The following is a 54,747-nucleotide window of genomic DNA, read 5'->3' on the forward strand; positions in this document are numbered from 1 at the left end:
GGGCCCGGCCTGCGAGCAGATTGCCGACAACGCCCGCCGCAACGGCTTCGGCGACACCGTCGAAGCGGTCTGCGCCGATGCCTTCGAGTACCTGAAGCAGGCGCGGGCGGAGCGCCGCAAGTGGGACGTGGTGATCCTCGACCCGCCGGCCTTCGTCAAGCGCCGCAAGGATTTCAAGGAAGGCGCGTTGGCCTATCGCCGGATCAACGAGATGGCCATGCAGGTGCTGGAGCGCGACGGTCTGCTGGTGAGCGCGTCCTGCAGCTACCACATGGGCCGCGATGCCCTGCTGGAGGCTATCCAGGCTGGCGCGCGCCATCTCGATCGGCAGGTGCAGGTGCTCTGTAAGCTGCAGCAGTCCGCTGACCATCCCGTGCACGCCGCCATCGTCGAGACAGATTACCTGAAGGGCTACGTCTGCCGCGTGCTGCCGGCCTGATCGCATGAGCGCGTCGAACTTCCACCTCCACCAGATCGACCCGATCGCCGTAAACGTGATCGGCTGGCCCGTGCACTGGTACGGGATCATGTACCTGCTCGCCTTCGGAGCCGCCTGGTGGCTGGGCCGGTTTCGACTGCGGCAGGGCCGCTTTGGCGTCAGCGAGCAGGCCTTCGGCGACCTGATGTTCTACGGCATGCTCGGCGTGGTGCTGGGCGGGCGTCTCGGCTACATCGTGTTCTATGGCTGGCAGCAGGTGCTGGCCGATCCGCTGTCGATCCTGCGCGTGTGGGAGGGCGGCATGAGCTTCCACGGCGGCCTGCTGGGTGTGATGGCAGCCGTCTGGTGGTGGTCGCGCGGGCAGGGGCGCTCGATCTGGGAGACGCTCGACTTCGTCGCACCGCTGGTTCCGCTGGGCCTGCTGTTCGGGCGCATCGGCAACTACATTGGCGGCGAGCTCTGGGGGCGCACCACCGACGTGGCCTGGGCAGTGATCTTTCCGAGCGGACTGCCGCGCGAATATCTGCACCGGCCGGCGGCCGAGCTGCAGCGGCTGCATGCGCAGGGCGCGCTCGATGCGTTTGCCCGACACCCTTCGCAGCTCTATGAAGCCTTCCTCGAAGGCTTGGTGCTGTTTGGTCTGTTGTGGTGGTTCTCGGCCCGGCCGCGCAAGCGCTATGCGGTCTCCGGTGCCTTCGCGCTGGGCTACGGGCTGTTCCGCTTCGCCGTGGAGTTCGTGCGTGAGCCGGACGCCCACATCGGCTACCTCGCCTTCGGCTGGTTCACCATGGGCATGCTGCTGAGTCTTCCCCTGGTGCTGGTCGGGCTGCTGCTGATCGGGCTGTCGCTGCGCGCGGCCACGCCTCGCTCAGCCTGAACAGACATCACGGAGACTCGGATGCAGGCCTATCTCGATCTGCTGCGCCACGTGCTCGAACAGGGCACGGAGAAATCCGACCGCACCGGCACCGGCACTCGCTCGGTGTTCGGCTGGCAGATGCGCTTCGATCTGCGCGAAGGCTTCCCCCTGGTCACCACCAAGAAGCTGCACCTGCGCTCGATCATCCACGAGCTGCTGTGGTTCCTGCGCGGCGAGACCAACATCGCCTACCTCAAGGAGCACAAGGTCAGCATCTGGGACGAGTGGGCGGATGCCGAAGGCGAGCTGGGGCCGGTCTACGGCAAGCAATGGCGAGCCTGGCAGGCCGCTGATGGACGGGTGATCGACCAGATGCGCTGGGTGCTGGACGAGATCCGCCGCAACCCCGATTCGCGCCGGCTGATCGTGTCGGCCTGGAACGTCGGCGAGCTGGAGCAGATGGCGCTGATGCCCTGCCACAGCCTGTTCCAGTTCTACGTCGCGCAAGGGCGGCTGTCCTGCCAGCTCTACCAGCGTTCGGGCGACATCTTCCTGGGCGTGCCCTTCAACATCGCCAGCTATGCGCTGCTGACCCACATGGTGGCCCAGGTCTGCGGGCTCGAGGTCGGCGATTTCGTGCATACCCTCGGCGATGCGCACCTGTACTCGAACCACTTCGAGCAGGCGCGCGAGCAGCTTGCGCGCAGCCCGCGCGCCTTGCCGCGGCTCCGGCTGAACCCCGAAGTGCGCGATCTGTTCGCCTTCCGCTACGAGGACATCGCCATCGAGGGCTATGACCCGCATCCTGCGATCAGGGCTCCGGTGGCGGTGTGAGCCCGCGCATCGAACTGGTCGTCGCGATGGACCGCGCGCGGGCGATCGGCCTCGGCAATGCGTTGCCCTGGTCGCTGCCGGATGACCTCAAGCACTTCAAGGCGCTGACGCTCGGCAAGCCGCTGCTGATGGGCCGCAAGACCGCGGAGTCGCTGGGTCGCGCCCTGCCGGGGCGATTGAACCTGGTGCTCACGCGCAGCGGCCATGCGCCCTTCGAGGGCATGCAGGTGGTCGCCAGCGTTGATGCCGCGCTTGAATCGGCACGCGCGGCCCACGCGGAGGTGCTGATGGTGATTGGCGGCGGCGAGCTGTACGCACAACTGCTGCCGCAGGCGCAGCGCCTGCATCTGACCGAGGTGGACACCCTGGTCGATGGCGCGGACACCTGGTTCCCGGACTTCGATCGGAGCGCCTGGATCGAGCGCGCGCGCAACCGCCATCCGGCGGATGCGCGGCATGCGCACGCGTTCGAGATCGTAGAGCTCGAACGTGAGCCCTGAGCCGGGTTGCTGCTGAACGCGCCCGATTCGCCCGCCCTTGAAATCCTGCGCCGCGCTCGCACTTTTGTCAGCGTTGGCGGCCGCGGTGCCGCCCGTTACCCGCAGGAGTTGAGACATGAGCACGTCCCGCTATCCCTGGGCCGTTCAGAGCGGCCTGCAGAACGAACTGAAGCAGGTGTTCGACCGATTCTTCGGTGAGACCACCGAGGGTGATCAGAGCAATGTGGTGACCAGCCAGTGGGCGCCGCGCGTCGACATCCGCGAGGAGCCGAGCCGCTTCGTGATCGAGGCCGACATTCCGGGCGTCGATCCCAAGGACATCGAGATCCACATGGACAAGGGGATCCTCTCGATCCGCGGAGAGCGCGGCAGCGAGTCCAAGGAAGAAGGCGCGAACTACACCCGCATCGAGCGTTCGCGCGGCAGCTTCTATCGACGCTTCGCCCTGCCGGATACGGCCAACCCCGATGGGATCGAGGCCAAGGGCGCGCACGGCGTGCTGGAGATCGTCATTCCCAAGCGGCCCGAGACCACGCCACGACGGATCTCGGTCAACGCCGGTTGAGGCCGGTCCAGCGGTTAAGCTTGCAGAGCCCGCGGCTGGTCCGCGGGCTTTGCATGATCGGGCGCGGACCGCGGGTCCACAGCGGGCACCGCCGCGACCGACCACTCGAGTGAGCAGCACACAGCTTTCGGAAGCCCCATGGAGTTCAAGGACTACTACAAGACGCTGGGCGTGGAGCCGGGCGCCAGCGACGCGGATATCAAGGCCGCCTACCGCCGGCTGGCCCGGAAGTATCACCCCGACGTCAGCAAGGAGGCCGGAGCCGAGGAGCGCTTCAAGGCGATCAACGAGGCGTATGAGGTCTTGAAGGACCCGGGCAAGCGCAATGCCTACGAGCAGCTGCGCGCCGGCGGTTTCCGCCAGGGCCAGGATTTCCGACCCCCGCCGGGCTGGGACTACGACGGTCAGGAGTTCGGTGGCGGCGGCTTCAGCGATTTCTTCGAGTCCCTGTTCGGTGCGGGCCGCTCGCGCGGCGCCCGCACCAGTGCGGGGGCGGCACCGCGCGTCGAGCGACGCATGCGGCTCGACGTCGATCTCGAAACCGTCTACGCCGGCGGCCGCCAGCGCGTAGAGGTCGACGGCCGCACCCTGGAGGTGAAGATTCCGGCCGGTATCCAGCCAGGCCAGAGCATCCGTCTGGCGGGGCAGGGCGGACAGGGGCGCGATCTGCTGCTGGAAATCGCCTATCGCCCGCATCCGCGCTTCGAGGTGGACGGCCGCACCATCACCCATCGGCTGGCGGTCATGCCCTGGCAGGCGGCGCTGGGCGCTACCCTCAGCGTGCCCACCCTGGGCGGGCCGGTCGAGCTCAAGATCCCGGCTGAAAGCACCACCGGCCGCAAGCTGCGACTGCGTGGCCGCGGCCTGCCCGGCACGCCGCCGGGCGATCAGATCGTGCTGCTGGAAGTGCATGCACCGCCGGCGCGCGGCGAGCGTCAACGTGAGCTCTACCGCGAAATGGCGGCGGCCTTCTCCGAGCCCCTCGCCAAGTAGGGCTGGGATCGGGGCCTGGCTGGGGCGCTCGCTGGGACGCTTTGCGACCTCTGCCCGTGCCTGCCGCCACCGGCGCGTAGAAGCCGGCAACGCTTCAGCGCCGCCAGCCTTGAGCGGATTCCCGCTTGCTCCGCTCCGAGTCCCCGCGGGCGGCCTCACTGATACCCGAAGAAGCCCTTGAGCATTTCCTGGTGGCCGCGGTAGTCGGCGGCACTGGCGGGCTCGAATCGGGTGGAGCCGATTTCCAGCAAGGCTTGGTAGGCATCCGGATTCTGGTGCAGCTTGAGCAGTGCTTCGCGCACCGCGACGACAACGTCCTCGGGTACGCTCGGTGCCGCCGAGAAGGCCATGCCGGGGAAGTCGCGGGTGGTGCTCATGATCTGCAGGTTCGGATACATGTCGGCAATGAAGCGCGGCACCATGGCTGCGTCGGCCTCGCCGCCGAAGATCATCTCGACGCCATCGCGCCAGGAGGCCGCCTCGGAACGGATGTCGGGCTGCGCGATCGGGTTGGTGAAGATCTCGAAAAGCAGCGCGTAGCCAAGGCTGGGCGAAGTCATCGACACCAGTCGACGCCCGACCAGCGCGTCCATGCCGCCCTCGGCCAATTCCGGCAGGGCCACCAGGGCATAGGCCGTCTTCTCGGCGAGTCTTGCCAGCGGACGGAAGCCCTGGCGCTGCGCGCGGTAATCGGTGAAATGCGCCTCTTCGAAGGCGAAGTCGATGCCGCTGGACTGGCGGATGTCACGCCAGTGGAAGTTGTAGTTGCGCGCGGTGACCGCGACGAAGCGGTGTCCCGTTTCGCTTGCGAGATAGTCGAGTAGCGGCTGGTAGATCTGTTGATTGCGGTCGGGTGGAAACGATGGCTCCAGGGCCACCTTGAATTCGTCGGCCAGGACTGGGGCCGAAACCATCGTGATCAGCAGGGCGAACAGCGCCTGCAGCCATGCTCTGCGGCCGCCTTGGACGGCCATCCTCCCTCCTGTGTGCCTCGTCATCGCTGTCTCCTTGTGGTCGCTGCAACCGACCCTGTTGCCCGGGTCTTGTTGGGTGTCGATGGGCCCGCGGCGGGCCGGACTCAGCCGTATAGCAGAGCCAGTACGACCCGGCCACGGCGCGTGGATGGCCGTTGGACGCCGATTCAGGCGAGTGGGATCGGCGGTTCTGCCAGTGCCACCGCTTCGGCGCGAGTCGTTCCGCAGTCGTAAACGGAGCCAGGCTGCAAGGCGGATGCCACGGCCTGGACCAGACAGCCGCCTGCATCGACCGGCGCGGCGTCCAGCACTTCGCCCACCGCCTGACCGTCCCGCAGCACGGCGCTGCCGCGTGCCGGCGGCGCCCCGTCGGCCGCGTACAGACAGGCGATTCCGCGCTTGCTCTGTCCGAGATAGTGGGTGCGCGCGACGATCTCCTGCCCGGGATAGCAGCCCTTCGAGAGGCTGATCGCCTGCAGCCGATCAAGCCCCAGCATGTGGGCGGTGTGGCTCCCGCCTTCGGCATCAAGGCGCGGCACGCCGGCCAGGAGGTCCAGTCGCTTCCAGATCGGATCCAGTGCGGCATGGGTCCGGGGCTCCTCATTGTGGCGAACCTCGATCCAGCGTCGGTCCATCCCGGCGAAGCGCACCGCCCTGTCGGGTGGAAGCGTGTGGATGCCGCCAATGATGTGCGCGTCTGACAGCGTCGACAGCCGCGCCTTGCGCCGCAGGACGAAGCGCGACAGCTCGGCAGCCAGGCTGTCGGCAGGATGGTCAGGCAGCAACAGATCGAATGACTGGGACTCGTGCCGAAACAGCAGAATCAGCGCGACCACGCGACCTTTGGCATTGAGCCATGCGCTCCACTGCGCCGAGCCTGGCTGCAGGGTGGCGACGTCCGAACTCAGCAGCGACTGCAGGAAGGACTCTGCGTCCGGGCCTTCGCAGCGCAGCACGGACCAGCCCCTGAGTGGGCCGGTGATGGGCTCGGAAAGGCTTGAATACAGGGCGTTCACGGCAGTCTGCGACCTTTGTTGTCTTGCGGCATCCGGGCCTGCGGAGTACCCTTCCGCAGCTTGATTGCCCCGAGATGATAGGCCAAGTGCAGCCAGCCCCCGAGCCCGCGAAGCCGCCTTCCACGCCCGCCGCCGACGTGCCTGCCACCGGCCCTGCGCGCGTTGACGATGCGCCGCGCGAGATCGGTGGCCGCGAAGGTCCGGACCCCACCCGCTACGGCGACTGGGAAAAGAACGGCCGCTGCATCGACTTCTGAGCTCCGGCGCGGTGGTCTCCGCGTCCTGCGGAGCCCTCCTCCGGGAACTCTCCTGTCGCTCCTGCATCCCGCGGTGCCTTGCATGCCGCGTTCACGCGTTGGATCACGCACCGATTCGACGCGCCGTTCGCGCGCTTTCGCCGAACATTGCGCGTCACGAATCGGGATCCAGGAATGAGCACACGCAAGCGTCCCCTCTCGCCGCATCTGCAGGTCTACCGGCCGCAGATCACGTCGGTGCTGTCGATCAGCCACCGTATTTCCGGCATCGTCAACGCGCTGGTTGCGCTCGGCATCGCCGGCCTGCTGATCAGTGTCGCGGCCGGGCCTGAAGCCTATGCGCGCTTCGCCGCGATCGCCGGCTCGATCCCGGGCCAGATCGCCCTGTTCCTGTTCACGCTGGCGATCTGCTACCACCTGTTCAACGGTATCCGCCATCTGTTCTGGGATGCCGGCCGCGGCTTCGAGCTGTCCGCGGTCTACGCCTCCGGCTACACCGTGATCGCGCTAGCAATCGTTTCGGCGCTGGGCATCTGGGCCGTCGTGCTGGGAGGTGCGGCATGAGCCTGCGCAATCCGCTCGCCAAAGCCCGCGGTCTCGGTTCGGCCAAGGACGGCACCGCCCACTGGTGGGCGCAGCGCGTCTCCGCGATCGCGCTGGTGCCACTGGTGCTGTACGTGCTCTACCTGCTGGTGTCGCTGGCCGGGGCGGACTACAACACCGTGCGCCTCAGCATCGCGCAGCCGGTCAATGCGCTGCTGCTGATCCTCTTCATCGGCACTGCCTTCTGGCACGCCCGCCTGGGCCTGCAGGTGGTGATCGAGGACTACATCCACGTCGGCTGGCTCGAGATCACCCTGATGATCGCCGTCAAGTTCGTCTACGTCGTGCTGGGCCTGGCCGCGATCATCGCGATCGGCCGCATCGCCTTCAGCGCCTGAGCCAGCCCGAGCGAGTACCCATGAGCGCTTACAAGATCATAGAACACAAGTACGACATGGTCGTGGTGGGAGCCGGCGGCGCCGGCCTGCGCGCGACCTTCGGCCTCGCCCAGAAGGGTTTGAACACCGCCTGCATCAGCAAGGTCTTCCCGACCCGCTCGCACACGGTCGCAGCGCAGGGCGGCATCTCCGCCGCGCTCGCCAACATGGGCGAGGACGACTGGCGCTTCCATTTCTACGACACCATCAAGGGCTCGGACTGGCTGGGCGACCAGGACGCCATCGAGTACATGTGCCGCGAGGCCATCCCGGCCATCATCGAGCTCGAGCACTACGGTGTGCCCTTCTCGCGCACCGAGGACGGCAAGATCTACCAGCGTCCGTTCGGCGGCATGACCACGCATTACGGCAAGGGCACCGCGCAGCGCACCTGCGCCGCCGCCGACCGTACCGGTCACGCCATCCTGCACACGCTCTACCAGCAGTCGCTGGCGCATGACGCGCGTTTCTTCATCGAGTTCTTCGCGCTCGACCTGATCATGGACGAGGAAGGCGCCTGCCGCGGCGTGCTGGCGCTGGAAATGGCCACCGGCGACCTGCATCTGTTCCGCGCCCAGGGCGTGGTGCTGGCGACGGGCGGCTACGGCCGCGCCTACTTCTCGGCGACCTCGGCCCACACCTGCACCGGCGACGGCGGCGGCATGGCCCTGCGCGCCGGCCTGCCGTTGCAGGACATGGAGTTCGTGCAGTTCCACCCGACCGGCATCTACGGCGCCGGCTGCCTGATCACCGAGGGCGTGCGCGGCGAAGGCGGTTATCTGACCAACTCCAAGGGCGAGCGTTTCATGGAGCGCTACGCGCCCAACGCGAAAGACCTCGCCTCCCGCGACGTGGTCAGCCGCTCGATGACCATCGAGATCCGCGAGGGTCGCGGCGTTGGCGAGCACGCCGACCACATCTTCCTCAACCTGCAGCACCTCGGCCCCGAGGTGATCCACGAGAAGCTGCCGGGCATCGCCGAATCCGCGCGCATCTTCGCCGGCGTCGACGTCACCAAGCAGCCGATCCCGGTGCTGCCGACCGTGCACTACAACATGGGCGGCCTGCAGACCAACTACCACGGCGAAGTGGTCACGTTGAAGGACGGCAACCCCGACACCGTGGTGCCGGGCCTGTATTCGATCGGCGAAGCCGCCTGCGTGTCGGTGCATGGCGCGAACCGCCTGGGCTCGAACTCGCTGCTGGATCTGGTGGTGTTCGGTCGTGCAGTGGCCAATCGCTGCGCCGAGACCATCAAGCCGGGTCAGAACCACAAGGCTCTGCCGGCCTCGGCTTGCGACAAGTCCCTGGCCAACCTCGACAAGCTGCGCAACGCCAAGGGCGGCACGCCCACCGCCGAGCTGCGCCTCAAGATGCAGCGCACGATGCAGAACCACGCGGCGGTGTTCCGCACCTCCAGCAGTCTGGTCGAGGGTGTCGAGAAGATGCGCGAGATCCACGCCGGCTTCGAGGACATCCGTGTCTCCGACCGCTCGCTGGTCTGGAATTCCGACCTGATCGAAACCCTCGAGCTGCAGAACCTGCTGGGGCAGGCGGTGGCAACCGTCGTGTCGGCGGAGAACCGCAAGGAGTCCCGCGGCGCGCACGCGCACGAGGACTTCCCCGAGCGCGACGACGACAACTGGCACAAGCACACGCTGTGCTGGGTGGACGACAAGGGTCAAACCCGCATCGACTACCGCCCGGTGCACATGAATACGCTGACCAACGAAGTCGAGCCGGTGCCACCGAAGGCGCGGACGTATTGATCTGGTCGGGATTGGTGATTCGGGATTCGGGATTCGCAGAGGAAACACCCTCAAAGCGCACCGCAGACCGTTCACGAATCCCCAATCCCGAATCCCGAATCCCGGATAAAGAGCCATGGCCGAATTCACCCTGCCGAAGAACTCCAAGATCACCCAGGGCAAGCACTTCCCGGCGCCGGCAGGTGCCAAGAAGGTGCGCACCTTCAAGGTGTACCGTTGGAACCCGGATGACGATGCCAACCCGCGGGTCGACACCTATGACGTCGATCTCGACAGCTGCGGCCCGATGGTTCTGGACGCGCTGATCAAGATCAAGAACGAGATCGACCCGACGCTGACCTTCCGACGCTCCTGCCGCGAGGGCATCTGCGGTTCGTGCGCGATGAACATCGACGGCACCAATACGCTGGCCTGCACCAAGGCGATCAGCGACTGCGGCGGCAAGCAGGTGCCGGTGTATCCGCTGCCGCACATGGAAGTGATCAAGGACCTGGTCCCGGACCTGACCCACTTCTACGCGCAGTACGCCTCGATCCGCCCCTGGCTGCGCACGCAGTCGGCGCCGCCTGCTTCGGGTGAGCGACTGCAGTCGAAGGAAGACCGCGCCAAGCTCGACGGCCTGTACGAGTGCATTCTTTGCGCCTGCTGCAGCACGAGCTGCCCGAGCTACTGGTGGAATGGCGACCGCTACCTCGGCCCGGCCATCCTGCTGCAGGCCTACCGCTGGATCATCGACTCGCGCGATGAGGACACCGGCGCGCGCCTGGATGATCTGGAAGATCCGTTCCGCCTGTACCGCTGCCACACGATCATGAACTGCGCCCGGACCTGCCCGAAGGGCTTGAATCCGGCCAAGGCGATTGCCGAAATCAAGAAGCTGATGATCCAGCGGCGAGGGGTTTGAATCTCCGCACAAAGGCGCCTTCGGGCGCCTTTCTGTTTTGGGTGTCGGCGGACACGCGGCAGACCTTGGCTCCAGCAGATTCAGCGCAGGCGGGAGCCTACGAGTCTGCATAGGGTGGGCTCGGGACCACCGTGGCCTGAATGCGCGCCTCCCCCGTTGCTGGCCGCCCGCCACGTGCCCGCAGGTTCGCGATGATTGTCGGATTGACCGGGGCGAGGGTGGCGCTCAGGGTGGGCCAGGGCCCACTCTATGCCTGCACCCTGCACCCTGCACCCTGCACCCTGCACCCTGCACCCTGCACCCTGCACCCTGCACCCTGCACCCCGAATCCCGAATCCCGAATCCCGAATCTTCGCCCTCCATGCACAGCATCCTTCTGCCCGGCTTCGCACTCGCCGCACTGACCTTCCTGGTCTGGTGCCGGCTCTACGTTGAACGCCTCGGCCAGATGAAGCGCGAGCGCGTCCATCCGCAGGCGGTCGCAACGTCGGCGCAGATGGCGGCGAAGCTCAAAGACACGCGTGCAGCCGACAATTTCCGCAACCTGTTCGAACTGCCGGTACTGTTCTATTTCGCCATCGCCGTGGCGGCGCAGACAGGGCAGGGCGGGGCGCTCGTGCTTGGCTTGGCTTGGACCTTCGTCGCTCTGCGTGTGCTGCACAGCGCGATCCACTGCAGCTACAACAAGGTCATGCACCGCTTCACGGTCTATGTCCTGGGTGCGCTGTGCCTCTGGGGTCTGCTGGCCGTCGTGGCGATGGGGCTGGCTGGCCTGCTCTAGAACCTTTGCTGCCGCCAGCGGCGTCGTCCGTGGGACACCCGAGGCCGCGGTGTTCAATGCGTCTGGGCGCCCAGGGGCCGATGCGCTCAGGCGCGGCTCACGGCGCGTGCAAAAGTTTCGAAAGCCGAGGGTTCCAGCGGCTTCGAGTAGCCATAGCCCTGGATCTCGTCGCAGCCCAGTTCGTTCAGTAGTTGCATCTCCGCGGCGGTCTCCACGCCCTCGGCGATGATCTCCATCTTGAGGCCGTGGCCCATCCGGATCACCGCCGTAACGATCTCGCGGTTGCTGGTGTTCTGGTCAAGGCCGCGCACGAAGAACTGGTCGATCTTGAGCTTGTCGATGGCGTAGCGCTGCAGATAGCTCAGCGACGAGAAGCCGGTTCCGAAATCGTCCAGCGCGACGCGGAAGCCAGCCTGGTGCAGGCGGTCGATTGTCGCCGCAGCAGCCTCGGGGTTCTTGAGTGCCACCGCCTCGGTCAGCTCGATCTCGATGCAATGCCGGGGCAGCTCCCAGTGTTGCAGCGCGTCCTGGAGTTCGTCCAGCCATTCGGGCCTCGCGAATTGCACCGCCGAGACATTGACGGCCAGTCGAAGCTCGGGCAACCCCCTCTTCCGCCAGGCCGAGATCTGCCTTGCCGACTCCCTGAAAACCCACAGGCCGATGGTATTGATCGCTCCGGTCTGCTCGGCGATCGGGATGAACTCGGACGGTGACACCAGGCCCCACTTGGGGTGGCGCCAGCGGAGCAGGGCTTCGGCCCCGGTCAGTCGCCCGCTGCGCAGGCAGCGTTGCGGCTGATAGAGCAGCAGCAGTTCGCCGCGGTCGAGTGCGTCCATGAGATCGGCAGCAAGTTCGAGAGAGCGCTTCGAACTTTCCTGCATCGAGGGCGAGAAGAACCGCAGCCCGTTGCGTCCCGCCTGCTTGACCTCGTACATCGCGATCTCGGCCGCCGAGGACAGCCCATCGAGCGTGCCGGCATCGTCCGGGTACAGGGCGATGCCCGCCGAGGCGTTGAGTGCCACGCGGTTGCCCTGCACGCTGCAAGGCTGCTGCAGGGCCGACAGCGCCTCGCGCGCGCTCAGCGCCACGCTCGCCTGCTCGGCCTCGGCAAGTGCAGCGATGAAGGCATCGCCGGAGAAGCGGGCCAGCGGAACCTCCGGTCCCAGGCTGGCGCGCAGGCGGTTGGCCATCTCGACCAGCAACTCGTCGCCGGCCGGATGTCCCAGGGTTTCGTTGATCGCCTTGAAGTTGTCGAGGTCGATCCACAGCAGCGCTGTGCGCGAGCGGGCGCCATCGGCGGTGGCCAGCAAAGTTTGCAGGCGCTCGTCGAAGGACTTCTTGTTGAGCAGGCCGGTCAGGGGATCGAAATCGGAGAGCGCTTGGATGCGCGCTCGGGTGGCGCGGGCTTCGGTCACGTCTTCCTTGTGGGCGACGTAGTGCGAGGCGCGTCCGTGCCCGTCGAGGATCGGGTAGAGCAGCGCCGACTCGATGTAGATCCGGCCATCCTTGCGGCGGTTGATGAACTCACCCTGCCAGGCCTGGCCGCTGTGCAGGCGTGACCACAGTTCTGCGTAGGTTTCCGCGGGGGTCTGGCCCGAGCCCAGCATCCTCGGATCGCGTCCCAGCACCTCGGATGCCTCGTATCCGCTGACTGCGGTGAACGCGGCATTGACATACTGGATGCGCACCTGAGGATCGGTAATCAGCACCGGGTGCGGGCTCTGGTCGAGCGCCATGGACAGGCGTTTGATTTCGTCCAGCTGCCGCATCTGGGTCGTGATCTGCCAGAGCGTTTCCGCCAGCCTGAGCAGCACATCGAGATCGTCCGCCGTGTAGGCGGCCGCCTTGTCGGCCACCACCAGCAGCAAACGGGATTCAGATGTCTTCGGGGTCGGGGCGCTGGCGATCCGCTCGCAGGCCCCGCCGCTGCCGCCGGCCGCGAGTTCCAACGCAAGCGGCCGCAGGCAGCGCTCACGGTGGTGCTGAGCGGCGTCGAGGATCCCCGCCGGAAGAGCCGAGCGGCCCGCGATCTGCTCAAGGCTCCCGTCGGTGTCGCCGAGCCGAAATACGGCGGCCAGCCGGCTGCAGGTGAGCGCTTGCGCGTGCTCAGCGGCGCCTTCCAGCACGGCCTGTATCTTGGCCTTGGCCGACAGCTCGCGCAGCGCCAAGACGGCGGCATTGAGGCGCGAGTCGCGCAGCATCAGCTGCGCGGCCTTGACCGTATCCGTCACGTCACGGGACAGCATCAGGTAGGTAGAGGGCCGGCCACCGGGCTGCTTCTTTTCAGCCACCGACAGCTCGAACACGCGCAGGCCCTCGTTGACCGCAAGTTCAAAGCGTTTGCCGCGCGAGATCCCGGTTCGCGCCGCTTCGGCGACTGCCTCGAAACAGATCGCGACCGCAGCCGCGGGCAGCACCTCGGCGATGCGCCGGCCGACCAGCGCGTCGGCCGGCGCCGCCAGTTTGGCGGGCTCATTGGCGTGCACGTCCAGATAGGTGCCTTCGGCATCGATCTCGAAGAGCAGGTCCGGCAGGGTGTCGAGGGTGGCTGCCTGCTGGGCGCGCGCGGCGAGCAGGTCCACATAGGGCTTCTGGATGACGGCGACGAACAGCCCCTGGTAGACGAAGCCATAGGCCAAAACCTTGTAGGCATGGCCCACGAGGTTGTAGACGTCGGTGACGCTTCCGTAGAGCGTGAAGAAGAACTCGCTCATCGCCATGGTCGCCGCGGCCAGGGCGAGCTTGCGCAACCCGAGCTCGCCATCGGACTGCGGGCGCCGGCTGAAACCATAGGCTGCCAGAGCATAGGCGGCGATCAGTGCGTACTCGGCGCCGATCTTGAAGGCGGTGAGGCCGCTGCCGCTGACGAAGGTCGAAGGCAGTCGGTGTTGCTGGAAGACCACAAGGTAGAAGACCAGAAGTGACAGTCCGAGAACCGCTGCCAGCAGCAGTCGACGCGACCCGATGGGAAATCTCAGGTCGGCGCCTGGCCAGAATGCAGCCAGCAGCAGGCCCAGGGCCGCCAGGGCGCGCGCCGCCAACCAAAAGGCGATCCCTTTCTCGGGATTGTTGGGCGTGATGAGGTCCGGCATGCCGTCGTAGGAAAGCACATGGCCGAGATCCAGCAGGGCGACACCCAGGAAGCACGCGCCCAGCAGGGTGGCGCGGGCGTTGGCACGGAAGCGCTGCGCCGCCCAGCTGACGCCGAACACCATGGCAGCGATCGCGATCGCTGAAATCTCCAAGGCGCTGTGCAGGGGCAGGTAGCCGGACAGGCCGCGGGCGGCCTGCGGCGGCGGCAGGACGAGCACAAGGCCCAGAGTGACGAGCAGTCCGAGCAGCCAGGGCAGCGCGTTGTGCTTCGAAGGGGTCAGCGCGGCAGACATTGGGCGTCAACAGTTTGGCATGGGGGCGTGCGACGGGTGCCGCGTCGGCTGAAGCAGAACGGTGAAGGGCTCATCGCTTCGCGCTCGCCTAGAATGCAACCCCGCTTGCAATCCTCATACCCATGACCGAGCCCATCACTCCTGAAGACCTGCGCCGCTGGCGCTGGCGTTCGCGCCGTGGCATGCGCGAGCTGGACCAGCTGTTCGAGCGCTACCTCGATTTGGCCGAGCGCCAGCCCGAAGCCTTTGATCGAGAGGCCTTCGAGGCGCTGCTGGTGTGCGAAGACGATGCCCTGTGGCGCTGGTTCATCGGACGCGAGCGGCCCTCCGATCCGGTCATCGCCCGCCTGGTCGACACCATCAGTGCGCTCCCTCCCGCTTGAGCTGAAGCCTTCGCCGGTCCTGCAGGCCGTGCTGGTCGTGCTGGCGCTGCTCGGCTTGCTTGCACTCTGGCTGTCGGCGCTGCCGCGCGCGGCCTTGGCGCTGCCACCCCTGCTGGCTGCCATCAGCCTGTGGCGCTTGCGCAGGCTGCCGCGCGGACGACTGCTGCTGCATGACAGTGGCCAGACCGAATGGTGGCCCGCGGCAGTGCCCGGCTTGGCGGCGCCGGAAGCGTCGCCGGCCGAAGGGCTCGGCCTGGAATTGCGCGGGCCGATCGCCGTGCTGACCCTGCGGATTCAGGGCCGGCTACTCCGTTGGCCGCTGGCATCGGATACGCTGCCGGGCCCGCAGCTGCGGGTGCTGCGGCTCTGGCTGGATCGCCACGGTGAGCGCGCGCAGGCACCGAGCTCGACTTCGACCCACTGACAGGCCGTCCGCCCCGTGTTCCGCCCCATCGAAATCGCCATCGGCCTGCGCTATACGCGCGCCAAGCGGCGCAACCACTTCATCTCCTTCATCTCGCTGGCCTCGATGCTGGGCATTGCGATTGGCGTCACCGCGCTGATCACGGTGATCTCGGTGATGAACGGCTTCGAGCAGGAGCTGCGCGCGCGCATCCTGGGCATGGTCGCCCACGCCACCATCAGCGGCGCCGGTGAGGACCTGCAGGGCTGGCCGCGCGCGGTCGAGCTGGCGAAATCCGATGCCCGCGTGCTGGGCGCCGCCCCCTACGTCGAGCGCGAGTCCCTGCTGCAGGCCGGCCGCAGCCAGGGCGCCCTGCTGCGCGGCGTGGATCCATCGCGCGAGCCCGAGGTCAGCGAGATTGCCGAGCTGATGAAGGAAGGCGCGCTCACCGACCTCGAACCCGGCGCCTTCCGCGTGCTGCTTGGCGCTGATCTCGCGCTTTACCTGGGCGTTGGCGTGGGCGACAGCATCACGGTGATGGTGCCGGAGTTCCGCAGCACGCCGGTCGGCGTGGCGCCGCAGATGCGCCGCTTCACCGTCGCCGGCATCTTCAGCGCCGGCATGCAGGAGTACGACCGCCAACTCGCCATCATCCACATGCAGGATGCCCAGCGCCTGCTGCGCATGGGCGAGGGCGTGACCGGCGTCCGGCTGAAGCTCACCGACATGATGCAGGGCTGGCAGGTGGCGCGTGACCTCACCGAACAGCTCGACCACTACTACCGTATCCGCGACTGGAGTGCCGACCACAGCAACTTCTTCCGCGCGATCCAGATGGAGAAGACGGTGATGTTCATCATCCTCTCGCTGATCGTCGGCGTGGCCGCCTTCAACCTGGTCAGCTCGCTGGTGATGCTGGTCACCGACAAGCAGGCCGACATCGCCATCCTGCGCACGCTGGGCATGAGTCCGCGCTCGATCATGGGGGTGTTCGTGGTGCAGGGCAGCCTGATCGGCGTGGTCGGCGTGCTGCTCGGCCTGATCGGCGGCGTCAGCCTGACTTTGAACCTCGACCATGTGGTCAAGGCCATTGAAACCACTTTCGGCTTCGAGGTGATGCCGGCCGACGTCTACTACATCACCGGCCTGCCCACCGACCTGCGCGGCGATGACGTCGGCCTGATTGTGCTTGTCGCGCTGGTGATGAGCATGATCGCCACCCTGTACCCGGCCTGGCGCGCCTCGCGCACCGAGCCCGCCGCCGCCCTGCGCTACGAGTGATGCGCCATGACTGAGTCGAATGCCGTCATCGCCTGCCGCGGACTGGCCAAGACCTATGCCGAGGGCGACCTGCGCACGCCGGTCTTCCAGTCGATCGACTTCGAGGTCGCGCGCGGCGAGACCGTCGCCATCGTCGGCGCCTCGGGCGCCGGCAAGAGCACCCTGCTGCATATTCTCGGCGGGCTGGACACGCCAAGTACAGGCGAAGTCTTCGTCGCCGGCGAAGCGATGAGCCGGCTTTCGGACGCCGAGCGCGGACGCCTGCGCAATCGTGCGCTGGGTTTCGTCTACCAGTTCCATCACCTGTTGCCCGAGTTCACCGCGCTGGAGAACGTCTGCATGCCGCTGCTGATCGCCGGCCGCAGCGTGGCCGAGGCCGAGCGTCAGGCCGCAGCCCTGCTCGATCGTGTGGGTCTGGGCGCACGTCTGCGGCATAAGCCGGGCGAGCTGTCGGGCGGCGAGCGCCAGCGCTGCGCGGTGGCGCGCGCGCTGGTGACGCGACCTGCCTGCGTGCTCGGCGACGAGCCCACCGGCAACCTCGACGAGAAGACCGCGGCCTCGGTCTACGGCCTGATGCTGGAGCTCAACCGCGAGGTCGGCACCAGCTTCGTGCTGGTGACCCACGACCGCGCGCTGGCCCGCAAGATGGACCGTGCGCTGGAGCTTTCGGGCGGCCAGCTGCGGCCGCTGGCGGCGGCCTGAGTCGAGCCCGGATGGCGACCGTGCCCGTGCTGGCAGGGTCCGCTTCCTATCGCGCGGCTTTGACTGCACCGGCGTTCGGCATCGGCAGCGCGCTCGGCCTGCTGGTCGGTGTCTCGGCGGCACTGACCCTGACGAGCCTTCCGCCTGAGTGGATGTCTTGGCTGGCCCTTGTGCTGGGCCTGCTGGCCTGGTTGTCGCCGCGGCTAGGTTCGAGCCTGTTGCGCTGGAGCGGCGCCGCGCTGTTCGGCGCGGCGCTGGCTCTGCTGGTGGCACAGTCGGCACTGCAGCAGCGTCTGCCCGCGGAGCTGGAAGGCCGCGACCTGCGCGTGCAGGGCCGCGTGGAGGGGCTGCCGCAGCGCGGTTTGGATGCAGTGCGCTTCGACTTCCGCGTCGAGAGCGGCGAGGGCGAGGCGGACGTGCTGGCCGGGCGGCTGCTGCGGATCGGCTGGTACCGCAGCGAGCAGGCGCCCGAGGCCGGCAGCCGCTGGTCGCTGCAGCTGCGTCTCAAGGCGCCGCGCGGCGTCGACAATCCGGGCGGCTTCGACTTCGAACGCCATGCGCTGCAGCGCAGGCTCGCGGCCACCGGCTACGTCCGCGAGCACCCAGGCAATCGCGAACTGACCACCGGCGCGGGGCTGGATGCCGTGCGGGCACGGCTGTCGCAGGACATGGTCGTGGCCTTGGGCGGCGAGGGGCCGCTGCACGCGGGCTCGCGCTTCCTCCGCGCGCTCACCGTCGCCGACACCCGCGCCTTCGATGAAGCCGACTGGGAGGTGCTGCGCGCGACCGGGGTCGGTCATCTGATGTCGATCTCGGGCCTGCACGTGGGCCTGGTGGCCGGTCTGTTCGCCCTGTTCGCGCGCGGCCTGTACCGGCTGTGGCCGCGCTTGGGCCTGCGCCTGCCGCTGCCGCAGGGCGCAGCGCTCGCAGCCCTCTTGGGCGCCGCCGGCTACGCGGCGCTGGCCGGCTTCGGCGTGCCGGTGCTGCGCAGCCTGCTGATGGTGGCCGCGGCGCTTCTGGCCGTGCTGCTGCGCCGACGCTCCAGCACCTGGCAGGCCTATGCCCTGGCCCTGCTCGTGCTGGTGCTGAGCGATCCGCTGTCGGTGCTCGGCGCCAGCTTCTGGCTGTCCTTCATGGGCGTGGCCTGGCTGCTGTGGTGCATGCCGAGCGAGCTGCAGCAGCTGCCGGGCTGGCGTCGCCTGCTTGGCGCACAGCTGGTCGCCAGCCTGGGCCTGCTGCCCTTGACGGTGTTCTTCTTCGGTCAGGCCTCGGTGGCGGGCGCGGCGGCCAATCTGCTGGCCGTGCCCTGGGTCAGCCTGGGCGTGGTGCCGCTGGCCCTGCTGGGCGCGGGCCTGCTGCTGCTCGGGCTGCCGATGCTCGCGACTCCGGTTCTGCTGCTGGCGGCCTGGCTGATGGACCTGCTGTGGTGGCTGCTGGCGTGGACCGCCGGGCTGCCGCATGCGCAGGTGTTCCTGCCGGAGCCTGGGGGCTTGAGCCTGCTGCTGGCCGCCGTCGGTGTGATCTGGCTGCTGATGCCGCGCGGCACGCCGGGTCGGGCCTTGGGCGCCGTGCTGATGGTCCCCTTGCTTTGGCCGCGGCTCGCGCCGCCCCCGCCCGGCGTGGCCGAGCTGCATCTCTTCGATGTCGGCCAGGGCCTGTCGGCGCTGATCCGTACGCAGAACCACGCCCTGCTGCTGGATACCGGGCCGGCCTTCGGCAGCGGCCTCGACATGGGCGAGGCGGCCGTCGTGCCGGCCCTGCGCGCGCTGGGCCTGCGCCGGCTGGATCGCGTGCTGGTCTCGCACGGCGACGCCGACCACTCCGGCGGCACCGCCAGCGTGATGAGGGCATTTCCCGCGGCGCTGCAGACTTCGGATCGCGCGCGCTTCCCGCAGGCCCAGCCCTGCGTGGCCGGCGAGCGCTGGCGCTGGGACGGCGTCGACTTCGAGCTGCTGCATCCGCCCGAACACTTCCCCTATCTGCGCAATGAGAGCAGCTGCGTGCTGCGGGTGCAGGCGGGCGGACAGGTCGCGCTGTTTGCCGGCGACATCGGCCGCCTGATCGAGCAGCGCCTCGTCCGCGAGCAGCCCGAGCGCCTGCGTGCCGACATCGTCGTGGTGCCGCATCACGGCAGTGCCGGCTCCAGCGACGCGGCCTTCGTGCGCGCCACCGGCGCCCGCCACGCGCTGGTCGCGGCCGGCTACGCCAACCGTTTCGGCCACCCCCGGCCCGAAGTCGTCGAGCGTTGGCGAGAGGCGGGCGCGCGGGTCTGGAATACCGCCGAGGCTGGCGCTCTGTGGCTGCGCCTGGGTGCGGGCCAGGAGATCGCGCCGCAGCCGCGGCGTCGCCTGCAGCCGCGCCTGTGGCAACCGCCTCCAGCGGCTGCGCCGTCGCCCTGACGCCACGCGGGCCGCGCACCCGCCGAGCCCTGCGCGCGGAGCTTGCGCATGAACGCGAGTCTCGCCGCGCATGGGCCGCGCGGCGCCAAGCTGCTAGAGTTCCGGGCCGGGCGCGCGGGTGATGCGCTGCACAGTGCCTCCATGCCGGCGCTGTGCGCTCCACGGGCTCCCGCGCCCGACGCGTGCCGTGCGCGTGCCGGCCTCCCTTCCATCGCCAAGACCCTCCATGGATCCGACCCAGCTTCGCCTCATCCTTCTCGTCCTCGGCCTGCTGTTCATCGGCGCCGTGTACTGGTTCGGACGTCCGCGGAAGCCGGGGCAGGGCAAGCGCGTGACCGAGCGCGGCGCGCCGGAGCCTCGCCCCGAGCCGGCTTTCAGCGACCACCAGCACGACAGTCTCGACAAGGTCATCCAGGCCGAGCTGGCCCGGCTGGAGAAGACCTTGGCCGGTGAGGTCGACGAGGGCCCGGGCGCCTCACGGCTGCCGGGGATCCAATTCGAGCCCGACCTCGACGCGCGCCCGCGCGCGGTCGAAGCCGCGGCGCCGTCGCCGAGCAGTCAGCCTGCGCCGGCCCAGTCCACCCTTGGAGCGCGGCCGAATCCCGAGTTCGACAAGGTGGTCAGCCTGATCGTGGCGGCGCGTGCCGGCACCCTGCTGCACGGTGGCGACATCCTGGTCGCGGCCGAGAAGGCTGGGCTGGTGTTCGGCGACATGCAGATCTTCCACCGCCTGCCGGACAATCGTCCCGAAGCCGGGCCGATCTTCAGCGTGGCCAACGTGGTCAAGCCGGGCAACTTTGACCTGCGCCAGCCCGACCAGACGCAGACGCCGGGCGTCACCTTCTTCATGACCCTGCCGGGCCCGCTGCCCGCTCTGGATGCGTGGGAGGCGATGCTGCCGGCTGCGCAGCGTTTCGCCGAGCTGCTCGATGCGGTGGTGCTGGACGATGAGCGCAACGCGCTCGGTCGGCAGCGCATCCAGTTCCTGCGCGACGAATTGCGCGCCTACGACCGCGAGCGCGAGCGCCAGGCCAAGCGGCCCTGGTAGCGATCTTCGCGGTATCCGCGGGCGCCATCGTCCGCGAGGGCTTGATCCGGTCCGCCTACTGCGTGAGGTCGCGCAGGCGCAGGCTGTCCTCGTCGCCGATGCGTCCTGCCTGGGCCAGCAGAAGCTCGGCGCAGGCCAGCGCGTCGATCGCCGCGTTGTGCGCGCGATAAGTTGGCAGCCCGTAGCGTTCGCGGCAGGCATGCAGGCGCATGTAGCCGCTGGGGTCGACCTCGTTGCGGCGGATGCGCCGCTCCAGCGCCAGGGTGTCGATGTAGCGCAGGGTCGGCGGTACGCCGAAGCAGCGCCGGCAGGCGGCGGCCAGGAAGTTCAGCTCGATCGGGGCGCCATGCGAGACCAGCACCCGACCCTCCAGCTCAGTCAGTAGCTGCTGCACGGCCTCCGACAGCGGCAGGCCGTCTGCGATGTCGGAGTCGGTGAGCCCATGCACGGTGGCGCTCTGGCCCACGCTCTCGGAGCTGCCCACCAACACGTGGCGGGCGCTGCCCATCTGGACGCGGCCACCGCTGATGCGCACCCAGCCCATGCTGAGGATCCGATCCTGCTCGGTATCGAGGCCGCTGGTCTCGAAATCCAGCGCCAGCAGTTCGGCCTGTCTCCACGGCGTGGACAGTGCCGGCAGGGGCAGGGCGTAGTGGCGTTCCATCGGCGTGCCGGCGGCGCGCCGCGCGTACAGCAGGTGGCGCAGCAGGCTCACTGGACGCCGAACGCGTTCGACAGGCCGGCCTGGGCCTGGCGGATCACCAGAAAGGCGTCGCGCAGGGCGTCGCGGTCGATGCGGGTGAGCTGGCTGGGGTTGATCCGGTTGTCGGTCTTCTCGCCCGCCGCCAGTTGGGCCGCCTGGTGCTCGAGCTTGAGTCGCGACAGCAGCCGGAAGGCTGCTGCCAGTTCGGCGGCGTCGGAGTCGACCATCTTGCCCAGGCGGCGCAAGCCTTCGATACGCGCCAGGCTGCCGGGCTCGCGGATGCCCGCCGCCAGTGCGCGCACGCGCAGCAGGTCGTTCAGCGGGAGGCTGCCGGCCTTCTTCATGTCGAGCGTGTCGCGGTGCTCGCCACGATTCTCGACGACGAAGCGCCGGAACAGGCCAAGCGGAACCTCGTGGGTCAGCGCGTGCTTGGCCAGGATGGCAAGGAAGATCCCGTGCCGTGGCGAGGCGTCGAACAGCGACTCCTGCAGCGCGTCGAACAGGGCGTGGTCGCCGTGCACGCAGCGCTGGTCGAAGAAGATCGACGCGTGCAGCAGTGCCTTGGGGTCGGGCTCGTGCATCCAGCTGCGGAAGTAGCCCTGCCAGACGTCGAGCGGCTGCCGCCAGCGTGGGTTCTGCGCCATGACGTCGCCATTGCAGAAGACGTAGCCGCAGGCATCAAGGCCCGCGCAGACGAACTTCGATAGGCTCTCGAAATAGTCGGCGCCGGCTTCATTCGGCGTCTGGGCCAGCAGCAGGCCGTTGTCCTGGTCGGTATGGGGCCCCTGTTCGTTGCGCGCCTGCGAGCCAAACGCCAGCCAGGCATAGGGCATCGGGGGCGGTCCGAATCTCTCCTCCGCCATCCGCAGCAGCTGGCGGGTCACCGCATCGGTGAGCGCTGTGAGCATGCGCATCACATCTTCGGGCCGCGCGCCGTTCGCCAACATCAGCGAGAACATCCGCGGCATGCGGCCGGTCACCTCCTTGAGACCCTCCACGGTGTCCTGCTTCGCGACCTGACGCACCAGGTAGAGCGGGTGCTGGGTTTGCAGGCTGACCAGGTCGCGGGTGGTGATCATGCCCGCAGGTTTGCCCTCGCGGGTCAGGGGCAGATGGTGGATGCCACGGTTGGCCATCACCAGGAAAGCCTCGAAGACAGGCCTGTCGACGTCGAGGTGGGTCGGGTCCGCGGTCATGATCCGAGTTACCGGCTCGCCCGGGTCGAGTCCGGCGGCAAGCACGCGATTTCGCAGGTCGCGGTCGGTGACGATGCCCTGCATGTGCTCCTTGTCGCCAACCAGGATTGAGGAAACTCCTTGTTGCGACATCAGTTTGGCGGCCTCGCGAATGCTGGCCCCGGGTCCCACCATGACCGGGGCGCGGCTGCCGAGCCGGCTGACCGGAGTGCTCATCAGCTCGTTGCCGCCGCCGGCCTCGGCGGCAGCGCGCATGCGTTCTTCCAGGGTCGACACGAAATGCTGCTCGAAGGCCGGGTTGGCCGCACGCAGGGTGTTGAACTCGGCCACCGGCAGCAGGTAGATCAGCCCGTCCTCGATCAGGGTCACCCGGTTGCGCACCGGCTTGCCGGTGAGCAACGAAGGCAGGCCGTAGCTCTCCCCCTCGGCCAGGCGATTGATGAGACGGCCGGCGCCATCATGCACTTCGACCGCGCCGCGACGGATCACCGCCAGCGCGGTATTCGCCTGGCCGATGGCCAGCAGCACCTCGCCGCGGCGTCGATAGATGATCTCGATCCCACGCGCCGCGGATTCCAGCTGCTCCGGGCTGAGTCGATCGAAGGGCGCATGGCCGCGCAGGAAGCCGATGACCTCGGCGAGTTCGGGGCTGGTGCTCATGGCAGCGGCTCGCGGACGGGGCCTTCACCTTAGCGCTGGCGGCCGATGCCGGCGATGCGGCTTTGGGCGTAGGCGAGCGGCCTGCCCGGGGCCAGGCACGGCACGATGGCGTGCCCGCTGGGCGGGCGCGGCGGTTAAACTGCGCGACTGCCCTCCGGATCCCCGAACATCCCCGCCATGCAAGAGAACTTCGACCCCAAATCCATCGAAGCGGCCGCCCAGAGCTTCTGGGACCGTACCCGTGCCTTCGAGGTCGTCGAGGACAGCTCGCGGCCGAAGTACTACTGCCTGTCGATGCTGCCGTATCCCTCGGGCGCGCTGCACATGGGCCATGTGCGCAACTACACGATCGGCGACGTGATCAGCCGCTACAAGCGCATGCAGGGCTTCAACGTGATGCAGCCGATGGGCTGGGACGCGTTTGGCCTGCCGGCCGAAAACGCCGCGATCAAGAACAAGACCGCGCCCGCCAAGTGGACCTACGCCAACATCGCCCACATGCGCGGCCAGCTGAAGCGGCTCGGCTTCGCCTACGACTGGTCGCGCGAGGTCACCACCTGCACGCCCGAGTACTACCGCTGGGAGCAGCAGTTCTTCACCCGGCTGTTCGAGAAGGGCCTCGTCTACCGCAAGAACAGCGTGGTCAACTGGGATCCGATCGACCAGACCGTGCTGGCCAACGAGCAGGTGGTCGACGGCCGCGGCTGGCGCTCGGGTGCGGTGGTCGAGAAGCGCGAGATCCCGCAGTGGTTCCTGAAGATCACCGACTACGCCGATGAGCTGCTGGAAGGCCTCGACAAACTCGAGGGCTGGCCGGAAGCGGTCAAGACCATGCAGCGCAACTGGATCGGCCGCTCGGAAGGGCTGGAGATCCAGTTCGGCGTCGAGGGCAGCGCTGATCCGCTGACCGTCTTCACCACCCGCCCCGACACCCTGATGGGCGTCACCTTCGTCACCGTCGCTGCCGAGCATCCGCTGGCGCTGGACGCCGCGAAGGAGGACCCCGCGTTGGCCGCCTTCATCGAGCGCTGCAAGCAGGGCGCGGTCAACGAAGCCGAGCTGGAAACCCAGGAGAAGCTGGGGGCGCCGACAGGCCGCTATGCGCTGCATCCGATCAGCGGCGAGCGCGTGCCGATCTGGATCGGCAACTTCGTGCTGATGGGCTACGGCACCGGCGCGGTGATGGGCGTGCCCGGCCACGACGAGCGCGACGGTGAATTCGCGCGCAAGTACGGCCTGCCGATCCGCATGGTGATCATCAACCAGGATGTCCGCGATGCGCTGGACGAGCTGCGCCGCGATGCGGCGAAGGGCGGCGACGCGCTGACCACCGCGCTCGGCGGCGGCGCCCTGCGCGATGTGTTCGAGCCCTCGGCCGCCGTGCAGGTCATCGAGCAGTTCGAAGCCGCCATCAAGGACGAAGTCGCGTTCACCGAGCGCGGCTGGCTGGTCAACTCCGGCGAGTTCGACGGCCTCGACTTCGCCCAGGCCTTCGAGGCGATCGCCGCCAAATTGGAGGCCATGGGCCGCGGCACCCGCCGGGTCAACTATCGCCTGCGCGACTGGGGTGTTTCCCGCCAGCGCTACTGGGGTTGCCCGATCCCGATGCTGTACGACGCCGAGGGCAATGCCCACCCGGTGCCCGAAGACCAGCTGCCGGTGCGCCTGCCCGAGGACGTGAGCTTCTCGGGCGTGGCCTCGCCGATCAAGGCCGACCCCGAGTGGCGCAAGTACAGCGACCCGGCGACGGGTGCGGTCTTCGAGCGCGAGACCGACACCTTCGACACCTTCATGGAGTCCTCCTGGTACTACGCGCGCTACTGCTGCCCGGGTGCGAACGACATGCTGGACGGCCGCGCCAAGTACTGGCTGCCGGTCGACCAGTACATCGGCGGCATCGAGCACGCGGTGATGCACCTGATGTACTTCCGCTTCTTCCACAAGCTGCTGCGTGACGCCGGCTATGTGGACAGCGACGAGCCGGCGACGAATCTCCTCTGCCAGGGCATGGTCATCGCCGATACCTTCTTCCGCACCGAGGCCGACGGCAGCAAGACCTGGATCAACCCGGCCGACGTCGATCTGCAGAAGGACGAGCGCGGCCGCGTCACCGGCGCCACCCTGCGCGCCGACGGCCAGCCGGTGCAGATCGGCGGCAGCGAGAAGATGTCGAAGTCGAAGAACAACGGCGTCGACCCGCAGTCGATGGTCGACAAGTACGGCGCGGACACCGTGCGCCTGTTCTCGATGTTCGCCGCGCCGCCGGACCAGAGCCTGGAGTGGAACGAGGCCGGCGTCGAAGGCATGGCGCGCTTCCTGCGTCGCCTGTGGACCGCCGTGCATCGCCACGTCAGCTCGGGCGCCGCGCCGGCGCTGGACGCAGCGGCACTGAACGCCGAGCAGAAGGCTCTGCGTCGCAAGCTGCACGAGACCATCGAGAAGGTCGCCGATGACATCGGTCGTCGCCACGCCTTCAACACCGCGATTGCCGCGGTGATGGAGCTCTTGAACGCGCTGACCAAGTCCGATGACGACAGTGCGCAGGGCAGGGCGGTGCGGCAGGAGGCCTACACGGCGATCGCGCTGATGCTGAATCCGATCACCCCGCACACCAGTCACGCACTCTGGCAGGCCTTGGGCCACGGCGAGACCCTGATCGAGGACCAGCCCTTCCCGAAGGCCGATCCGGCCGCCCTGGTGCGCGATGCGCTGACACTTGCGGTGCAGGTCAATGGCAAGCTGCGCGGCACGGTGGACGTGGCGGTGGATGCCGCGCGCGAGGCCGTCGAGCAGCTGGCGCTGGCCGAGCCCGCGGTGCAGCGCGCGCTGGAGGGGCTCACGGTGCGCAAGGTCATCGTGGTGCCCGGGAAAATCGTCAACATCGTCGCCGGCTGAGGCCGCGATACTGTGGCACGCCCATCGGGCCAGACCGGTGGGCGCGGAACAACGTCGGGGAGTAGCGCAGTCTGGTAGCGCATCTGGTTTGGGACCAGAGGGTCGCAGGTTCGAATCCTGTCTCCCCGACCATATTTCTCACAGGGTGTCCTGATGCCGATCGTGTCGCCGCAAGCCTCGCGCCATCGTCTTGCCACTGCCGGCCTGCTGCTGGTCTGCCTGCTGCTGGGCGCCTGCGGTTTCCGCCTGCGCGAAGACGTCCGCCTGCCGGACAACCTGAAGACCCTGCGCCTCGCCCAGGTCGATCCCTACTCGGCGCTGGCCCGCGATCTGCAGGCGGCGCTGGAGCGCGCCGGCGCGCAGGTGATCGAGGATCCGGCCCTGCCGTCTGCGGTCCTGCGCGTCGATCGGCTTGAGGAGCGCCGCAGCCCGCTGACGGTGGACGCCGCCGGTCGTGCGCAGGAGTTCGAAATGGTGCTCAGCGCCGAGGTCTCGCTGGCCGATGCCGCGGGCGCCTATGTGATGCCGCCGCAGACGCTGGAGCTGCGGCGCGACTACCTGTTCGACACCGCGCAGGCGCAGGGCACCTCGAACGAAGAGGAACTGATGCGCGAGGAGCTGCAGCGCGAACTGGTGCAGGCCATCCTGCGGCGGATCGACTCGGCCCTGCGCTGATGTTCGGTGCGGCGGACTCGGCCGGTGCGAATGGCGACCTGCCGGCGGTGGTGCTGATCGCCAGCAGCGAAGCCCTGCTGCGGGTCGAGGCCGCGGATCGTCTGCGTGCGCAGGCCCGGGCGGCGGGCTACGCCGAGCGCGAGATCTTCGAGGTCGACGCACGCTTCGACTGGTCGCAGGTGCAGGCCAGCTGCGCGGCGATGTCGCTGTTCGCCAGCCGGCGCATCGTCGAGCTGCGCATCGCCTCCGGCAAGCCGAACAAGGACGGCGTCGAGTGGCTGCAGGACTACTGCCGCAATCCGGCCCCCGACGTGCTGCTGCTGATCCTCTGCGAGGACTGGAGCAAGAAGCACGAGGGCGCCTGGTTCACCGCCGTGCAGAAAGCCGGTCGCGCCCAGGTGCTGTGGCCGATCAAGGTGCACGAGATGTCCGGCTGGCTCGGCCAGCGCCTGCGCGCGCAGGGGCTTGAAGCCAGCCGCGAGGCGCTGGAGCTGCTGGTCGAACGCGTCGAGGGCAATCTGCTGGCGGCGGCCCAGGAAGTCGACAAGCTGGCCCTGCTCAAGCCGGAAGGCCGGATCGAGGTCGATTTCATGGCCCACGCGGTCGCCGACAACGCCCGCTACGACGTGTTCGGCCTGAGCGACGCGGCGATCGGCGGGGATGCCCAACGCGCGTTGCAGATCCTGGCGGGCCTGCGGGCCGAGGGTCAGGCGGTGCCTGCGCTGATCAGCTGGCTGTCGGGCCAGGTCCAGCAGCTGTTGCGGGTGGCCGAGGTCAAGGCCCGCGGTGGCAATGTCGAGTCCGCGCTGCAGGCGGCCGGTGTGTGGTCCTCGCGGCAGGGCCCATTCAAGAAAGCCCTGGCGCGCGCGGGTGTCGCCCACTTCGAGACCCTGCTCGCGCAGTGCGCGAAGGTCGAGCGCATCGGCAAGGGGCGCGAGCAGGGCGACGGCTGGCGCGAACTGGAGCGGCTGCTGGTGTCGCTGGCCGAGCCCGGTGCGCGCCCGACCCTGCTGGCCGGCTGAACGCGATGGGTAACGCGCGTCCGCTGCACGTCGTCTACGGTGGCACCTTCGATCCGGTGCATCGCGGTCACACGGGCATTGCCCGGGCGGCGCGCGAGGCCCTGCTGGCCGCGGGACTTTCGATCGCGGCCTTTGACTTCCTGCCGAACGCGGACCCGCCGCATCGCGCGCCGCCGGGTGCGGCGGCAGGCCACCGCGTGGCCATGCTGTGGCTGGCGCTGGCCGGCGAGAGCGGCTTCGGCATCGACCTGCGCGAGCTGCGCCGCGGCGGTGCCTCCTACATGGTCGACACCCTGGCCGAGCTGCGCGGCGAGCTTGGACCCGAGGCGCCGCTGGTGCTGTTGCTGGGCGAGGACGCCTGGCGCGGCTTTGATCGCTGGCAGCGTTGGCAGGCGATTCCGGGCCTCGCCCATCTGCTGGTGGTCAACCGCCCGCATGCTGGCCACGCCGACGCGCCGCCCGCGCTCGCGGCGCTGGCGCGCGCGCATGCGCTACCCCTGGCGAAGCTGGGCGAGGCCCCGGCGGGCGGCATCTGCAGGATTGAGCTGCCGCCTGAGGCGGCCTCAGCCACCGAGGTGCGTGCGGCCGTGGCCCGCGCCGATGCCGCGGCGATCTCGGCGTATCTCGAGCCCGCGGTGGTCGCCTACATCGCGCGCCACCGGCTGTACGCGCCGCCGCTGCCCGGCGCAAGCTGAATCGCGCGGCCGGCGTCTGCCGGCGCGCTCACCTATACTTTGCCCTCGCGCCCTTGGGCGTCCCTTCCGCAACAGGTCAGCGTCTTGAATCCGAAAGCCCCCGCCACGCCCGCCCCGCGCGCCCGCGCCGCCAAGAAGACCGCCCCGGGCGGCCCCTCGCCGGAAGCCCTGAACGCGCGCATCCGCTTCGCCCTGGAAGAGATCAAGGCCCGCGACATCCGCGAGATCGACGTCCGTGGCAAGGCTGGCTTCACTGACACCCTGTTCATCGCCTCCGGCACCTCGACCCGCCACGTCAAGGCGATCGCCGATGAAGTCCAGAAGCGCATCAAGGAGATCGGCGCCATGCCGCTCGGCGTGGAAGGCGAGCGCGAGGCCGAGTGGGTGCTGGTGGATCTGGGCGACGCCGTGGTCCACGTTTTCCTGCCGCGCGTGCGCGAGTTCTATGCGCTGGAGCGGCTGTGGAGCGTGGATGGCGACACGCCGCGGGCCGCCGACGCCGAAACCGAAGAAGGCTGATCCGGCCCTCGTGGCTGCCGGGCACGCGGCATGAAAGCCCAGCTGATCGCGGTCGGCACCGGCATGCCGGACTGGGTGCAGACCGCCTGCGCCGACTACTTCAAGCGCCTCTCGCACTGGCTTCCGCTGCAGCTGGTGGAGCTGGCGCCGGGCGAGCGCGGCAAGGGCCGCGACACGGCCCGCGCGATGGAGGACGAGGCCAAGCGCTTGCTGGCCGCGGTGCCGCGCGGCACCCATATCGTCCTGCTCGACGGCCGCGGCCGAGCGCATTCCAGCGAACAGCTGGCCGAGCGCATGCAGGCCTGGCGCATGCAGGGTCAGGACCTCGCCTTCCTGATCGGCGGGCCTGACGGCTTCCACGATTCTGTACGTCGCGCGGCCGGCGAAAGCTGGTCGCTGGGGCCGCTGACCCTGCCGCATCCGCTGGTGCGCGTGGTCGTGGCCGAGCAGCTCTATCGGGCCTGCAGCCTGCTGGCCAACCATCCCTACCATCGCGGCGGTTAGTGGGACGGCATCACCACGGTCCGAGGAACCAGTCGAGGGTCGACAGAGTGAGTACGACCAGCAGAGAGAACAGCAGGGCGGCGCCCGCGATGGCCCTGGTGCGCGACTTGGGCGTCTCGACGACCCGGCCCGCGATGAAGCCGAGCAGTCCCCCGCCGAGGATCTGCACCAGCCCAAGGCTGAGCGCGCTGTAGAGCAGCCAGGCCTGCGCCCCGGCGATGAGCCGATCGCTGATGGCCACGTCCTGCAGGTCTCCGAAGGGGCCAACAAGCCCAGCGAAAGGTACCGGAAAGCGGAAAGCGGCCACCGCAAGCAGCACCAGCAGCAGGGTGAACACGACGGTGAATGCGCTTCCCTTCAAGGCATGGATCATCACGGCTTCCTTTGCTGATGGTGTAGGCGAGCCGGTGACCGTCTCACGCGCTTTCAAGCCCCGGGACAGCGCGTCCAGACCAGGCTGCGGTTGTTCGCCGGCATTGCGATATCAGCGGCCAGCGCGAAACCCTGCGCACGGGCCAGCGCGTCGACCGCCTCGAAGTCGCGAATGCCGCGCTTGGGATCGTCCGCGCGCAGTTGGGCGTCGAAAGCGGCATTGCTCTCGCTGGTGAATCGGCCGCCGTAGTTGAAGGGGCCGTAGACGACCAGCGTTGATCCGGGCTCAAGCACCGCGCCGACCAGACCAAAGAACTGCTCGACCTCGGGCCAGCCCATGATGTGCAGGGTGTTGGCGCTGTAGGCGGCATCGAAACGCTGCGCAGGCCAGCGCTCGCGGCGGGCGACGTCCAACTCGAAGGGCGCGGGCAGGTTGGGCAGCCCGGCCTGTGCAATGCGTGCGGCCAGCCCGGGAAGGTAGTCGGCGCGGTCGCTGCTCTGCCAGTGTAGATGCGGCAGATGCGCCGCGAAGAACTCCGCATGCTGGCCGGTGCCGCTGCCGATCTCCAGCACCCGCGCCGGTATGGCGAGATGCTCGCGCAGCACGGCGAGAATCGGCTCGCGGTTGCGTTCGCAGGCGGGGGAGAAGGGCAGCGCTGCCGCATCCCCCTCAGGCATTCGAAACCGCCTTGTAGAGCGTCCAGCCGGCGACATAGAAGCCTATGGCCGTACCCATGTTGGTGAGGAAGAAGTTGATGAACACGCGCGAGACGCGGTTGCGCCACCAGCCACGGATACTGGTGGCGTCATCGCGCAGGCGGTGGAAGTCAGCCACGGTGGGCTTGCGCAGCCAGGCCTCGACCAGAGAGCTGACCATTCCGGAGGACAGGGCCGGGTGGAGCGGCGTCACCGGGGAGACGGCGAACGCAGTCAGGATGGACAGCGGGTGACCGCCCGCGAACAGGCAGCCCACCGCGCCAAAACTGCCGGTGATCAGCGCCCACTGCAGCACCATGTCCGTGCCCACATCGCTGCCCTGCGAGAAACCATAGATGAACCCACCAACGACCAGCGCAGCAAGGATCACCGTGATCCAGGTGCCCCAGTTCTTCGGTGGCGGCAGCTGACGCAGGCTTTCGCGCAGCTCGCCGGGTTCGCGTGCATCTTCCGCCAGATGTTGGGCGAGGCCCGCCAAGTGGCCGGCCCCGATCACCACGAGCACATGCTTCACCTGTGGGCTGCGCGCCGCTTCCTGACGCAGGGCTGCGGCCATGTACTGGTCGCGTTCGGCGATCAGCGCCCGATACAGAGGTTCGCGGCTCTTCGCGAACTCGCCGAAGGTGGCTTCCAGCAGGTCGCCTTCCTTCAGCTTCTCGATCTCGTCTTCCTCGATCTTCTCGTTGACCAGCAGGCTGGCGACCAGCCCGCTCATCATGCTGAGTCGCTGCCAGAAGCCGACCGAGGCGGCCGTGCGCTTGAGCGTGATAGCCACATCGCGATCAACGCGCCAGACCGGCAGCTGAAGGCGCTGGCCTTCGTCGATGGCCGCCAGCATCTCGGCGCCGGGCTCGACGCCCAGCTGCTCGGCGAGGCGACGCTGGTACGCGGACAGGGCCAGGTTGGCCGCCACCAGGCTGACCTTGCCTTCCTTGATCACGCGGAACAGATCGAGCTTGGCCAGCGCATCCGGATTGCGCATCGACTGGTAGCGCGGCTCGCACAGCTCGACTGCGATCGCGTCGAAGTGCTTCTGGGCGGCCAGCGCCCGTACGGCGTCCACGCTGGACTGGGATACGTGCGCGGTGCCCAGCAGGGTGTAGAACACGCCGTCGCGCTCGATTTCGAGGATCGGCTGACCGGCCAGCGGGTCGTGGCTTGCGTCGCAGACGACGTCGGTTCGGGCCTCAGTCACGGTAGCGCTTCAACAGGTCGGCATAGGCGTCGATGCGACGGTCGCGCAGGAAGGGCCAGATCCGGCGCACGGCTTCGGAGCGCTTGAGATCGACATCGGCCAGCAGCACCGCGTCGCTGTCGGTATCGGCCTCGGCCAGGATCTCGCCCTGCGGGCCGAGCACGATCGAGCTGCCCCAGAAGCGGATGCCGCTGCCGCCGGTGGGCGAGGGCTCGAAGCCCGTGCGGTTGCAGCTCAGCACCGGCAGGCCGTTGGCGACCGCGTGGCCACGGTGCGAGAGGATCCAGGCCATGCGCTGGCGATCCTGCTCGTCCTGCGGATCGTTCGGATCCCAGCCGATCGCAGTCGGGTACAGCAGCAGCTCGGCGCCGGCCAGCGCCATCAGGCGCGCGGCTTCCGGATACCACTGGTCCCAGCAGACCAGCACGCCGAGGCGGCCGACCGAGGTGTCGATGGGCTCGAAGCCAAGGTCGCCCGGCGTGAAGTAGAACTTTTCCAGGAAACCCGGATCGTCGGGAATGTGCATCTTGCGGTACTTGCCGGCGATGCTGCCGTCGGCTTCGAACACCACCGCGGTGTTGTGGTACAGGCCGGCGGCGCGTCGCTCGAACAGGGAAGACACGATCACCACGCCATGCCGCTTCGCCAGCGCACCCAGCCGCTCGGTGCTCGGGCCAGGGATGGGTTCGGCGCGGTCGAACTCGTCCACGCTCTCGTGCTGGCAGAAATAGGCGCCGTTGTGCAGCTCCTGCAGCAACACCAGCTTCGCGCCCGCGGCCGCCGCTTCGGCGACACGCGCCTCGATGCGCGCGAGGTTGGCCTCGACCGAGCCGCGGTCGCGGTCCTGGATCAGGGCGACGCGCAGCGTGCCCTTCGAGTCAGACGTGTTCATTCAGCACTCCTCGCGGCAGCTGCATGGTGATGCAGTGCAGGCTGCCGTTCTGCCAGATCAAGGGTCGGCAGGGCAGGGCGACGATCTGGCGTTCGGGGAAGGCGCGCGCCAGCACGGCCTGGGCCTCGGCATCGGCCGGGTCGCCATAGGCCGGCATCAGCACCGCGCCGTTGATGATCAGGAAGTTCGCGTAGGACGCCGCCAGCCGCCGGCCTTCGTCGAGGATCGGCTGCGCCCAAGGCAGCACGAATACCTCATACGGCTCGCCGTTCGCCTGGCGCAGGGCGGCGATCTCCTGACCCATCGTGGCCAGTTCGTCGAAATGGCTGTCGCCGCGATCACTGCAGCCCTGGTAGACGATGCGCGTGGGGCTGGCGAAGCGGGCCAAGGTGTCGATGTGGGCGTCGGTGTCGTCGCCTTCGAGGTAGCCGTGGTCCAGCCACAGCACGCGGTCCTGGCGCAGCTCGCGGCACAGCAGCTCGGTGACTTCCGCGCGCGAGCGGTCGGGATGGCGCTCGCTCAAGCAGTGCCAGGTCGAGAGCAGGGTGCCGGCGCCGTCGGTCTCGATGCCGCCGCCTTCCAGCGCGAAGTCGATGCGCCGGCGCTGCGCGCTTGATGCAAACACGCCGGCCGCAAACAGCTGCTCGACCAGACGGTCATCGGCGCTGGCCTCGAACTTGCCGCCCCAGCCGGTAAAGCGGAAATCCAACAGCTCGAAGCCATCCGTCGTGCGCAGGCTGATCGGACCGGAGTCGCGCAGCCAGGTGTCGTCGTACTCGGCCTCAACGCAGCGCACCTGCGACAGATCCACGCCGCGCGCAGCCAGCAGGCTGCGCAGGCGCGCTTCGAGCGCCGCATCACGTACGCAGACCACCAGCGGCTGGAAGCGGGTGATGGCTGCCGCGAGTTCGACGTAGGTGATTTCGACCTCGGCCAGGCGCGGGGCCCAATCGGTGTCGTCATTCGGCCACGCGATCAGAACCGCGGACTGGTCTTCCCACTCCGCGGGGAAACGCGCTGAAGACCGGTTCATCCGTTCGGCTTTTCCTTGCGAATCGGGCCCTTCTCGTTCGGGCTGGCGCGATTGACCACGGCATTGACCACGTGGCTGTTCTCGAAATAGACGGTGAATTCCGGATAGCTCCAGCGGGTGATCGGCGGCTGCTGCGGGCTGCTGCCGCCCACCGGGGCGTGCTTCGTCGTGGGCGCTCCGAACTGCGCCTCGACCTGGTTCATCAACATGCCGCGACGAGGCAGGTTGGCGCCGCTGTGAGTGCGCTCCACCCGGTCGATCAGAAGGACATCGCCTTCAATCACGCGCTGGGTGCTTTCCTGCGCCGAAGCGACTCCGTGGGACAGGGCGAAACAGACAGCCAGACAGCCAAGACTGCGCAACATGGTTGATTCTCCGTCGAAGGTGGCGGACTCCCCGCGCGGATTGTAGAGCCTTGTGTCGGCTGGCGACCATGCGCGCGGAGCGCTTGCGGAATGTGTTGACCTGCGGCGCATGCGCCCAGGGCGCGCGTGACCCGCATCCGCCGGCGGCGGTCGGCTGGGCTCGGCAGCGGACATGGATGCTCCGCCCCAGAAAGCAGAAGGCCGCCCGGGGGCGGCCTCTTGCCACGCCTGCAGCGGCGGCCGGCGCTCAGCGCTGGCGGGCCTTGAAGCGGGGGTTGCTCTTGCAGATCACGAAGACCTTGCCGCGGCGACGCACGACCTTGCAGTCGCGGTGGCGGGTCTTGGCCGACTTGAGGGAGTTCAGGACTTTCATGGGTTGAGCCTTGGAAAGGAGCGCGACAAACGCCGTAGTGTAGTGAGCTGTCAAGGCATTGACAAGCGAGTGGATGCTTCAGCGCCGTCCTCCCAGCCCCCCAAGCACGCCGCGCAGGAGCTGCCGGCCCAACTGGTTGCCCACCGTCCGCATCGTCGACTTGGCCATGGCCTCCACCGCGCCCTGGCGGCGCGAGGTGCCGAACAGCCATTCGTTGAGCTTCTGGCCGATGCCGCCCCCGGCCTCCGCTGGCTGGGTGGACGGCGAGGGCGCGCCCTGCGCGGAGGCGGGGCGCGCCCTCGGCGGTGGGCTGGGCGGGGCCGCGCTGGCGGCCACTTCGGCGCGCCGCGACAGGATCTCGTAAGCCGACTCGCGATTCACCGCGGTGTCGTATTTGCCTCCGACCGGGCTGCGCATGCGCTGGGTCTGGCGCTCCTCGGGCGTGATCGCGCCGATCCGGCAGCGCGGCGGGCAGATCAGGGTGCGCTCGACCGGCAGCGGGATGCCCTTGTCCTGCAGGGTCGAGACCAGGGCCTCGCCGACGCCGAGTTCGCCGATCACCCTGGCGACATCGAGCGTGGGGTTGCTGGCGAAGGTCTCGGCGGCCGTGCGCACGGCCTTCTGGTCGCGCGGGGTGAAGGCCCGCAGCGCGTGCTGCACGCGGTTGCCGAGCTGGCCGAGGATGGTGCCGGGAATGTCGTCCGGGTTCTGCGAGCAGAAGTACACGCCCACGCCCTTCGAGCGGATCAGGCGCACCACCTGCTCGACCCGCTGCAGCAGGGCGGGCGGGCAGTCGTTGAACAGCAGGTGGGCCTCGTCGAAGAAGAACACCATCTTCGGCCGGTCGAGGTCGCCCACCTCGGGCAGGTTCTCGAACAGCTCGGAGAGCATCCACAGCAGGAAGCTCGAGTATAGACGCGGCTTCAGGATCAGCTTGTCGGCGGCCATCACGTTGACGATGCCGCGGCCCGACATGTCCTGGCGCATGAAGTCGTTGAGATCGAGCGAGGGCTCGCCGAAGAAGTGCCTGGCGCCATCACTCTCCAGCCGCAGCAGCTGGCGCTGGATCGCGGCGATGCTCTGCGCGCTGACCAAGCCGTACTCTGTGCTGATCTCCTTCCGATTGTCGGCGACGAAGCCGAGCAGGGCGCGCAAATCGTCCAGGTCGATCAGCAGCAGTCCCTGCTCGTCCGCCAGTTTGAACACGATGTCGAGCACGCCGGCCTGGGTGTCGTTCAATTCCAGTACGCGGCCCAGCAGGGTCGGGCCCATCTCCGAGATCGAGCACCGCACCGGGTGGCCGAGCTCACCGTAGATGTCCCAGAACACCACCGGACTGGCCTCCTGACGGTAGTCGGTGATGCCGATCTGCTCGACGCGCTGGCTGATCCGCTCGTGCGGAGCGCCTGCCTGGCACAGCCCTGCCAGATCGCCCTTCACGTCGGCGAGGAAGACCGGCACGCCCAGACGAGAGAAGCCTTCGGCCATGACCATCAGGGTCACCGACTTGCCCGTGCCGGTGGCGCCGGCCACCAGGCCGTGGCGGTTGCCGTAGCGCGCGAGCAGGTCGACCTGCTGCGTGCCCTTGCCGATGAGGATCCTGTCCATCTGTGCCTCGCTGTGGTGAGCCGCGGGCATCATAGCTGCGGCTTCGTCGATCGCGGGCCGGGCGATACACTGCGCGGCTTGCCGCGGCCTGCGGCGCCGAGATTCCAAGCCGATCCTCCGATGCCCATGTTTGCCCGACTGACCGGCTGCGCGCTGGCCCTGCTGCTCGCCGCCTGCTCCGCTGCGCCCACCCGCTCTGCGGCCGATGCCGTCGAGGACGCCAGCGCGCTCGGGGCCTCCTTTGATGCCGCCCTCGACGATGCGCTGGGGCACGTCGAGCGCGTGCGCGCCAATGAGGCGGTCGAGCACGCCACCCTGGTCGAAGCGCGTGACCGTCTGCGCGATGCCGCGCGCGCCTGTCTGGAGGCCGCGGGCTGCGGCGTGGAGCGCGTGCTCGCTGGCTATGAGCGCCTGGCTGCGCTGGGCCTGGCAGTGGGCGAGGACTTTGAGGCCGGCCGCGAGACGGCCGAGCCCGAGTCCGGTGGCGATTCGCCGCTGCTGGCCGATCTGCCCGAGGCCCAGCGCTCGATCACCCTGCTCAATGGCCGCGAGCTGAGGGACCTGATCGAACTGAACACGCCGGTGAAGTCCGCCATGGTGGAGTGGCTGACCTGGATGCGGCCCCAGCTCATCACCGCCTGGGAGAACTATCACTACATGCGCCACCTGATGTGGCCCGAGTTCGAGCAGGCTGGCCTGCCCGAGGCGCTGCTGTTCGGCATCCTGGCCAAGGAGTCCGGCGGGCGCGTGCACGCCGTCTCGCACGCGGGCGCCTCCGGTCCGCTGCAGTTCATGTACCAGACCGGTCTTGGCTATGGGCTGGGCCGCGTCGACGGCTTCGACACCCGCTTCGACGCCCAGCTGGCCTCGCGCGCCAGCGTGCGCTACCTCAATGACCGCTTCCGCGAGTTGAACGGCAGCCTCGAATTGGCGCTGGCCGCCTACAACGGCGGTGAAGGCCGCATTCGGCGCATCCATCAGGCCACGGGCGGCAAGTCCTTCTGGCATCCGCAGGTGTTCAGCCAGCTGCCGCGCGAAACCCAGGACTACGTGCCGATGGTGCTGGCCGCGGCCTGGTTGTTCCTGCATCCGGAAGAAGTCGGGCTGGAGTTTCCCACGGTCGACCTGCAGCCCAGCGGTTTCACCCTGGCCCAGCCCAGCACCCTCAATGAGCTGACTCTCTGCCTCGGCCAGCAGGGCATCCGCGACGGCTGGTTCCGAACCCTGCGCAACCTCAATCCACGCTTCGAGCCGCACGCTGTGATTCCCGCGGGGACCGTGATCCGCGGTCCGCAGAGCATGGTCAAGGCCTACGCCGCGCACTGCGTCAGTGGTCCGCGGCTGGAGCTGGCGCGGGCCCTGGCGGCCGCCAATCGCCCCAGCCAGCCGGCGACCGCCAGCGCCGCGGGTGCGCGCAGCTACACGGTGCGCCGCGGCGATTCGCTGCACAGCATCGCGCGTCGGCACCAGTGCGCGGTCGAACAGCTGGCGCGAGCCAACGGTGTGCGCGGCCCGCGCTACCTCATCAAGCCCGGGCAGCGCCTGCAGCTGGTGGGCTGCCGCCGGCCGTGAGCGCGTCCGCCGCCGACCGCCCCTTGGTGCTGGCCCTGATGGGGCCGACCGCCTCGGGCAAGACCGCGCTCGCGATCAAGCTGGCGCAGCGGCATGGCGGCGAGATCATCAGCGTGGACTCGGCCCTGGTCTATCGCGGTCTGGACATTGGCAGCGCCAAGCCGGATGCGGAGGAGCGGGCCGGCATCCCGCATCACCTGATTGACATCCGCGAGCCCGACCAGCCCTATTCGGCGGGCGAGTTCGCGCAGGACGCACGGGCCGCCGTCAATGCGGTGCTGGCGCGCGGGAATCTGCCCCTCCTGGTCGGCGGCACCGGACTCTATTTCCGGGCCCTGCTGGGTGGGCTCTCCGCCATGCCGGCCTCCGAGCCCGAGGTGCGTGCCGCGATCGAGTGCGAAGCGGCGGAGCGGGGCTGGGCTGCGCTGCATGCCGAGCTGGCCCAGGTCGATCCCGAGGCGGCCGCGCGCATCCGCCCGAGCGACCCGCAGCGCATCACCCGTGCGCTGGAGGTCTGGCGCGTGTCCGGCCGAGCCATCAGCGCCTGGCAGCGCGAGGCGCCGCTGTCGCCGCGCCCGCCCTGGCGGGTGCTGAAGCTGGTACTGGCACCCGCCGACCGGAGCCAGCTGCATGCCCGCATCGCCCAGCGCTTCGAGCGCATGGTGGGGCAGGGCTTTCTCGACGAAGTGCGCGCGCTGATGGCCCGCTCCGAACTGCATCCGGACCTGCCGGCGATGCGGGCTGTCGGCTATCGGCAGGCCTGGCGTCATCTGCGCGGCGAGACTTCGATGGCCGACTTCCTTGCCGAAGGCATCGCCGCCACCCGCCAGCTGGCGAAGCGCCAGCTGACCTGGCTGCGTGCGGAGCTCGACGCCTTCCGGGTCGATCCCCTCACCGATCCTGCACGCGCCGAAGCGCTGTTCCGGTTGGCGAGCGGGCTGGACGGCCGCTGAACGGCAGGGGCTGCGCCGGCGGTCCAACCTGTACACTCGGCCGCGTTGCCACCGAGCCTTGCCGTCTTGGCGAGTGCCCCCAGGTGGAGACCGTGCGCCCGGCAAGCGCACAGAACAACAAGCACATCGAACATCCCATCCAAGGAGCGACCATGTCCAAGGGCCAGTCCCTGCAGGATCCTTTCCTCAACGCCCTGCGCCGCGAACGCGTGCCGGTGTCGATCTACCTGGTCAACGGCATCAAGCTGCAGGGCACCATCGAGTCCTTCGACCAGTTCGTGGTCCTGCTGCGCAACACGGTCAGCCAGATGGTCTACAAGCACGCCATCTCCACCGTGGTGCCCGCGCGCAACGTGCGCATCGGCCCCGGCGGCAGCAGTGACGTGGCGGATGCCACGGGCGAGCAGGATTGACCCCCATCGTCCCGCAGAACCCGGCCCGGCTCCATGTTTGAGCGTGAGAAGCGCGGCGAACGCGCGCTGCTGATCCAGCCGCAGGCGCCAGGCCGGGACGAGTCCGAAGCGCTGGAGGAGTTCGGCGAACTGGCGCGCTCGGCCGGCGCCAGCGTGCTGGCCAGCATCAGCGCCCGCGTCGATCGTCCAAACCCTGCGCTCTACATCGGCAGCGGCAAGGCCGATGAGGCCAAGGAGCTGTGCGCCCTGCACGACATCGATCTGGTGCTGGTCAACACCACGCTGTCGCCGGTGCAGGAGCGCAACCTCGAGAAGCATCTGCAGTGCCGGGTGGTCGACCGCACCGGCCTGATCCTCGACATCTTCAGCCAGCGCGCGCGCAGCTTCGAAGGCAAGCTTCAGGTCGAGCTCGCCCAGTTGAAGCACATGTCCACGCGCCTGGTGCGCGGCTGGACGCATCTGGAGCGTCAGCGCGGTGGCTCGATCGGCCTGCGCGGCCCCGGCGAAACCCAGCTGGAGACCGACCGCCGCCTGCTGGCCGAGCGGGTCAAGGTGCTGTCGCGGCGGCTGGAGCAGGCCGAGCGCCGCCAGGCCCAGGCGCGGCGAGCGCGCCTGCGCAACGAGGTGCCGCGCATCGCCCTGGTGGGCTACACCAACGCCGGCAAGTCGACGCTGTTCAATGCGCTGACCGGCGCCGGCATCTACGCGGCCGACCAGCTGTTCGCCACGCTCGATCCGACCGTTCGGAAACTCTCGGGCCTGGAATGCGGCGAGGTCGTCCTGGCCGACACCGTCGGCTTCGTCCGCGACCTCCCGCACGAGCTGGTAGCGGCCTTCCGCTCGACCTTGTCGGAGGCGCGCGAGGCCGATCTGCTGCTGCATGTCATCGATGCCGCCGATCCCCAGCTGCGCGAGCGCGTGGCCGACGTCGAGAGCGTGCTGGTCGAGATCGGCGCGGGCGACATCCCGCAGATCCAGGTGTTCAACAAGATCGACCGCATCGAGGGCGCTTCACCGCGCCGCGATCGCGTCGAGGAGGGCGCAGAGCGCGTCTTCGTCTCGGCCCGCGATGGGCTTGGCCTCGAGCTCCTGCGGAGTGCGATCAGTGAGCGCTTCGCCTCCGAACGGGTCGGCCTGACGCTGGCGCTGGACTCCGCCGAGGGACGTTTGCGCGCGCGCCTGTTCGCGCTCGGGGCGGTGCGCGGCGAGAACAGTGACGAGCTGGGCTGGCAGGTCGACATTGATCTGCCGCGCGCCCAGGCGGCCAAGCTTGCGGCCGAGTTTCCGGCCTTCCGCGAGGCGCTCGCCGGAACGCTGGACGCCCCCGCGGAAGACTGGGAGGCGCGCGGGCGGGCTGGCTGAAGCAGTCGCGACGTGACCTCCACGATGCCTCGCCGGGTGGCTGCTACACTCCGGCCCCTTGGATTCACGCCCGTAAAGACGACCGCATCGCGCGTCGGCTGCGGGCAGCGCAGCGATCACGTATGGAGCATTCGATGGCCTGGAACCAACCTGGCGGCGGAGGCAGCGGTGGCGGCAAGGACCGCGACCCCTGGAACAACAACAACGATCCCGGCGCCGATGTCGAGGCCTTCCTCAACAAGCTGAAGGCGAGCCTGAACCGGGTCTTCGGTGGCTCCGGCGGCGGCGACCCCTCGCGCCGCGGTGAGGGCCAGGACCCGGTGGGGCGCGGCCTGATGCTGCTGGTGCTGCTTGCCGTGCTGGCTTGGGCGGCCTTCGATTCGGTCGTTTTGGTCGACGAGCGCGAGCGTGGCGTGGTGCTGCGCTTCGGCAAGTTCGACCGGATCATGGCCCCCGGACCGAACTTCAAGTGGCCGAACCCGGTCGAGCGCGTACTGAAGCTCGACGTCACCCGCGTTCGCAGTGTCTCCGACCAGGTTCGCCTGCTGACTGCGGACGAGAACATCGTGCAGATCGATTACGGGGTGCAGTTCGTGGTCAGTGATCCGAAGAACTTCTTCTTCGGCACCCGCGAGCCCGAGGAAACCCTGAAGCAGGCCGCCGAGAGCGCGATCCGCGATGTCATCGGCGGCAGCCAGATGGACGCGATCCTGACCGGCGAGCGCGCCGCGCTGGCGGCAGAGGCCCAGACCCGCCTGCAGGCCACGCTGGACAGCTACGCCACCGGCCTGCAGGTGACCGTGCTCAACATCCCCAACGCCCGACCGCCGCAGGAAGTGCGCGAGGCCTTTGACGACGCCATCAGCGCGCGCGAGGACAAGGAGCGCATCGAGAGCGAAGCCGAGGCCTACCGCAGCACCGTGGTACCGGAAGCCCGAGGCGAGGCCGCACGCGTGCGCACCCAGGCCGAGGGTTACCGCGAAGCCGCGATCGCCCGCGCCACCGGTGAGGCCGAACGCTTCCGCCTGCTGGCCGGCGAGTACCGCAAGGCGCCCGAGGTCACGCGTCGCCGCCTGTACCTCGAAACCATGCAGGAAGTGCTGGCCAACAACCGCACCATCTACTCCGGTGACGGCAATAACGTGCTGTATCTGCCGGTCGGCGGCGATGGCGGACAGGGCCCGCAGTCCCGCCTGCCCGCGGCCGCGGCGGCCTTGCCACAGCTGCAGCCCAATCTGCCTGCTTCGACCGGCGCGGCCGCCGGCGAGCGCAACCGCAACAGCGGCCGCCCCGAGCGTCCGAGCCGCGAGGAGAGCCGCCGATGAGACCCTCACTGCTGATCGTCATCGCAGCGCTGCTGCTCGTGCTGGTATCCAGCCTGTACAAGATCGAGGAGAGCCACGTCGGAATCCGCTTCCAGCTGGGTCGCGTGGTCGAGACCGACATCCAGCCCGGCCTGCATTTCAAGCTGCCGGTGGTGCAGAACGTGATGAGCTTCGACCGCCGTATCCTGTCGCTGGACTCGCGGCCCGAGCGTTACCTCACGTTCGAGAAGAAGGACGTCAACGTCGATTTCTTCGTGAAGTGGCGCATCGCCGATGTGCAGCGCTTCTACACCGCCACCAGCGGCATCGAGGAGCAGGCCCGCCAGCGCCTGTTGCCGATCATCACCGAGGTCATCCGCAACGAGATCGCCCAGCGCACCCTGCAGGCCGTGGTCGCCGGTGAGCGCCGCGATCTGGCCCAGCGCTTCGTCGATGTTGGCAACCAGCGAGTGCGTGACCTCGGCATCGAAGTCGTGGATGTGAGAATCAAGCGCATCGACCTGCCCGAGGACAGCGAGGTGATCGGCTCGGTCTTCCAGCGCATGCGCGCAGAGCGCCTGCGTGTGGCCAACGAGCTGCGCGCGGAAGGTCAGGAGATTTCCGAGACCATCCGCTCCGATGCTGATCGTCAGCGTCAGGTGCTGGTGGCGGAAGCGCAGCGCGACGCCGAGCGCATCCGCGGTGAGGGCGACGCGCGTGCCGCCGAGATCTACGCTCAGGCCTACGGGGCCGACGCCGAGTTCTACGCCTTCCACCGCAGCCTGCAGGCCTACCGCGAAGCCTTTGCGCGTGGTGACAGCGTGCTGGTGCTCGATCGGGATGCCGAGTTCCTGCGTTTCTTCGAGCAGGCGCCGCAGCGCTGAGGGCCTGATGCGGCGCGCCACAGGGCGCGCCGCCCTGGGAGCACGTAGCCATGACCGATCTGCTCGCTGCCCTCTGTCTCGTGCTGGTGTTGGAGGGGCTGCTGCTGTTCGCCGCCCCCGATGCCTGGAAACAGGCGGCCGAACGGTTGATGCAGATGGACGCGCGGGCGCTCAGGCAGATCGGCGGGTTGATGATGATCGCGGGGCTGGTGGCGCTGCAGTTCGTGCGCTGACGCCGCCCGTTCGCGAGGGCGTGCAGCGGCCGCATGATTCGCGGATAATCTCGCAAAGCCGGGGTCTCGTACCCCGGCTTTGGCGTTTCTGGCGCCCGCACAGGTGGCGGCCGGAGTCGCGCCCACGGTGGGCCAGGGCCCACCCTATGAATGGAATTGCGCCGGGCAAGCATGGCTTGCCCGCGGGCTTGAGCGCGGCGGGCAGGAGCCCGCTGCCGGCTTCTGAGTCGAGGCAGGAGCCGAGACCAGAAGCGAGGTCGCCCCACGGCGGGGTGCCGAAACGATCATCAATGTGGAGTGCTTGGGTGGGTCAGTCGGTTGTAGTTCTCGGGGCGCAGTGGGGGCGAAAGCCCGTGCGCCGGGCAACCACCGGTTGCCCGCGGGCTTGAGCGCGGCGGGCAGGAGCCCGCCGCCGGCTTCTGAGTCGAGGCAGGAGCCGAGACCAGAAGCGACGTCGCCCCACGGTGGGGTGCCGAAACGATCATCAATGTGGAGTGCTTGAAATGGGTCAGTCGGTTGTAGTTCTCGGGGCGCAGTGGGGCGACGAAGGCAAAGGCAAAATCGTCGACCTCCTCACCGAGCGCGTCGGTGGCGTGGTGCGTTTCCAGGGCGGCCACAATGCCGGCCACACGCTGGTCATCGGCGGCAAGAAAACGGTGCTGCACCTGATTCCGTCCGGCATCCTGCATCCGGGCGTGCTGTGCATGATCGGCAACGGCGTGGTGCTGTCGCCGGCGGCGCTGCGGAAGGAGATCGGCGAGCTCGAAGCCGAAGGTATCGACGTGCGCTCGCGGCTGAAGATCAGCCCGGCGACGCCGCTGATCATGCCGTACCACATCGCGCTGGATCAGGCTCGCGAGAAGAAGGCCGGCGGCAAGGCGATCGGCACCACCGGTCGCGGCATCGGTCCGGCCTACGAGGACAAGGTCGCGCGTCGCGGCGTTCGCGTCTCGGACCTGCACTACCCGGGTGAGCTGGCCGAGAAGCTGCGCAACGTGCTCGATTACCACAACTTCGTACTGACCCAGTACCTGGGCGTGGAAGCGGTCGACTACCAGAAGACCCTGGACGAGGCGCTGGCCTTCGGCGAGTACGTCGAGCCGATGAAGGCCGATGTGGCCGGCCTGCTGCACGAGCTGCGCAAGCAGGGCAAGCAGGTGCTCTTCGAGGGCGCGCAGGGTTCGCTGCTGGACATCGACCACGGCACCTATCCCTACGTCACCTCCAGCAACACCACCACCGGTGGCGCGCTGGCTGGCACCGGTGTGGGCGCGGACGCCATCGATTATGTGCTTGGCATCGCCAAGGCCTATGCCACCCGCGTCGGCGGCGGCCCGTTCCCGACCGAACTGAAGGACGAACTGGGCGAGGAGATCCGTCGTCGCGGCCAGGAGTTCGGCGCCACCACCGGCCGCCCGCGCCGCTGCGGCTGGATCGATATCGTCGCGCTGAAGCGAGCGGTGGCGATCAACGGCATCACCGGCCTGTGCGTGACCAAGCTCGATGTGCTCGATGGCTTGTCCAGCCTGAAGATGTGCATCGGCTACCGCTATCGCGGAAAGGAAACCGAGTACGCGCCGCTGGATGCGGCCGGCTGGGAAGAGTGCGAGCCGGTGTATCTCGAGTTCCCGGGTTGGAGCGAGTCCACCCACGGCGTCACGGAATGGGACAAGCTGCCGCCGGCCGCGCGCGCCTACCTGCGCTCGTTGGAGGAGCTTGTTGGCTGTCCGCTGGCGATGGTCTCGACCGGCCCGGACCGCAACGCGAATATCGTGCTGAAGGATCCATTCGCGTAAGCCTGCGTTATGCGTCTAATCATTCCAGCCGTCTTCGCTTTGCTTGTCGCTTGCGCCAGTGGGCCGGATCAACCCGCCCCAAGGGACGACGAGTGCTTGACGGGCCAGCCAGCTATTTGGACTCTCCTCGAGTCCCCTCCTGCTAATTCGGCGCAGTTGATTGGGTTGGTCTCAACAAAGTTCGCCAATCCTCCCAAGCAGTTCGAGGAGCGTTGGTACTCGTCTGGCGGAGATGTTCTCTACTGTCGCCGCCACGACTGGTGCATACAGGAGGCTTGGACGCTGGCTCCGAGCGGACCCACATGGAGCGTCGTAGACCGGAAGTCGTGGGTCTGCGTGACGACGCATAACAGTTCATTTAAGCCGACGTCGCTCCGCGAAGCGGCTTAACGCAGGCGATGACGAGCCCGATCGACACGCCCGAACGCCGCGCGCATCTCCGCGCGGCGTTCGAGGCGCACGCGCTTCGCTGTCCGCCGCAGGCCGATCTCGCCGCCGCGTACATCGACCTGCTGGCTGACCCGCTGGCGTTTTCGCGCGAGCGTCTGGCCGGCCACTTCACAGGCTCGGCCTGGCTGGTGTCAGGAGACGGACAGCGGGTGCTGCTGACCCATCACCGCAAGCTGCAGCGCTGGCTGCAGCTGGGCGGTCACGCCGATGGCGATGCGGATCTGGCGGCCGTTGCGCTTCGGGAGGCCGAGGAAGAGTCGGGCCTGCAGGGCCTGAGTCTCGAGGGCGGGCTGTTCGATCTCGATCGCCACTGGATTCCCGAGCGCGGCGAAGTGCCGGGCCATTGGCACTACGACGTGCGCTACGTCGTTCGCGCCGGTAGTGATGAGGTCTTCGCGGTCAGCGAGGAATCGCTGGCCCTGGCCTGGGTGTCGATCGAGGATCTCCTGATCGCCGCGTCCTCTGATGAATCGCTGCAGCGGATGGCGAGGCTTTGGCAGGCGCTTCGGCAGGCTCGCCAGCAAGCCTCTCGCGCGCCCGCCGACCCGGGCGTCACTCCTTCTTCGCAGCCTGGGTTTGCACCCGGCGCTTCAGGCTGAGCTCCAGCTCGGTGTTCAGGCCGTTCACCGCCAGATGCACTTCCAGCCCCATGGCCACGCTGGCCACCAGCAGCGAGGCCACGCCGAACAGGGCGAAGCCCGCGGGCACTTCGCCCAGGGCGAAGCCGGTGTAGGCGTCAATCGCAAGCGCGAGGCTGGTGGCAACGAAGGCGCCCAGCGCCACGTACAGCAGCACGCAGGCGCGCAGCACGTAGTGGCTGCGGCGACGGTGCTGGGTGATCTGCCGATCCACCGCAGCGCGAAGTTCCTCATTGCCGCATTCGCCGCGCGTCTGCAGCAGCGCGCGCAGGCGATCGACCACGCGTGCCAGCCGGTTGTTGGCCGAGATCAGCAGCGAACCGGTGGCCGCCATCAGCAGGGCCGGGGCCAGCATGGCGGTGAGGATGGGGTAATGGCTGCCGGCATCGGGGATCATCGGTGAGTGGCTGCACGGGGGAGGGCGGCCACACATGCTAGCCGGCAAATGGAGCGCTGGTTGCGTCCATGTGGGCGCAGCACAGGTCGCGGAGTCGCTCCCGCGGGAGCACGGATTCCCACGAGCTCATGGGGTGGGCCCTGGCCCACCGGAGCTCGACGCTCGCCTCCGGTCAGGCTGTTCGTTGATGAAACCCGGAATGGCCGCGGTGACCCGTTGGGGCGTTCGGTTTGCCGATGAAAGCGCGCCGAGCACGCGACATGAACGGCGAGGTCCAGGCCATGGTGGGCCAGGGCCCACCCTATGCACTCGCGAGCGCAATGCTTGATTGCATCCGTGCTCGCTTCGTTCAAGCTCTTCCCGAATCCCGAATCCCGAATCCCGAATCCCGAATCCCGAATCCCGAATCCCGAATCCCGAATCCCGAATCCCGAATCCCGAATCCCCGTCAGAACCGCCAGCGCAGGTTCAACAGCCAGGCCTGCGCCCGATAGTCCGGGCTCTCATCGCCGAGCAGGATGACATTGGCCAGGGTGTTCGGCGCGGTCCCGTCCTCGGCGAAGTCGGCGCCGTCGAAGCGTTCGAGGCGGTAATGCAGTCCCAGCTCGACCCCTTCGCGCAGCACGTATTCGAAGCCGGCATCGACCCGCAGCAGGCGGGCGCGGGTGTCGGGCAAGGGTGCGCTGGTGAGCGCGCTGCCGGTCGTGACGCGCAGCGCGCCCTGCGCATCGCTGAGGCTGGCATCGGCGCGCAGGCGCAGGCGCGAGCCGGGTGCACGATGGGCGAGGCCCACGCCCAGGCTGTCCACCGTGTCGGCGTGTTTGACCGACCAGTTGCGGTTGGGGTCATTGGCCTGCGGCAGGCGGTTGGCGCCGCCCTGGAAGGCCCGCCCGCGCTGCGCGGCATCCAGCCATTCGCGGCCGGCGAAGGCATTCAGCCAGAGGTTCTGCGTCAGCCCCTGCGCGAGATCCAGCTGCACGTGGCGTACTCGGCTGTCGGTGAGGCCGAACTCCGAGGCGCGGTAGTCATCGCGCACCTCGCCGAGGCTCAAGTTCCACTGGCTGCGCGCGCTGGCCGCGAAGCTGGCGAAGCCGCCGACCTGATGCCGACGGCGGTCGGCCAGGTGGTACTGGCGCAGGCCGGGAAGATTCTCGAAGGCGCCCGGCACGCTGGCGATGTAGTCGGGACTGTGGCTCTCGACAAAGTCGCGGCTGCCCAGATAGGTCGAGCCTTCGCGGTCCGCGCCGCCCAGCTTGAAACCGTAGTCGAAGCGTTCGCCCACGCGGTGCCGCAGCTTGAGCAGCAGTCGCTGCTCACGGCTGTCGCTGCGCGCCGAGGCCGTGCGCTTGATGGCCTGGTGGGCGAGTTCGGCGTCGATGCCGAAGCGCTGATGCGGATGCCAGCCGGCGCCCAGCGCGTACAGGCTGTCACGATAGCCGGGGGCGACGTTGAAGCGCCGGCGCGCGCTGTTGGCGGCGGCGCTCTGCAGTTCGGAGTCACCGCTGATGTAGACGTACTCGTCGACCGGCGTGCGGTTGTCGCGGTCATCGATGCGCAGGCGCGCGTCCCAGCGCAGCGCGCTGTCCGAGCGCTGGGCCAGGCGCAGGCTGAGCAGGCGGGTGTCGACGCGGCCGTCGAGGTCGGGACGGGGCAGCGGCACCGACAGCGCCGCCAGCAGGGCCGGCACCGCGCTGTAGTCAAGATAGGCCTGGTTCTGCCGCATCTGCCCGACGGCGAGATCGGCGTTGAGGCGCAGGCTGGGCGAGAGCGCATAGCCGGCGGCGAGACTCAGCTGGTGGAAGCGGTTGTCGGGCGCGGGCTGGGCGCGATTGAGTGCGGGCGACCCCGTCCCCGCAGCCCATCCGGCCACCTGGGCGAAGGGCGTCTGCCAACTGAGTGCATCGAGCGCGTTGTCGAAGTGCGAGAGGTAGAAGCCGGTGCGCAGCTGCAGGCGCGGGCCGGCGTGCAGCAGGCCGAGGTCGGCCGTGCGCGTGCGCTGGTCCAGCGGGGCGGCGAGCAGGATCGCGCGCGCATTGCCGCCGGTGTTTCCGCTGACCGCGGCGAAGCGGCGCAGGCCGGACTGCTGGCTTTCGCGATAGCGGGCATCGAGCTGCAGGTGCGCGCCGAGGATCGCGCGGCCGCGCAGCTCGGCCTGGCCGCGACGGCGCTCAAGCTCGACCGGCACCAGCGAGGGCAGCAGCTCGCGCATCGCGGCGGTGGTGGCGCCGGGCACCCAGCCCGCGGGCAGGGCGAAGCCGCCGCGGCCGTCGGCGTGCATCGGGGTGAGCACCTGAGTCACTCCGCTGGAGAGGCGCCCGCCTTCCGCCTCAATGCGCCAGCGGCCGGCTTCGCCCAGGGCGAGCGAGACACTTGGCTGCGGACCGCCGGCATCGCGCACTTCCGCGCGCCAGAAGCGCGAGGTCTCGGGCGACAACGGTTGGCACAGCAGCAGATCCAGCAGGCCCAAGGCGCCTTCGTCCTGCGCGCGGCCGGCGAGCGCGCCGCGGCGGAAGGGATCGGCGCTGGGCAGGGCGGCCGTCAGCACCAGACTGTGGCAGCCATCGTCCACGGGCAGCCAAGCGGGGGCGTCCTTCGCTGGCGCCGAAAGGCTGCTGGTGGAGGCCAGCGCGAGGGCGAGAGCCGTGGCGAGCGGAGCGATCCTGCACTGCATGGCTGTCTCCTATCGCGTGGCGCCAACGCCGGAGGGATGGTTGCTGCCGTGCACCTGCTGATGGCAGTTGAGGCAGTCCTGGCCCATCAGCGAGGTCGAGCCCGAGGGCAGGCTGCTGCCGGACAGCCCGGTGCCAGACAGCGCCGTGCTCGGATGGAACTGGGCCAGATGGCACTGCTGGCAGAGGAAGGGCGTGCGCTGCTTCAGCAGGGCCGCATGCGAGCTGCCGTGTGGGGTGTGGCAGCTCATGCAGTCTTCGGCGGCCGGCGGATGCTCCCAAAGAAACGGACCGCGCATCTCGGCGTGGCATTCGTGGCAGGTCTCGTTGAGCGTGCTGCGCGTGAGTGCCCCCGGCGTGGCGCTGCCGTGCGGGGCGTGGCAATCGCTGCACTGCATGCGACCCATGTCCAGCGGATGCGCCGAGACCTTCATGAATTCGGCATGCTCCTTGCGATGGCAGCTGGCGCAGTGCGCGACCTCGGTGTCGGCGCTGAGCATGGGATCGTCGAGCGTGTGCAACTGGTGGCAGTCGACGCAGGCGAGGCCAGCGTCGGCATGCGCACTGGCGGTCCAGTGCAGGGCGCTGTTGCGGTGGCAGTCGAGGCATACCGCATCGCCGGCGCCACCGCCTTCACCCTTGGCGAATCGCACGTCGGTGGCGGAGCGTGGCTCGCCGCGCGGTGGGCGGCGCATATGGGCCTCGCTGGCGCCGTGGCAACTCGCGCAGCCCTCTTCGGCGAAGCGGTTGCGTGGGTCGGACAGCACGGCGTGCGGTCCGTGCAGGACGGCGTTGAGCTCGGGATCGTCGTGGCAGGCGAGACAGGTGTCGGCGGCTTCGGGAAGCTGGGCGTGAGCGAGCCGTGCGTCCGTCACAAGCAACAGCAGAGCGGCGCAAAGGACTGGAGCAAGCGCGCGCAGGCGCCGCATGATCGAATGCATGAACGCGCCCCCGCGCATCGGAATGTGGGCAAGTCTAGACAAATGTAGCCAAGCTGGTTTTGATCCTGATCGGGGCGGCCCGATCAGGCGCCGCCATCCTTGCAGTCGCTCCGCAGGGCGATAACTCCATCCCCCACCTCCGCCAGGAAGATGCCATGAGTCAGCGCGGCACCCACACGCCCCTGCAGCAGCGTGCGGCCTTCTGGCTGTTTGTCTACGTGCTGCTTGTGGTCGCACCGCTGGGCCTGCTGCTGCTTGGCGAACGGCCGCGACCCGGCGGCTTCTGGTGGGACTTCGCGTTGGCCTTGGGCTATGCCTCCTTGGCGATGATGGGCCTGCAGTTCGCCCTGACCGCGCGCTTCAAGCGGGCCACCGCACCCTTCGGCATTGACCTCATCTATTACTTCCATCGCCATCTCGCCTCGATCGCCACAGCTTTGCTGGTGATCCACGCGCTCATCCTTCTGCTGCGTTTCCCTGCGGCCGTGGGGCGGATAGACTTCGTCAACGCGCCGATCCACATGAGTGCTGGCTGGGTCGCTGTCTTCGCTTTTCTTGCGCTGGTCGCCAGTTCGCTGTGGCGCAAGCGGCTGCGGCTGGAGTACGACCGCTGGCGCCGCGTGCACGTGGTGCTGGCGGTGATCGGCCTCGTTGCAGCCCTCGTGCACGTGCTGGGCTCGGCCAGCTACCTCGAAGTGCCGTGGAAATACGCGCTGTGGGCGGGACTCGGTGCGTTCTGGCTGGGTCTGGTGCTGTGGGTGCGCGGCCTGCGTCCGTTGGCCTTGATCCGGCGACCTTGGACCGTGGTCGAGGTGCGCCCCGAGCGCGGCCGCAGCTGGACGGTAGCGGTCGAGCCCGAGGATGGCCGGGGCTTCGATTATCGCCCGGGCCAGTTCGCCTGGCTGAGCCTGCGCGCCTCGCCTTTCGGCATGCGCGAGCATCCCTTCTCGATCGCCTCCAGCCCCAGCCGGCCGGGCAGGCTGGAGTTCACCATCAAGGAACTGGGTGACTTCACCCGCACCATCGGCAGCCTCAAGCCCGGCGAGAGCGCCTGGGTGGATGGGCCCTACGGCAACTTCGGCGTCGAGGGCCACGAGGATGCGCCCGGGCTGGTCTTCATTGCCGGCGGCGTCGGCATCGCGCCGGTGATGAGCCTGCTGCGCTGGCTGGCCGATCAGAAGGACGCCCGGCCGCTGTGGCTGTTCTACGGCAACCGCGATGTCGAACGCATTGTGTTCCGCGAGGAGCTTGAAGCCCTGCAGCAGCAGCTCTCTCTGAAGGTCGTGCATGTGCTCGGAGATCCACCCGCGGACTGGCAGGGCGAGCGCGGTTTCATCACGGCTGAAGTGTTGAACCGGCACCTGCCGGGGCAGCGTGATCGCCTGCACTATTTCGTCTGCGGCCCGGAGCCGATGATCCGCCTGTCCGAACGCAGCCTCGACGCACTCGGCGTGCCGCTGGCGCGCCTGCACTCCGAGATCTTCGATCTCGCCTGAACCCGAACACGCATCGCCACCACGAGGAGACACACCATGCGAGAACTCTGGGCCCGCCGCTTGGCTGCCATCACCGGTCTGATGGTCGTGCTGCTGTCGGCTGCTTTTGCCGCCGTGCAGAACCCGCCCGCGGGCACCGCCTTGGTGGCCAGCGTGGCCGCGGACGGCGCCGATGCCGCCCTGCTGGCGCGCGGACGCGCGGTGCTCGAAGCCAATGACTGCCTGATGTGCCATTCGATCGCCGGCGAGGGCAGCCCGCGCAGCCCGCTGGATGGCGTCGGCTCGCGTCTGTCCGAGACCGAGATCCTGCACTTCGCGATCGCTGACGAATCCGTGCAGGACGATCTGTCGCCGCGCGCGATCAAGGCCAAGCGGGACTACGCCGAACTGCCGCAGGAAGACCTGCAGGCGCTGACGGCGTATCTCGCTTCGCTGAAGTAGTCGGGAGTTACCCGGGCGGAGTCCGCAGGCGCCCGCCCGGGATGCGCCTCACTCGTCCTCGAGCTGGCTGCGCGCGAACTCGGCGTCGAGCTTCTCCATCGCGTCCTTGGGCTTCAGCCTGGCGGCGCGCTCGTAGGCCGCAGCGGCATCGTCCTCGCGCTTGTCGCCGTAGAGCAGCATCAGGCCGTTGCCGTACTCGATGTGGGCGATCGGCGAGTCGGGCGTCAGCTCGACTGCGGTCGCGAGGTGTTTCTCGCCCAGCGCTGCCTTGGCGCCGTAGGTCAGGCCGCCCAGCATGCTGCCGACCTTGTTGATGATCTCGGCGTGGTAGAGGCCCAGCGCGGTGTGCGCCTCGGCATGCTTGGGCGCGAGCTTGAGCGCGGCATCCAGGCTCTCCTTGACCTTGCCCGCCAGCCCTTGGGTCAGGGCCTTGGCGATCGAGATGCTCTGGCTGTAGCGGCCGATCGCGAACGCCCGGCGGAAGTGGCTGTTGGCGCGCTTGGGCAGGACCTCGGACGCGGCCTCGGCCAGCGTCACCAGCTGCTCGTAGCGCTTGAGCTTGGCCGCGTCGGAATCCAGCAGATGGCTGCCGTGGATGCCGCCTGCCTTCACTGCGACAGACGCACCGAGCACGCCCAAGGATTCGCCCAACTCGAAGGCCTGCTGGAAGTCGCCCGCATGGAAAGCCCGCCAGGCCTGCTGCAGCGTCGCCGCGGCTTCGCCTGTATCGAGCTTCAGCTTCGCGGCTTTGAGGCTGGTGGCGACATCGGCCTCGTCAGGGTAGGGCTCGCAGTCGCCGGCGTGCAGCTTGGCCCAGGCCTTCTCCAGCTTGGCGCCGGCGTAGTCGAAGCCCTTGCTGTCATGCGGAAACGCCGCCCAGCTTTTGCTCTTGGCCATCCGAAACCTCCGTACGCGCGCGCTGCGCATAGTGTGTTTGTTCTATCGGGCAAACCTAGCATGCGCTGCGGCGCCCTTGCGGTGCCGCGTGCGCCGCCCGGCGCTTCGCTCCGCGCACAGGAAGCTCTCCATGAAGCAGATCAAAGCCCGTCGTATCACCAAGCCGGCCAAGGCCGAGCTCAGCCCCCGCAACCTGACGCTCGCCGCGCTCGGCCTTGCCGCTATCGCCCGCCGCGAGGGTCGCGGCCTGCTGGGCCGCATCGAGAAGCGTGGCCGCCGCATTGCCGAACGCGTGCAGCTGGAGGCCGGCGCCGCCGGTGGGCGTGTGGTCGAGCTGGCCGAACAGGTCCGCAACCGCGTCGAACAGGCCAGCCAGCCGCTTATCGTCCGCGTCGAAAAGCTGCTGAACCGCGCGCCCAAGGCCAAGCGCAAGGCCGCCAACAAGCGCGCCCCGGTCCGGCGCGCTGCCGTCAAGCCGGTCGCGAAGAAGCGTACGCGCCGCGCCTGATTGCGCTTTGCCGCCGCCCACAACAACAAAGCCCGCTCGCGCGGGCCTTGTTGCTTTCGGCGTATTTGCCCCGACGCCGCGATACACCGCCGTCGCAGTGACCGCCTTCCAGAGAGTTCCGACACTGTAGGAGGGCCAGATCCCGCCGGCTCTTACGAATCCCGAATCCCCAATATCGAATTCCGGCCTCTCACCTGTATGCCGCCAGCAGATGGTGCAGGTGCACACGCTCGGCGTCGCGCAGGAAAGGGGCGATCAGCATCAGTACCTGGTGGATGCCGCGGTTGATGCTCTCGCGCTCGTCCTGCTCGCCGCGCACGGCGCTGAAGTTCAGCCAGAAGGTGGAGATCAGCAGGATGTTGGTCGAGGTCGCCTGGATCTCATCGGCGCTGGCGCGCATCACCTCCGCGCGCACCAGGCCCTGCATGATGCGGATGGCGTTTTCCCCGGCGCGCTTGAAGATCCGTGCGAAGTGCATGCGCAGCTTGCGGTTGCGGCTGGTGATGTCGACCAGATCGCGGTAGACGAAGCGGAAATCCCAGATGCATTCGAACACGGCGTGCAGCTGCAGCCAGATGTCCTCCAGCGTCGGCAGGCGGTCGTCCGGGGCTGCGAGTGCACTGTCCATGCGCGACTCGAAGCGCGCGAACAGCTGCTCGATGATGTCGTCCTTGTTGCGGAAGTGGTAGTACAGGTTGCCGGGACTGATCTCCAGCTCGTCGGCGATATGGTTGGTGCTGACATTGGGCTCGCCGCGCGCATTGAACAGCGCGAGGCTCGCCTCGAGAATGCGTTCGCGGGTGTCCTTGGCCATGTGGCTCGCGCGGACCGCGCGATCAGCCGGTGAGCTTGTTGACGAGCGCGACGTACTTTTCCATCGCCGCGTCCTTGGAGGTGCCGGCGAGCTTGGCCCAGGCCTCGTACTTGGCGGTGCCGACGAAATCGAAGAAGCCCGGCTTGGGCCCGCTGACATCGCCCTCGGCGCCCTGCTTGTAGAGCGCGTAAAGCTGCAGCAGGGTGTCGTTGTCGGGGCGGTCGGGCAGTGATTTCACGGCCACGGACGCGGCTTCGAAGCGGCTCTTAAGGTCACTCATGGATTCCCCCCGGGGACGACTGGCTGGCAGCGCGACGCGCTGGAGGTCGCGTTGATAGCACGCGTGCGAAACAGGGGTCAAACGTGGACGACGCGCGCAGGTCATGCGCGCGTCGTCCGTTCTGCCGCGAAGCGTTGAAGTGCTGGCTCAGGTGCCGATGATGCCACCGTCGTCCTTGGTGACGACCACGGTCGCCGAACGCGGTCGGGCGCCATTGCCGTCCGGCCAGCTGCTGCCGTCTGCAGGATGCTGGATGTTGACGAACAGGGTGCGCAGATCGGGCGTCGCGGCGATGCCGGTCACCTCGCAGCCCACAGGGCCGACCAGGAATCGGCGGATGTCGCCCGACGCCGGATCCACGGCGAGCATCGCGTTGTTGCCGAACGGGCCGGAGCCGAGCTGGCTGCCGCTCATGTCGGTCTGGATCCAGAGCAGGCCCGCCGGATCGAACCAGAGGCCATCAGGGCTGGCGTGGATCGAGCTGGCATCCAGCTTGGCCGAGGCGCCCGCTGCCGGATTGGCGCTGTCTGCCTCCGTGCCCGACAGCAGGAAGATGTCCCAGCTGAAACCGGTGGCGGCATGGTCGTCGCCGTTCTCGCGCCAGCGGATGATGTGGCCGAAGGGGTTGGGGCCGCGCGGGTTGGCCGCGTCTTCCTGCTGCTCGGTGCGCGAGCTGTTGTTGGTCAGGGTGAAGTAGACGCGACCGTCGCGCGGGTCCACCGCACCCCATTCGGGGCGGTCCATCCTGGTCGCGCCGACCACGTCCGCGGCGAGGCGCGTGTTGATCAGTACGTCAGCCTGG

The 54,747-nt window shown here is 68.5% G+C and carries 56 protein-coding genes and 1 tRNA gene (2 of these 57 cut by a window edge); 37 read left to right on the forward strand and 20 right to left on the reverse strand.

Annotation, left to right across the window (positions count from 1 at the left end; translation table 11 throughout):
• From BLP83_RS01955 to BLP83_RS01980, 6 genes are all read left to right on the forward strand, one after another.
• Positions 1-439, forward strand: partial view of a class I SAM-dependent rRNA methyltransferase gene (locus BLP83_RS01955; protein ID WP_091238136.1) — the 3' portion only. The gene continues 761 nt to the left of window position 1, outside the view; only the last 439 of its 1,200 coding nucleotides appear in the window; its start codon lies beyond the left edge, outside the window; the stop codon is at positions 437-439.
• Between the two features lie 4 nt (positions 440-443).
• Positions 444-1,316, forward strand: a complete 873-nt coding sequence (gene lgt, locus BLP83_RS01960) for a prolipoprotein diacylglyceryl transferase (RefSeq protein ID WP_091238139.1) — start codon at positions 444-446, stop codon at positions 1,314-1,316.
• Positions 1,317-1,337: 21 nt separating this feature from the next.
• Positions 1,338-2,132, forward strand: coding sequence for a thymidylate synthase (locus tag BLP83_RS01965; protein WP_091238141.1), 795 nt, complete (start codon positions 1,338-1,340; stop codon positions 2,130-2,132).
• Positions 2,129-2,632, forward strand: a complete 504-nt coding sequence (locus BLP83_RS01970; protein WP_091238144.1) for a dihydrofolate reductase — start codon at positions 2,129-2,131, stop codon at positions 2,630-2,632. Before BLP83_RS01965 ends, BLP83_RS01970 begins: the two co-directional genes overlap by 4 nt.
• Positions 2,633-2,747: 115 nt before the next feature.
• Entirely contained in the window at positions 2,748-3,197 is a 450-nt protein-coding gene (locus BLP83_RS01975) for an Hsp20/alpha crystallin family protein (protein ID WP_091238147.1), read from the forward strand.
• 138 nt (positions 3,198-3,335) lie between these two features.
• The gene (locus tag BLP83_RS01980) at positions 3,336-4,190 is read left to right on the forward strand and encodes a DnaJ C-terminal domain-containing protein (RefSeq protein ID WP_091238150.1); all 855 of its coding nucleotides are present in this window, start codon (positions 3,336-3,338) and stop codon (positions 4,188-4,190) included.
• Positions 4,191-4,345: 155 nt separating this feature from the next.
• On the opposite strand, the gene BLP83_RS01985 is transcribed toward BLP83_RS01980, so the two are convergent.
• Both BLP83_RS01985 and ygfZ read right to left on the reverse strand, forming a co-directional pair.
• Positions 4,346-5,164, reverse strand: a complete 819-nt coding sequence (locus tag BLP83_RS01985; RefSeq protein ID WP_176763966.1) for a phosphate/phosphite/phosphonate ABC transporter substrate-binding protein — start codon at positions 5,162-5,164, stop codon at positions 4,346-4,348.
• Positions 5,165-5,331: 167 nt separating this feature from the next.
• Positions 5,332-6,120 (reverse strand): CAF17-like 4Fe-4S cluster assembly/insertion protein YgfZ, encoded by a 789-nt coding sequence (ygfZ, locus tag BLP83_RS01990; RefSeq protein WP_176763967.1) that lies wholly within the window; start codon positions 6,118-6,120, stop codon positions 5,332-5,334.
• A gap of 146 nt (positions 6,121-6,266) precedes the next feature.
• Between ygfZ and BLP83_RS18555 the strand changes: the two genes are divergently transcribed.
• From BLP83_RS18555 to BLP83_RS02015, 6 genes are all read left to right on the forward strand, one after another.
• On the forward strand, positions 6,267-6,437 hold the full coding sequence (locus tag BLP83_RS18555) for a DUF1674 domain-containing protein (protein WP_245679929.1): 171 nt from the start codon (positions 6,267-6,269) through the stop codon (positions 6,435-6,437).
• A gap of 174 nt (positions 6,438-6,611) precedes the next feature.
• Positions 6,612-7,001 (forward strand): succinate dehydrogenase, cytochrome b556 subunit, encoded by a 390-nt coding sequence (gene sdhC / locus BLP83_RS01995; RefSeq protein ID WP_091238160.1) that lies wholly within the window; start codon positions 6,612-6,614, stop codon positions 6,999-7,001.
• Positions 6,998-7,378 carry a succinate dehydrogenase, hydrophobic membrane anchor protein gene (gene sdhD, locus BLP83_RS02000; protein ID WP_091238163.1) on the forward strand — a complete coding sequence of 127 codons (381 nt, stop codon included), beginning with the start codon at positions 6,998-7,000 and terminating at the stop codon, positions 7,376-7,378. The genes sdhC and sdhD overlap by 4 nt, the downstream gene beginning before the upstream one ends.
• 20 nt (positions 7,379-7,398) lie before the next feature.
• The gene (gene sdhA / locus BLP83_RS02005; protein ID WP_091238166.1) at positions 7,399-9,186 is read left to right on the forward strand and encodes a succinate dehydrogenase flavoprotein subunit; all 1,788 of its coding nucleotides are present in this window, start codon (positions 7,399-7,401) and stop codon (positions 9,184-9,186) included.
• 115 nt (positions 9,187-9,301) lie between these two features.
• A complete protein-coding gene (locus tag BLP83_RS02010; protein WP_091238169.1) occupies positions 9,302-10,090 on the forward strand; it encodes a succinate dehydrogenase iron-sulfur subunit in 789 nt (262 codons plus the stop codon).
• A 361-nt stretch (positions 10,091-10,451) separates the two neighbouring features.
• The gene (locus BLP83_RS02015; protein WP_091238172.1) at positions 10,452-10,871 is read left to right on the forward strand and encodes an MAPEG family protein; all 420 of its coding nucleotides are present in this window, start codon (positions 10,452-10,454) and stop codon (positions 10,869-10,871) included.
• An 86-nt stretch (positions 10,872-10,957) separates the two neighbouring features.
• On the opposite strand, the gene BLP83_RS02020 is transcribed toward BLP83_RS02015, so the two are convergent.
• The gene (locus BLP83_RS02020; RefSeq protein ID WP_091238175.1) at positions 10,958-14,257 is read right to left on the reverse strand and encodes a bifunctional diguanylate cyclase/phosphodiesterase; all 3,300 of its coding nucleotides are present in this window, start codon (positions 14,255-14,257) and stop codon (positions 10,958-10,960) included.
• Positions 14,258-14,379: 122 nt separating this feature from the next.
• Here BLP83_RS02020 and BLP83_RS02025 point away from each other — a divergent pair, with 122 nt between their 5' ends.
• The 6 genes from BLP83_RS02025 to zipA all read left to right on the forward strand — a co-directional run bounded on the left by BLP83_RS02025 (position 14,380) and on the right by zipA (position 20,473).
• A complete protein-coding gene (locus BLP83_RS02025) occupies positions 14,380-14,640 on the forward strand; it encodes an FAD assembly factor SdhE (protein WP_091238179.1) in 261 nt (86 codons plus the stop codon).
• Positions 14,621-15,064 carry a hypothetical protein gene (locus tag BLP83_RS02030; RefSeq protein WP_091238183.1) on the forward strand — a complete coding sequence of 148 codons (444 nt, stop codon included), beginning with the start codon at positions 14,621-14,623 and terminating at the stop codon, positions 15,062-15,064. The genes BLP83_RS02025 and BLP83_RS02030 overlap by 20 nt, the downstream gene beginning before the upstream one ends.
• Positions 15,065-15,079: 15 nt before the next feature.
• On the forward strand, positions 15,080-16,324 hold the full coding sequence (locus BLP83_RS02035; protein WP_091238187.1) for a lipoprotein-releasing ABC transporter permease subunit: 1,245 nt from the start codon (positions 15,080-15,082) through the stop codon (positions 16,322-16,324).
• A gap of 6 nt (positions 16,325-16,330) precedes the next feature.
• The gene (gene lolD, locus BLP83_RS02040; RefSeq protein ID WP_091238189.1) at positions 16,331-17,026 is read left to right on the forward strand and encodes a lipoprotein-releasing ABC transporter ATP-binding protein LolD; all 696 of its coding nucleotides are present in this window, start codon (positions 16,331-16,333) and stop codon (positions 17,024-17,026) included.
• Positions 17,027-17,037: 11 nt separating this feature from the next.
• Positions 17,038-19,425 carry a DNA internalization-related competence protein ComEC/Rec2 gene (locus BLP83_RS02045; RefSeq protein ID WP_091238192.1) on the forward strand — a complete coding sequence of 796 codons (2,388 nt, stop codon included), beginning with the start codon at positions 17,038-17,040 and terminating at the stop codon, positions 19,423-19,425.
• Positions 19,426-19,651: 226 nt separating this feature from the next.
• Positions 19,652-20,473 carry a cell division protein ZipA gene (gene zipA, locus BLP83_RS02050; protein ID WP_091238195.1) on the forward strand — a complete coding sequence of 274 codons (822 nt, stop codon included), beginning with the start codon at positions 19,652-19,654 and terminating at the stop codon, positions 20,471-20,473.
• A 55-nt stretch (positions 20,474-20,528) separates the two neighbouring features.
• Here zipA and BLP83_RS02055 read toward each other — a convergent pair whose 3' ends face one another.
• Entirely contained in the window at positions 20,529-21,188 is a 660-nt protein-coding gene (locus BLP83_RS02055) for a 3'-5' exonuclease (protein ID WP_091238197.1), read from the reverse strand.
• Complete coding sequence (locus BLP83_RS02060; RefSeq protein WP_091238200.1) at positions 21,185-23,032, reverse strand: DUF294 nucleotidyltransferase-like domain-containing protein; 1,848 nt, start codon at positions 23,030-23,032, stop codon at positions 21,185-21,187. Before BLP83_RS02060 ends, BLP83_RS02055 begins: the two co-directional genes overlap by 4 nt.
• 177 nt (positions 23,033-23,209) lie before the next feature.
• Here BLP83_RS02060 and leuS point away from each other — a divergent pair, with 177 nt between their 5' ends.
• From leuS to rlmH, 7 genes are all read left to right on the forward strand, one after another.
• Complete coding sequence (leuS, locus tag BLP83_RS02065; protein ID WP_143006520.1) at positions 23,210-25,927, forward strand: leucine--tRNA ligase; 2,718 nt, start codon at positions 23,210-23,212, stop codon at positions 25,925-25,927.
• A gap of 55 nt (positions 25,928-25,982) precedes the next feature.
• Positions 25,983-26,059 (forward strand) — tRNA-Pro (locus tag BLP83_RS02070).
• Positions 26,060-26,089: 30 nt separating this feature from the next.
• Positions 26,090-26,602: an LPS-assembly lipoprotein LptE gene (locus BLP83_RS02075; protein WP_218121168.1), complete on the forward strand. Its 513-nt coding sequence runs from the start codon at positions 26,090-26,092 to the stop codon at positions 26,600-26,602.
• Positions 26,602-27,624 carry a DNA polymerase III subunit delta gene (gene holA, locus BLP83_RS02080; protein WP_091238206.1) on the forward strand — a complete coding sequence of 341 codons (1,023 nt, stop codon included), beginning with the start codon at positions 26,602-26,604 and terminating at the stop codon, positions 27,622-27,624. Before BLP83_RS02075 ends, holA begins: the two co-directional genes overlap by 1 nt.
• A gap of 5 nt (positions 27,625-27,629) precedes the next feature.
• Positions 27,630-28,319 carry a nicotinate-nucleotide adenylyltransferase gene (gene nadD, locus BLP83_RS02085; RefSeq protein WP_091238208.1) on the forward strand — a complete coding sequence of 230 codons (690 nt, stop codon included), beginning with the start codon at positions 27,630-27,632 and terminating at the stop codon, positions 28,317-28,319.
• Positions 28,320-28,403: 84 nt separating this feature from the next.
• Complete coding sequence (gene rsfS / locus BLP83_RS02090; RefSeq protein ID WP_091238210.1) at positions 28,404-28,838, forward strand: ribosome silencing factor; 435 nt, start codon at positions 28,404-28,406, stop codon at positions 28,836-28,838.
• A gap of 30 nt (positions 28,839-28,868) precedes the next feature.
• The gene (gene rlmH / locus BLP83_RS02095; RefSeq protein ID WP_091238213.1) at positions 28,869-29,342 is read left to right on the forward strand and encodes a 23S rRNA (pseudouridine(1915)-N(3))-methyltransferase RlmH; all 474 of its coding nucleotides are present in this window, start codon (positions 28,869-28,871) and stop codon (positions 29,340-29,342) included.
• A 10-nt stretch (positions 29,343-29,352) separates the two neighbouring features.
• Here rlmH and BLP83_RS02100 read toward each other — a convergent pair whose 3' ends face one another.
• From BLP83_RS02100 to BLP83_RS02135, 8 genes are all read right to left on the reverse strand, one after another.
• Positions 29,353-29,715: a hypothetical protein gene (locus tag BLP83_RS02100; protein WP_091238214.1), complete on the reverse strand. Its 363-nt coding sequence runs from the start codon at positions 29,713-29,715 to the stop codon at positions 29,353-29,355.
• Between the two features lie 53 nt (positions 29,716-29,768).
• The gene (locus BLP83_RS02105; protein WP_091238217.1) at positions 29,769-30,392 is read right to left on the reverse strand and encodes a DUF938 domain-containing protein; all 624 of its coding nucleotides are present in this window, start codon (positions 30,390-30,392) and stop codon (positions 29,769-29,771) included.
• Complete coding sequence (locus BLP83_RS02110; RefSeq protein WP_091238219.1) at positions 30,385-31,626, reverse strand: TraB/GumN family protein; 1,242 nt, start codon at positions 31,624-31,626, stop codon at positions 30,385-30,387. The genes BLP83_RS02105 and BLP83_RS02110 overlap by 8 nt, the downstream gene beginning before the upstream one ends.
• Positions 31,619-32,518, reverse strand: coding sequence for a carbon-nitrogen hydrolase (locus tag BLP83_RS02115; protein WP_091238223.1), 900 nt, complete (start codon positions 32,516-32,518; stop codon positions 31,619-31,621). Before BLP83_RS02115 ends, BLP83_RS02110 begins: the two co-directional genes overlap by 8 nt.
• Positions 32,505-33,551: an agmatine deiminase family protein gene (locus BLP83_RS02120; protein WP_091238225.1), complete on the reverse strand. Its 1,047-nt coding sequence runs from the start codon at positions 33,549-33,551 to the stop codon at positions 32,505-32,507. The genes BLP83_RS02115 and BLP83_RS02120 overlap by 14 nt, the downstream gene beginning before the upstream one ends.
• The gene (locus BLP83_RS02125; RefSeq protein ID WP_245679930.1) at positions 33,548-33,916 is read right to left on the reverse strand and encodes a hypothetical protein; all 369 of its coding nucleotides are present in this window, start codon (positions 33,914-33,916) and stop codon (positions 33,548-33,550) included. Before BLP83_RS02125 ends, BLP83_RS02120 begins: the two co-directional genes overlap by 4 nt.
• Before the next feature lie 247 nt (positions 33,917-34,163).
• A complete protein-coding gene (gene ykgO, locus BLP83_RS02130; protein WP_091238229.1) occupies positions 34,164-34,289 on the reverse strand; it encodes a type B 50S ribosomal protein L36 in 126 nt (41 codons plus the stop codon).
• Between the two features lie 78 nt (positions 34,290-34,367).
• On the reverse strand, positions 34,368-35,897 hold the full coding sequence (locus tag BLP83_RS02135; RefSeq protein ID WP_091239398.1) for a helicase HerA-like domain-containing protein: 1,530 nt from the start codon (positions 35,895-35,897) through the stop codon (positions 34,368-34,370).
• 120 nt (positions 35,898-36,017) lie between these two features.
• Between BLP83_RS02135 and BLP83_RS02140 the strand changes: the two genes are divergently transcribed.
• The 9 genes from BLP83_RS02140 (at position 36,018) to BLP83_RS02180 (ending at position 45,463) form a co-directional block, all read left to right on the forward strand.
• Positions 36,018-37,469 (forward strand): transglycosylase SLT domain-containing protein, encoded by a 1,452-nt coding sequence (locus BLP83_RS02140; protein ID WP_091238231.1) that lies wholly within the window; start codon positions 36,018-36,020, stop codon positions 37,467-37,469.
• Positions 37,470-37,507: 38 nt separating this feature from the next.
• Entirely contained in the window at positions 37,508-38,422 is a 915-nt protein-coding gene (gene miaA, locus BLP83_RS02145) for a tRNA (adenosine(37)-N6)-dimethylallyltransferase MiaA (protein WP_091239400.1), read from the forward strand.
• A gap of 152 nt (positions 38,423-38,574) precedes the next feature.
• A complete protein-coding gene (hfq, locus tag BLP83_RS02150) occupies positions 38,575-38,835 on the forward strand; it encodes an RNA chaperone Hfq (protein WP_091239402.1) in 261 nt (86 codons plus the stop codon).
• A gap of 33 nt (positions 38,836-38,868) precedes the next feature.
• Complete coding sequence (hflX, locus tag BLP83_RS02155; RefSeq protein ID WP_091238234.1) at positions 38,869-40,197, forward strand: ribosome rescue GTPase HflX; 1,329 nt, start codon at positions 38,869-38,871, stop codon at positions 40,195-40,197.
• 134 nt (positions 40,198-40,331) lie between these two features.
• A complete protein-coding gene (hflK, locus tag BLP83_RS02160) occupies positions 40,332-41,522 on the forward strand; it encodes an FtsH protease activity modulator HflK (RefSeq protein ID WP_176763969.1) in 1,191 nt (396 codons plus the stop codon).
• A complete protein-coding gene (gene hflC, locus BLP83_RS02165) occupies positions 41,519-42,385 on the forward strand; it encodes a protease modulator HflC (RefSeq protein WP_091238238.1) in 867 nt (288 codons plus the stop codon). Before hflK ends, hflC begins: the two co-directional genes overlap by 4 nt.
• Positions 42,386-42,435: 50 nt before the next feature.
• The gene (locus BLP83_RS02170; RefSeq protein WP_091238240.1) at positions 42,436-42,618 is read left to right on the forward strand and encodes a DUF2065 family protein; all 183 of its coding nucleotides are present in this window, start codon (positions 42,436-42,438) and stop codon (positions 42,616-42,618) included.
• Positions 42,619-43,121: 503 nt separating this feature from the next.
• The gene (locus BLP83_RS02175) at positions 43,122-44,414 is read left to right on the forward strand and encodes an adenylosuccinate synthase (RefSeq protein WP_091238243.1); all 1,293 of its coding nucleotides are present in this window, start codon (positions 43,122-43,124) and stop codon (positions 44,412-44,414) included.
• A 398-nt stretch (positions 44,415-44,812) separates the two neighbouring features.
• Positions 44,813-45,463, forward strand: coding sequence for an NUDIX hydrolase (locus BLP83_RS02180; protein WP_091238245.1), 651 nt, complete (start codon positions 44,813-44,815; stop codon positions 45,461-45,463).
• On the opposite strand, the gene BLP83_RS02185 is transcribed toward BLP83_RS02180, so the two are convergent.
• The 3 genes from BLP83_RS02185 to BLP83_RS02200 form a co-directional block, all read right to left on the reverse strand.
• Positions 45,417-45,899 (reverse strand): DUF2721 domain-containing protein, encoded by a 483-nt coding sequence (locus tag BLP83_RS02185; protein WP_176763970.1) that lies wholly within the window; start codon positions 45,897-45,899, stop codon positions 45,417-45,419. The two genes, BLP83_RS02180 and BLP83_RS02185, sit on opposite strands and share 47 nt — an antisense overlap.
• Positions 45,900-46,347: 448 nt before the next feature.
• A complete protein-coding gene (locus tag BLP83_RS02195; RefSeq protein ID WP_091238253.1) occupies positions 46,348-48,570 on the reverse strand; it encodes an MtrB/PioB family decaheme-associated outer membrane protein in 2,223 nt (740 codons plus the stop codon).
• 9 nt (positions 48,571-48,579) lie between these two features.
• Entirely contained in the window at positions 48,580-49,509 is a 930-nt protein-coding gene (locus BLP83_RS02200; RefSeq protein WP_176763971.1) for a DmsE family decaheme c-type cytochrome, read from the reverse strand.
• Between the two features lie 155 nt (positions 49,510-49,664).
• Here BLP83_RS02200 and BLP83_RS02205 point away from each other — a divergent pair, with 155 nt between their 5' ends.
• Positions 49,665-51,005, forward strand: coding sequence for a ferredoxin reductase family protein (locus tag BLP83_RS02205; protein WP_091238257.1), 1,341 nt, complete (start codon positions 49,665-49,667; stop codon positions 51,003-51,005).
• 36 nt (positions 51,006-51,041) lie between these two features.
• The gene (locus BLP83_RS02210; RefSeq protein ID WP_091238260.1) at positions 51,042-51,446 is read left to right on the forward strand and encodes a c-type cytochrome; all 405 of its coding nucleotides are present in this window, start codon (positions 51,042-51,044) and stop codon (positions 51,444-51,446) included.
• A gap of 48 nt (positions 51,447-51,494) precedes the next feature.
• Here BLP83_RS02210 and BLP83_RS02215 read toward each other — a convergent pair whose 3' ends face one another.
• A complete protein-coding gene (locus BLP83_RS02215; RefSeq protein WP_091238262.1) occupies positions 51,495-52,343 on the reverse strand; it encodes a tetratricopeptide repeat protein in 849 nt (282 codons plus the stop codon).
• 130 nt (positions 52,344-52,473) lie between these two features.
• Here BLP83_RS02215 and BLP83_RS02220 point away from each other — a divergent pair, with 130 nt between their 5' ends.
• Positions 52,474-52,851 (forward strand): hypothetical protein, encoded by a 378-nt coding sequence (locus BLP83_RS02220; RefSeq protein WP_091238264.1) that lies wholly within the window; start codon positions 52,474-52,476, stop codon positions 52,849-52,851.
• Between the two features lie 190 nt (positions 52,852-53,041).
• Here BLP83_RS02220 and BLP83_RS02225 read toward each other — a convergent pair whose 3' ends face one another.
• The 3 genes from BLP83_RS02225 to BLP83_RS02235 all read right to left on the reverse strand — a co-directional run.
• A complete protein-coding gene (locus BLP83_RS02225; RefSeq protein ID WP_091238266.1) occupies positions 53,042-53,665 on the reverse strand; it encodes a TetR/AcrR family transcriptional regulator in 624 nt (207 codons plus the stop codon).
• Between the two features lie 22 nt (positions 53,666-53,687).
• A complete protein-coding gene (locus BLP83_RS02230; RefSeq protein ID WP_091238269.1) occupies positions 53,688-53,945 on the reverse strand; it encodes an acyl-CoA-binding protein in 258 nt (85 codons plus the stop codon).
• Positions 53,946-54,092: 147 nt separating this feature from the next.
• A protein-coding gene (locus BLP83_RS02235) for a PhoX family protein (RefSeq protein ID WP_091238272.1) crosses the window boundary here: on the reverse strand, positions 54,093-54,747 show its 3' portion. It continues 1,334 nt past the right edge of the window; 655 of the gene's 1,989 nt are visible here — the last part of the coding sequence; the start codon falls outside the window, past its right edge; the stop codon is at positions 54,093-54,095.

The sequence above is a fragment of the Aquimonas voraii genome (assembly GCF_900101825.1).
Lineage (GTDB): Bacteria > Pseudomonadota > Gammaproteobacteria > Xanthomonadales > Xanthomonadaceae > Aquimonas > Aquimonas voraii.

What these genes read in the sequence shown, in the direction of transcription:
- zipA (WP_091238195.1), top strand. Translation starts at nt 19,652, where the DNA reads ATGGATCCGACCCAGCTTCGCCTCATCCTTCTCGTCCTCGGCCTGCTG.
- BLP83_RS02125 (WP_245679930.1), bottom strand. Translation starts at nt 33,916, where the DNA reads ATGTTGCGCAGTCTTGGCTGTCTGGCTGTCTGTTTCGCCCTGTCCCAC.
- ykgO (WP_091238229.1), bottom strand. Translation starts at nt 34,289, where the DNA reads ATGAAAGTCCTGAACTCCCTCAAGTCGGCCAAGACCCGCCACCGCGAC.
- BLP83_RS02100 (WP_091238214.1), bottom strand. Translation starts at nt 29,715, where the DNA reads ATGATCCATGCCTTGAAGGGAAGCGCATTCACCGTCGTGTTCACCCTG.
- lolD (WP_091238189.1), top strand. Translation starts at nt 16,331, where the DNA reads ATGACTGAGTCGAATGCCGTCATCGCCTGCCGCGGACTGGCCAAGACC.
- hfq (WP_091239402.1), top strand. Translation starts at nt 38,575, where the DNA reads ATGTCCAAGGGCCAGTCCCTGCAGGATCCTTTCCTCAACGCCCTGCGC.
- lgt (WP_091238139.1), top strand. Translation starts at nt 444, where the DNA reads ATGAGCGCGTCGAACTTCCACCTCCACCAGATCGACCCGATCGCCGTA.
- BLP83_RS01975 (WP_091238147.1), top strand. Translation starts at nt 2,748, where the DNA reads ATGAGCACGTCCCGCTATCCCTGGGCCGTTCAGAGCGGCCTGCAGAAC.
- BLP83_RS02180 (WP_091238245.1), top strand. Translation starts at nt 44,813, where the DNA reads ATGACGAGCCCGATCGACACGCCCGAACGCCGCGCGCATCTCCGCGCG.
- BLP83_RS02025 (WP_091238179.1), top strand. Translation starts at nt 14,380, where the DNA reads ATGACCGAGCCCATCACTCCTGAAGACCTGCGCCGCTGGCGCTGGCGT.
- BLP83_RS02140 (WP_091238231.1), top strand. Translation starts at nt 36,018, where the DNA reads ATGCCCATGTTTGCCCGACTGACCGGCTGCGCGCTGGCCCTGCTGCTC.
- hflC (WP_091238238.1), top strand. Translation starts at nt 41,519, where the DNA reads ATGAGACCCTCACTGCTGATCGTCATCGCAGCGCTGCTGCTCGTGCTG.
- BLP83_RS02175 (WP_091238243.1), top strand. Translation starts at nt 43,122, where the DNA reads ATGGGTCAGTCGGTTGTAGTTCTCGGGGCGCAGTGGGGCGACGAAGGC.
- sdhD (WP_091238163.1), top strand. Translation starts at nt 6,998, where the DNA reads ATGAGCCTGCGCAATCCGCTCGCCAAAGCCCGCGGTCTCGGTTCGGCC.
- BLP83_RS02170 (WP_091238240.1), top strand. Translation starts at nt 42,436, where the DNA reads ATGACCGATCTGCTCGCTGCCCTCTGTCTCGTGCTGGTGTTGGAGGGG.
- BLP83_RS02220 (WP_091238264.1), top strand. Translation starts at nt 52,474, where the DNA reads ATGAAGCAGATCAAAGCCCGTCGTATCACCAAGCCGGCCAAGGCCGAG.
- sdhC (WP_091238160.1), top strand. Translation starts at nt 6,612, where the DNA reads ATGAGCACACGCAAGCGTCCCCTCTCGCCGCATCTGCAGGTCTACCGG.
- BLP83_RS02120 (WP_091238225.1), bottom strand. Translation starts at nt 33,551, where the DNA reads ATGAACCGGTCTTCAGCGCGTTTCCCCGCGGAGTGGGAAGACCAGTCC.
- BLP83_RS02185 (WP_176763970.1), bottom strand. Translation starts at nt 45,899, where the DNA reads ATGATCCCCGATGCCGGCAGCCATTACCCCATCCTCACCGCCATGCTG.
- BLP83_RS02105 (WP_091238217.1), bottom strand. Translation starts at nt 30,392, where the DNA reads ATGCCTGAGGGGGATGCGGCAGCGCTGCCCTTCTCCCCCGCCTGCGAA.
- miaA (WP_091239400.1), top strand. Translation starts at nt 37,508, where the DNA reads ATGGGGCCGACCGCCTCGGGCAAGACCGCGCTCGCGATCAAGCTGGCG.
- BLP83_RS02200 (WP_176763971.1), bottom strand. Translation starts at nt 49,509, where the DNA reads ATGCATTCGATCATGCGGCGCCTGCGCGCGCTTGCTCCAGTCCTTTGC.
- BLP83_RS02215 (WP_091238262.1), bottom strand. Translation starts at nt 52,343, where the DNA reads ATGGCCAAGAGCAAAAGCTGGGCGGCGTTTCCGCATGACAGCAAGGGC.
- BLP83_RS01965 (WP_091238141.1), top strand. Translation starts at nt 1,338, where the DNA reads ATGCAGGCCTATCTCGATCTGCTGCGCCACGTGCTCGAACAGGGCACG.
- BLP83_RS01985 (WP_176763966.1), bottom strand. Translation starts at nt 5,164, where the DNA reads ATGGCCGTCCAAGGCGGCCGCAGAGCATGGCTGCAGGCGCTGTTCGCC.
- BLP83_RS02195 (WP_091238253.1), bottom strand. Translation starts at nt 48,570, where the DNA reads ATGCAGTGCAGGATCGCTCCGCTCGCCACGGCTCTCGCCCTCGCGCTG.
- leuS (WP_143006520.1), top strand. Translation starts at nt 23,210, where the DNA reads ATGCAAGAGAACTTCGACCCCAAATCCATCGAAGCGGCCGCCCAGAGC.
- hflK (WP_176763969.1), top strand. Translation starts at nt 40,332, where the DNA reads ATGGCCTGGAACCAACCTGGCGGCGGAGGCAGCGGTGGCGGCAAGGAC.
- BLP83_RS02230 (WP_091238269.1), bottom strand. Translation starts at nt 53,945, where the DNA reads ATGAGTGACCTTAAGAGCCGCTTCGAAGCCGCGTCCGTGGCCGTGAAA.
- BLP83_RS02210 (WP_091238260.1), top strand. Translation starts at nt 51,042, where the DNA reads ATGCGAGAACTCTGGGCCCGCCGCTTGGCTGCCATCACCGGTCTGATG.
- BLP83_RS01980 (WP_091238150.1), top strand. Translation starts at nt 3,336, where the DNA reads ATGGAGTTCAAGGACTACTACAAGACGCTGGGCGTGGAGCCGGGCGCC.
- BLP83_RS02135 (WP_091239398.1), bottom strand. Translation starts at nt 35,897, where the DNA reads ATGGACAGGATCCTCATCGGCAAGGGCACGCAGCAGGTCGACCTGCTC.
- BLP83_RS02225 (WP_091238266.1), bottom strand. Translation starts at nt 53,665, where the DNA reads ATGGCCAAGGACACCCGCGAACGCATTCTCGAGGCGAGCCTCGCGCTG.
- BLP83_RS02045 (WP_091238192.1), top strand. Translation starts at nt 17,038, where the DNA reads ATGGCGACCGTGCCCGTGCTGGCAGGGTCCGCTTCCTATCGCGCGGCT.
- BLP83_RS02205 (WP_091238257.1), top strand. Translation starts at nt 49,665, where the DNA reads ATGAGTCAGCGCGGCACCCACACGCCCCTGCAGCAGCGTGCGGCCTTC.
- hflX (WP_091238234.1), top strand. Translation starts at nt 38,869, where the DNA reads ATGTTTGAGCGTGAGAAGCGCGGCGAACGCGCGCTGCTGATCCAGCCG.
- nadD (WP_091238208.1), top strand. Translation starts at nt 27,630, where the DNA reads ATGGGTAACGCGCGTCCGCTGCACGTCGTCTACGGTGGCACCTTCGAT.
- BLP83_RS02060 (WP_091238200.1), bottom strand. Translation starts at nt 23,032, where the DNA reads ATGAGCACCAGCCCCGAACTCGCCGAGGTCATCGGCTTCCTGCGCGGC.
- rlmH (WP_091238213.1), top strand. Translation starts at nt 28,869, where the DNA reads ATGAAAGCCCAGCTGATCGCGGTCGGCACCGGCATGCCGGACTGGGTG.
- BLP83_RS02020 (WP_091238175.1), bottom strand. Translation starts at nt 14,257, where the DNA reads ATGTCTGCCGCGCTGACCCCTTCGAAGCACAACGCGCTGCCCTGGCTG.
- BLP83_RS02115 (WP_091238223.1), bottom strand. Translation starts at nt 32,518, where the DNA reads ATGAACACGTCTGACTCGAAGGGCACGCTGCGCGTCGCCCTGATCCAG.
- BLP83_RS02010 (WP_091238169.1), top strand. Translation starts at nt 9,302, where the DNA reads ATGGCCGAATTCACCCTGCCGAAGAACTCCAAGATCACCCAGGGCAAG.
- holA (WP_091238206.1), top strand. Translation starts at nt 26,602, where the DNA reads ATGTTCGGTGCGGCGGACTCGGCCGGTGCGAATGGCGACCTGCCGGCG.
- BLP83_RS02015 (WP_091238172.1), top strand. Translation starts at nt 10,452, where the DNA reads ATGCACAGCATCCTTCTGCCCGGCTTCGCACTCGCCGCACTGACCTTC.
- sdhA (WP_091238166.1), top strand. Translation starts at nt 7,399, where the DNA reads ATGAGCGCTTACAAGATCATAGAACACAAGTACGACATGGTCGTGGTG.